Raw genomic sequence first — 57,671 nt, forward strand, 5'->3', positions numbered from 1 at the left:
GCGTGAACAAGTCACCAGCTTCCCACCTCAACCCGTGATTACTGCTGATAACGTCGTGGTTTCTATTGACTCGGTTATCTACTACCAAGTAAATGACCCAATGCATGCCACCTATGAGATCGCGAACTACATTCAAGCTATTGAACAATTAACAGTCACAACACTACGCAATGTGATCGGATCTCTTGACCTTGAAGCTACTTTGACTTCACGCGACCAAATCAACGGTCAACTACGTGGAGTACTTGATGATGCCACAGGTCGCTGGGGTATTCGTGTGAATCGTGTCGAACTGAAAGCTATTGACCCTCCTCCCTCAATCCAGCAAGCCATGGAACAGCAACTGCGTGCTGAACGCGACAAACGAGCAGCAATTCTTACCGCAGAGGGCGTGCGTCAATCAGAGATTTTGCAGGCAGAAGGTGAAAAACAATCCGCTATTTTGCGTGCTGAAGGTGAAGCGCAAGCAGCCGTGACGCGAGCCGACGGTGAAGCTCGTGCAATTCATACCGTATTTGAAGCAATCCACTCAGGAAATCCCACACCTGAGCTACTGAGCTATCAGTATTTACAGATGCTTCCAGAAATCGCGCAAGGTGAATCCTCAAAGATTTGGGTGGTTCCTACAGAACTCACAGCGGCTTTAGATGCTGTGTCACGAGGATTTGGTTCTCAGAAGTAAAACATTGTGGAAAGGCGCATCATGGATCGGCAGCAAGAACGTGTTTTACGTGAAGTAGCAGATCAAGGCATACGTTTCATTCGCTTATGGTTTACCGATGTTGCAGGACAACTGAAATCGGTAGCGATGGACCCGGGAGAACTAGAAGAAGCCTTCACGGAAGGCGTAGGTTTTGATGGTTCAGCTATTGAAGGTCTGACTCGCGTACACGAATCAGATATGTTGCTGCGTCCTGATGCCTCTACTTTTAGTGTCCTGCCGTGGCAAGGCAATGCTACTCCTGCTGCCCGCATGTTTTGTGATGTACTGACGCCCGATGGTTTGCAGTCACGCTCTGATCCTCGTGGAACGCTTGAACGCGCTGTTGAACGTGCACGCGATATGGGTTTCACAGTGATGGTGAACCCTGAAATCGAGTTCTACTTGCTGTCACGTCCAGTCACACCAGAACGCTTAGTTCCAATAGATGACGGTGGTTACTTTGATCATGTAGCCAGAGACGGGGATAATGATTTCCGCCGCAAATTAGTGCTTATGCTGGAAAGCATGGGAATTTCAGTGCAATTTTCCCATCATGAAGGCGGGCCTGGACAAAATGAAATCGACCTGAGAGCTGTGGACGCAGTAACGGCCGCAGATAACATCATGACTGCTCGCGTCGTTATCGAAGAAATAGCGCTGCGCGAAGATATGGTTGCCACTTTCATGCCGCGACCATTTATCGATCACCCAGGTTCGGGTATGCACACGCATATTTTCCTCATGGAAGGCGAACACAATGCTTTCTATGACCCTGCAGGCGAACACGACCTTTCGCTCACTGCTCGCCAATTTATTGCCGGCATGCTGGCTCATGCCGGAACGATTTGCGCCGTCACAAACCAACACGTGAACTCGTATAAACGACTATGGGGTGGAGGGGAAGCTCCTTCATATGTGTGCTGGGGGCATAACAATTCTTCCGCTTTGATCCGAGTTCCTCAGGTACGTCCCAGCCGTCGAAATACTACACGTGTGGAATATCGGGCACTTGACCCTGCGGCGAATCCTTACCTTGCGCTTGCTGTCCTCATTACCGCCGGTTTAGATGGTATAGAAAAACAGATGGAACTCATGCCTGAAGCTGAAGATAATGTGTGGGCATTAACCGATAAAGAACGTCAAGTCCTTGGTATTGAACCACTTCCATCATCATTACACGATGCCCTTCGACGAATGCGTACCTCAGAACTTGTCGCAGATGCGCTAGGTGAAGAAATGTTCCTTTACCTCTTACGTGATAAAGAACGTGAATGGCGTGATTACCGTGAACAAATCACAGCAAAAGAAATTGCGCAATTTATCAGGATGCACTGATGATTTTTGCTGTGAAGGACTTGCGTGCGATGGGCTTTATTGCTCCCGAGCAAGCTCTGAAACACGTAGAAACGCTCCCTGAAGGCCATGTGTGGCTCAGCGTAGCTGCCGCAACAGATGACCCTGATCTTGCGATTCTTCAACTTCGACGCCTCCACGAAGCTGCTCCTGAGCTCATTCAGACACTAGGTTCTCCCCATGAACGCCCAGCGCAGCGACTCATTGCTGTCCTTGGCGGATCACGTTGGTGGGGTGACTACCTGATTGCGAACCCACAGCGTGCGCATGACGTGTGGACGCAGCCTCCTTCTGCACGAGAAGTCCTCCTCACAGCGGTCGGAGCAAACACAAACGCCCACGTGCCAATTGCTAAGCAGGGTAAAACCAGTGATGACATGCGTGTGGCCTACAGGAAAGTACTCCTCGACATTGTCGCTGACGATCTCACAAGTAATGATCCGGTGCAGCATATGCCGATAGTAGGGCAACGGATGGCGACTCTTGCAGATGCAGCACTTGAAGCATCACTTGCGCTGGCGCGTCGAGACATCGATCCAGATGGAAGGATTCCTTTTGCCATCATCGCTATGGGAAAAACAGGAGCACAAGAACTGAACTATATTTCTGATGTTGATGTGCTCTACCTTGTTGGATCCGAAAAAAACACAACTGAGGAAAACAAGGCCCTCAATAGCAGCAAAACATCACAACCGGTAAATTACGATGCCACTGTCCAGCCAGATCACGATAAACACGATGTCATTGAAATAGCAACCCGTCTTGCTGCAATGACCGCTCAAGGATGTTCAGGAGCCGGCAACGAACCACCCCTATGGACAGTAGATCCGAACCTACGTCCTGAAGGCCGTCAAGGTGCTCTTGTGCGAACCTTAGATTCATACCGTCAATACTGGGATAAATGGGCACAATCCTGGGAATTTCAAGCTCTCATGAAAGCACGTCCCTGCGCGGGCGACTATGAACTAGGCGAACGATTTATCAACCTTGCTGCCTCCTACGTATGGAATGTTGCAAGCAGAGAAAAATTTGTTGATGATGTCCGAGCCATGCGTACCCGTGTTGAAGAAAATATTTCGCGTCATATGGCAGGACGTGAACTGAAACTGGGACCAGGCGGTTTACGCGATGTGGAATTTACTGTTCAACTACTGCAACTTGTTCATGGGCGAACAGACGAAACACTACGGGTCCGCGAAACGCATGAAGCAATTACTGCCCTCGCTCACGGCGGATATATTTCACGGCTTGACGCGACCGAACTTAAACGATGCTACAGCTATCTTCGTGTCATTGAACACCGCGCACAGTTGACACGGATGCGTCGTACACATACAGTTCCTTCCCGCGAGGATGAGCTTCGTGCACTGAGCCGAAGCCTAGGCCTGCCACATACACAAGAATTCACACGCGAACTTGAACGCGTCCGCGCACGTGTGCGTTCCCTCCATGAAAATATTTTCTACAGGCCCATCGTGGCAGCTATCGCCCGTTTAAGTCCCGATGAAGCAGCCCTTGATCGTGATGCGGCAAAAGATCGTTTATCTGCCATTGGCTACCGTGACACTGAAGGCGCACTCGCGCATATCAGCGCCTTGACACGCGGAACAAGTCGCAGAGCAACAATTCAACGACATCTCTTACCGGTTTTTATTTCATGGCTTGCTGCAGGCGCTGACCCAGATATGGGTCTCCTTCATTTCCGAACCCTTTCTGAACATATCGGTGATTCACACTGGTATCTGGCATTTTTACGCGATTCCGGTGTGGCAGCTTCACGCTTATGCTCACTTTTACCCAACTCACGGTGGGTTGCTGATGCGCTATGCGTTTTACCTGAAGCCGTACAAATGCTTGACGACGATACTTTGCTGCTTCCGCGCACACGTCAGCAACTCGACACTGAAATACAGGCTGTACTTACCCGCCATGAGAATCCTGAAAAAGCGATAACGCGTATTCGTTCTGTACGAAATCGTGAAGTAACTCGTGCAGCTTTAGCTGATGCACTGGACACAATAGAAGCACACCGATCGTCAATTGCTGACGCATGTGATGCTTTAATCGCAGGCGCGCTCGCCGTTGCTGAACGTGAAGAAAAACAAGCTAAAGGTGTCCTTCACGCGCGGGTTGCTTTGGTAGCGATGGGACGCTATGGCGGAGCCGAATCTTCCTATGCCTCAGATGCAGATATTCTTGCGGTCCACAAATCATGTTCTGGAGCCACTGAAGAACAAGCGACATCATGTGCAGTATCACTGATTCAACGTGTGCGCTCATACCTTGGGCAAACTGGTGTCGGCTATCCCGTCAATGTTGATTTAGATTTACGTCCTGAGGGACGTTCTGGCGTGATGAGTAGGACAGTGGATTCTTACAGGGAGTACTACCAGCGATGGGCCTGCGTGTGGGAACGACAGGCATTGCTTCGTGCTCGACCACTGGCTGGCAACCCTGATCTGTTACAGGAGTTTTTTGAGGTTATTAACCCAATCCGTTACCACATGGCTCCTTCCCAGCAAGATCTGCGTGATATTCGTTTATTGAAAGCACGTATGGAGAATGAACGTCTTCCTCGTGGTATTGAACCGTCACGGCACGTCAAACTAGGGCCCGGCGGATTATCAGATGTGGAGTGGATGGTTCAGCTGGCACAAATGCGATATGCGCACGAATGTCCTGCTGTGCGCCTAACCTCCACGATTCCAGCTCTGAATGCCCTGCGAGATGAAGGAATCATTGATCCAGAGCATGCGCAGATCATGTGTGAATCATGGTCTTTGGCTTCACGCATACGTGCAGGTAATGTGCTTGCTACAGGTCGTATGAGTGGTGTCAAACTTGATGTGTTACCTCATGGGGTAAAAGAATTGGTTCCCCTGGCTCGTTTGTTAGGTTGGGGGGCCGGTCAAGAAAAAATGCTTGAAGAACAATGGCTTCGAGCCAGTCGACGTTGTCGTGACGTGATGGATAGTGTTTTTTGGGTGTGATATGTGCACCGACTACAGGGAAGTTGAGTGAGAATGAAACTTGTTCTTGTGAGGCACGGACGTACCGCTGCGAATGTCAGTGGTGCTTTGGATACTGGCTGGCCGGGATTACCTTTAGATGCCACGGGCTGTAAACAAGCTGAGGCATTGGCGCAGCGCTGGGAAAAAGAAGTGACCTCAAAGCCGAACCTTGTACTCGTATCAGGTCTGTTGCGCACGCGAATGACAGCGGCACCCTTGTGTGAACGTTATGGCATGTCGCCGCGTATCGCTTGGGGTCTGCGTGAGATACGTGCAGGTAGCTGTGAAATGGGTACATCTGATGCGCAGAATATGTACTATCACGGAACTGTTCACCAGTGGATTTCAAAGAACCGTGAATTGCGTATGCCTGAAGCAGAAACTGGTTGGGAAGTCTTAGGGCGAGCTTTACCTGAGGTATATCAGGGGATTAGTCAGGTGTATCAGTCAGTTGGCGATAAAGGTGTTCTTGTTCTTGTTATTCACGGGGCACTCACACGCTTTCTGACCTCTGCTTTGAGCAGAAATGATATGAGTGCTCTGCTGACCAATTGTTTCATGACAAATACAGGGACCACGATTTTTGAAGTCCCTCATAGTGTTGCTTCCTCATGCGCAGATGGGACTTTCCATCCTCATGACCTGTTGGAATCACTTCCGTTGCTGACCTGGAATGATGCGCCAGCCCCTTGTGTATCAGATATTTGTGCTTGAATGGCGTTGTTTTATTGCTCATCTGAATGTGTAGGTTCAGTGTATTCCTCCACCTCTACAGGGAAACGACGATAAGCAAGGTATTGTTCAAGTTCATGACGGTGCTGTTCGCAGCTGAGCCATATTTTTTTGCGCCCTGTGCGTACAGCAGGATTTGTCCATGTGAGACGCCAGAGTGCGTGTTTTTCGCAGTGTCGAGCTGTGCACACATGATCTTGTGGTCCACGTGAAAGCATAAAAGCCGCCTTTCTTGTGTTTATACAAATTATCGCTGTATTACTTGAGGAAAGCTAAAGGGAAGATCTGTGCTTTCGGGCAAGTGCGGCTGTGCTTTCGGGAAGGGCGCGAGTGTATGTGAGAGGCAAGGGAATCTGTGCAGGTTTACTGAGAAGCCTCACGTAGATTCATACTCTGTTCCTTCGCGTAGAATGTGTGCTTGTGACAATGAAAAGAACGCTTGTCCTTATTCGTCATGCGCAGGCAGAGCCTTTTTCATTAAATGGAGATCACGGGCGCGTACTTACCTCTTATGGGCACCAGCAAAGCAGGATGCTTGGTTTTTCACTTGCTCATGCTTTACAAGAAATGAAACAAGATGAGGCAAAGAAAGAGGGAGAAAAACCTCAAGTAGATTGGGTCGCGCTTTCGGATGCTCAACGTACACGTGAAACTTTTCGTGGACTTGCACCTCAATTCGATATTGCACATTCTTTTTCGGATCGCAGTTTATACAGCGGTGACATTGAGGAAATACTCCATATTGCCCGAAGTTTTACAGGACAGACAGCATTTATTATTGGCCACAATCCAACGATTTCAGATGTGGCTCTTTATTTGACTTTTCCTGACGCTCTTGTTGAGGAACATAATGAAAGTGTTGCGTCCTTCCAAAAATATGCGAGTGAAGAAATACGGACACATTCATTGAATATGCGCCGGATAAAAGCCTTATCACGATACGGTGCAGACTTGGCTCAGGCAATGATTCTTCGTTTTGGAGGAGAATGGAAAGACTTGCGCAAAGGCATATGTGAACTCGAAATTGTGACCTATTGCGATCTTTCTTCGTCCCACGGGTAATGACTTCCTGTGAGTTCTTTGGTGTGAGGGCGTTAAACTGGGGGAGTACAGATCCACCCCCGCAAGAGGGAGAACTAATGTCGGGACACTCTAAATGGGCGACCACCAAGCATAAGAAGGCCGCTATTGACGCTAAACGAGGCAAATTATTTGCTCGTTTGATTAAGAATATCGAGGTTGCAGCACGTACAGGTGGTGGCGATCCTGCAGGTAATCCCACCTTGTTTGACGCTATCCAAAAGGCAAAGAAAAACTCTGTTCCTTCGGACAATATTGATCGTGCTGTTAAACGTGGTTCCGGCGCTGAAGCTGGTGGCGCAAATTATGAAACCATCATGTATGAGGGCTACGGTCCTAATGGCGTAGCTTTCCTTGTGGAATGTCTGACAGATAACCGTAATCGCGCAGCATCGGATGTCCGCTTAGGCTTTAGCCGCTCAGGAGGTTCTTTAGCTGATCCGGGTTCAGTGTCGTATCTATTTACACGTCGCGGCATTATTGAAGTTCCAGCGGCAGAAAACGTAACCGAAGACAGCATCATGGAAGTTGTCTTGGATGCAGGAGCAGAAGAAGTCATTGACACAGGTGACGGTTTTATTATTGAAACGGACCCGTCAGACCTGATTCCTGTGCGTTCAGCTTTACAGGAAGCCGGAATTGACTATGACTCTGCTGAGGTTCAATTTGTTGCCTCAACTGAGGTTGATCTTGACGTTGAAGGTGTCACGAAAGTGAATAAACTGATTGACGCTTTAGAAGACTCTGATGATGTCCAGAACGTCTATCACAATATGACAATGTCAGATGAAGTGCGTGCGCACTTTGAAGAAGAGGACTGAGTTCATGTCTGAAAATGTCACCGCAGAGCGCCAGGTAGGTACTCCACAGGTCAAACGAGGTATGGCGCATATGCTCAAAGGCGGCGTCATCATGGATGTTGTGACACCTGAGCAAGCTAAAATTGCAGAAGACGCTGGCGCAGTGGCAGTCATGGCTCTTGAACGCGTGCCAGCTGATATTCGCGCTCAAGGCGGAGTGGCGCGCATGTCGGATCCTGACCTCATTGATGGAATCATTAATGCTGTCTCAATTCCTGTGATGGCGAAGGCGCGTATTGGACATTTTGTTGAAGCGCAGGTTTTGCAATCTCTTGGTGTCGATTACATTGATGAATCAGAGGTTCTGACACCTGCCGACTATGAGCATCACATTGATAAGTGGAATTTCACGGTTCCTTTTGTCTGCGGTGCAACGAATCTGGGTGAGGCTTTGCGTCGTATTAACGAAGGCGCAGCAATGATTCGTTCAAAAGGTGAAGCAGGTACGGGTGATGTGTCTAATGCGACTACGCATATGCGCAAAATTCGTGATGAAATTCGTCATCTGACTTCATTGCCAGAAGATGAACTGTATGTGGCGGCTAAAGAACTGCAAGCTCCTTACGAACTGGTGGCAGAAGTAGCACGTGAAGGCCGTTTACCGGTTGTGCTTTTCACCGCCGGGGGCATAGCTACTCCCGCTGATGCAGCTATGATGATGCAACTGGGCGCAGAAGGGGTATTCGTTGGTTCAGGTATTTTCAAGTCCGGTGATCCTGCGCGTCGTGCCGCAGCAATCGTTAAAGCGACAACTTTCTACGATGATCCTTCAGTGATTGCTGAAGTTTCACGTGGTTTAGGTGAAGCTATGGTGGGAATTAATGTGGACGATGTGCCTGTGTCGCACCGTTTAGCGGAGCGCGGATGGTAACAATCGGCGTCCTTGCTGTGCAAGGTGATGTTGCTGAGCATATGCGGGCACTGGAGGAATCTGGTGCCCGCACCTGTGCTGTTCGTCGCCTGACAGAACTAGCTGAGGTAGACGCATTAGTGATTCCTGGTGGGGAATCCACAACAATGTCAAAGCTTTTGTGTGCTTTTGATTTTTTTGAACCGATTGCTGCCAGAATTCGTTCAGGTATGCCCGTGTGGGGAACATGTGCTGGCATGATTATGCTGGCAGATACGGTACTTGATGGTCGTCCTGACCAACGTTCTTTCGGAGCAATCACTATGACAGTGCGCCGTAATGCCTTTGGACGTCAGGTAGATTCCTATGAAGAGGATCTGCACATTGCAGGACTTGATGGGGGACCTTTCCGTGCCCTCTTTATTCGCGCGCCTTGGGTTGAATCAGTTGCAGATGACGTTGATGTTTTAGCTCGTGCTGGTAATGCTCAAAACGGTCCTATAGTGGCTGTGCGGCATGGAGCTGTGATGGCTACGTCTTTTCACCCTGAAGTGGGAGGCGATAACCGTATGCATGATCTTTTTGTGCGCATGGTGAAAGATTGCCTTTCCTCACGTAAGGAACAATGTGCGTGTGATGGGGATTGATCCAGGTCTTACACGGTGTGGCCTTGGAATCATAGATATGGATCAGGGGAAACGAGCTGGCCTCGTTCATGTTGAAGTTGCACGTACTCACAAAGATCTTGCTACTCATTTTCGTTTACGTACAGTAGCTGACGCGATTGATCGTCTGATCCACGAGTATGAACCTGAGATCGTAGCAATTGAACGAGTTTTCGTACAAGATAACTTGCAATCTGTTGCAACAACTATGCAGGTGATGGGTGCTGCGATGACCTGTGTTGCTCGCGCAGGTTTGCCTATGGCTATGCATACGCCTTCCGAAGTAAAGTCAGCAGTGACAGGTAATGGGACAGCAAGTAAAGCTCAGGTGCAGCATATGGTTGCTCGTATTTTAGGTTTGTCTGCTGTTCCAAAACCTGCTGATGCTGCAGATGCTTTAGCGATTGCTATTTGTCAGGGGTGGCGTGGAACTGGCCTATTGGGTGCAGGTGATGATTCGGCTGTTTCTGTGTCAATCTCTGGTCGTGTACGTGCGCGCGGTGAAATGACACCTGCGCAACAACTGTGGGCGCAAGCACAAGCAGCGCAACGCCGAACTGGTGCAGTAGACCCGCGGCTACGGCAACGATAGTATCTATCGTACATATGTTCGCTTTGTCTCTCCTGTGATCTGAAAGAGAAATATGTTAGTCGTCAAAACCGAGTTCTGATGACAGGAATCTTTGCGTACGTACGATACAAGCGGTGACCGAAAGAAACAGCGGAGGTACATATGATCGCGCAGCTCGCGGGGACTGTTACATACGCAGGCATTGATGAGGTCATACTCTTGGTTGGAGGTATTGGATGGCGTGTGGTTGTGGCTCCGCCTTTCGCTCAGGAACTTCATGTGGGTCTTGATGCAACGATCCATACCTCTATGGTGGTACGTGAAGATTCAATGACCTTATATGGTTTCCGTGATACAGATGAACGCATTATTTTTGAGAAACTTCAATCAGTGAGTGGCATAGGCCCGCGAACAGCTTTAGCTGCTCTTACCGTGCTGTCACCTGATGATCTGCGGCGTGCGGTTAGCTCAGGTGATACTGCTACTTTGCAGAAAATACCGGGTGTCGGGAAAAAATCTGCTCAGCGTATGCTACTGGAAATTGGTGACAAATTAGGTACGGTAGCTGCTTTACCTGAAGGCGCTATTTCAGAAACAGCACCTACAGAGGATGAAATGCAGGTACGTGCTGCTTTGGTTCAACTGGGCTGGAGTGAAAGTGTTGCTGCTCAGACGGTGGAAAAGTTTGCCGGTCATGGCATGAGTGTTTCCGATATGCTTCGCGCTGCTTTACTGAGTTTAGGAGGTAACCGTGGCCACTGAACCTGATTTTTCACGCATTGTGGCACCTGATGCCGGTGACCTAGAACGTGCAGCAGAGGCTGCACTTCGACCGAAACGCCTTAGTGAATTTGTTGGGCAAACAAAGGTATGCGATCAGCTGCAGCTTCTTTTAGATGCTGCACGCGGTCGTGGAGCGCCTTCAGATCATGTGCTCCTTGCTGGTCCACCAGGATTAGGTAAAACTACTTTAGCGATGATTATTGCCGCAGAGATGGGGACATCTTTACGTTTAACATCAGGACCTGCGATTCAACATGCCGGTGATTTGGCGGCAATTTTGTCAGGTCTACAAGAAAATGATGTGCTATTTATCGACGAAATACATCGCCTTGCCCGTACAGCTGAAGAAATGCTTTACCTTGCAATGGAGGATTTCCGTGTTGATGTTGTTGTAGGTAAAGGTCCAGGTGCGACATCTATTCCTTTGGCTTTGCCGCCTTTCACAGTTGTAGGCGCAACCACACGTTCCGGTCTGTTACCTGCGCCTTTGCGTGATCGTTTTGGTTTCACTGCGCATCTTGAATTCTATGAGGTGGAGCAGCTTCGTCATGTTGTTGCGCGTTCTGCTCATTTGCTTGGTGTGGAACTCAGTGAAGATGCTGCTTATGAAATAGCTTCACGTTCGCGTGGGACTCCTCGTATTGCGAATAGATTGCTTCGTCGCGTCGTGGATTATGCGCAAGTGCGTGGTGATGGCAATCTAACTTTGGAGGCAGCTCAGGGGGCACTTACTCTTTTTGAAGTGGACCGTCATGGGCTTGATCGTTTGGACCGGGCAGTCCTTGAAGCTATATGTCGACGTTTCGGTGGGGGGCCAGTTGGCCTCACAACTCTTGCCGTGACTGTTGGTGAAGAAGCGGAGACTGTGGAAACTGTTGCTGAGCCGTATTTAGTGCGTGAAGGTTTCTTGATCCGTACGACGCGTGGACGAGCAGCAACACGTGCTGCGTGGGAGCATTTAGGGCTTACGCCCCCGCCTGAGGCTGTTCTTTTTCAATAAAATGACAGGATAAATCCTACCCATCCTGTGACTTAGGACGCATTTGTATCTTTATGACATTCTTTTGTGGGAAAACTGAGCTTTACTTTTGCGCAATTGCGCTCATTTTCATCTATCACGTGGCCTAAAAGCACTCAAGGGCACTAGACTGCAACAAGTGTGCGTCTATTCGCACGTGAGTAATGAAAGGGCTATTCGTGGACCAGCTTGTACAGCAATACGCTTTCCCTTTGATGTTGGGTGTTTTGCTCATCTTCATGTTGTTTTTCTCTAGTCGTTCCCGCAAGAAAATGCTTGCCCAGCAAGCTGAACGTGATCGTAAACTTCGGGAAGACCTTGTCCCTGGAATGTGGGTGAAAACCGCATTCGGTTTTTGGGGTCGTTTCGTTGATTTTGACGGCGACGTTGTTGTTCTTGAAACTGCTGACGGGACAGAGACTTACTGGGATCGCGCGGTTGTACGGGAAATAGGTAATCCTCCATTCGCTTCGGTTCAAGAAGTTGAAGAAACAGAAGAACCTGAAACCCAAGAAGAAGACGAACAAGTCCTCGGCCTCGATAATGATTCATCGACCGGAATTGAGAAGTAGTTATACGTGTCCCTGCGTGGGAACATCTGAAAGCAGAATGACAAGTGGCTATTAAGAAACGCCGTCCGCTCCGTTCTTTGCTGGCGCTTGCCTTACTTGCTGGTGTAAGTATGGGCTCGCTTATTGTGGGGAACGTGACCAATCATGGGGCATCTTTTGTCCCTTCTCTTGCCCTTGACCTTGAGGGCGGTACCCAGCTGATCCTGACTCCGGTATCAACAGATAACTCGTCACGTCAGGTAACTGAAGATGATATTGCTGAGGCCATTAACATTATTCGTTCGCGTGTGGATGCTTCCGGCGTAGCGGAGGCTGAAATTACCTCGATGGGTTCTGACAACATTGTTGTTGCCATTCCGGGTACTCCTTCGCAAGAAACTCTTGACCTTATTCGTTCATCTTCACAGATGAATTTCCGTCCAGTTTTGAAAATCGGTCAGGCCGTGTCAGTTCAACGACCGACAACGCCTTCTGCTGAAGCCGGGCAGTCGGATTCTTCTGCACAATCGGCTCAATCATCTGAAGCCGCACAGTCTGCGACAGATGAGCAATCTGGTGATCTGAGTGCTTCAGAAGGAAGCGACCAGTCTGCGCAGGAAACACAGTCCGGCGAGTCTGCGGCTTCGGGTGAAACTGCTCAGTCAGCAGAAGCTGACAACAGCCAATCTGCTCCTCAGATACAGCCCAATGTTCTCAGCGAAGAAGAAGCGAAAACTTTAGCTGATGCAAATAAAGACGGTGAACTGTCAGATGAACCTGCGACGACTCCTGAAAATAACTCAGATCTAGCATGGATGACAGAAAAAGTTACCTATGACTATCTCACTTTAGATTGCGGCGCAAAAGGGACACGTACAGAGGCAGCGGCAGATAAGCCTTACGCGGCCTGTAACGCAGAAGGCACCTTAAAGTACATTTTGGGTCCTGTGGATGTGAGCGGTTCGCAACTGACAACTGCTGCGGCTGCAATGATTACAAATAATCAGGGTCGCAGTACAGGTGAATGGGGCGTTGATCTGCAATTCAATGCTGAAGGCACAACAAGTTTTGCCGAGGCATCTGAACGCTTATACGGTTTTGCTTCCGCTGATTCTCAGGGAGGCGCAGCTTACGTAAAACCTGACCGCAACCATTTTGCTGTCGTTCTTGACGGTAAAATCATTACCGCACCAAGTATGAATGCGGTCATCAACAATGGTCGAGCACAAATCAGTGGATCTTTTACCGCAACATCAGCGAAGTCCCTTGCTAATCAGCTGAACTTTGGTTCATTGCCATTGAACTTTGAAGTCCAATCCGAGCAGCAGATTTCAGCAACATTGGGTTCTGAACACCTGCAAAAAGGTATTTGGGCGGGTCTGATTGGTTTGCTGTTGGTGGTTGCGTACATGGTATGGCAATACCGTGGTTTGTCAGTGGTTTCAGCAGGCTCATTGCTGGTGGCGGGCGGATTAACCTATCTTGTCATTACTTTGCTGTCGTGGACTATGGGTTACCGTTTATCTTTGGCTGGTATTGCTGGTTTGATCGTTGCTGTGGGCGTGACAGCAGACTCGTTCATCGTTTACTTTGAGCGTATCCGAGATGAAGTTCGTGATGGTCGTCCTCTTGTTGCTGCTGTTGATGAAGGATGGCAACGCGCGAAACACACCATTATTGTTTCGGATGCGGTTAACCTTGTGGCAGCCGTTGTCTTGTACGTTTTGGCTGTCGGTGGCGTTCAAGGTTTCGCATTCACCTTGGGTGTGACAACTATTGTTGACTTAATCGTGATCTTCCTATTCACACACCCGATGATGGAGCTTTTGATTCGTACCCGATTCTTTGGCTCAGGCCATAAGCTTTCAGGTTTGGACCCAGAGCACTTAGGTGCGACATCTGCAGCTATCTATGCTGGTCGAGGCCGTATTCGTGTAAATCGGGGCGCACAGGAACAACGGATGGCCGTTGAAGATGCTCAGGAACGTCCTCTGTCCATTGCAGAACGCCGATATGCAGAGGAAAAACGACAAGAAGCTTTAGAAAAAGAAGCAGAACAAACGTCTGAAACTTCGACCACTGAGGGTGCTACTCAAACAGATGATGGTTCAGTCGAGGAAAAGGAGCAGAACCGATGATGAGTTTCGCTCAATGGGGTAATGCCCTGTACTCGGGAAAGAAATCCTACCGAATTGTCGCTAACCGCAAAGCCTTCCTGGGGGTTTCCGGTATTGTTCTCCTCCTTGCTTTGATCTTCACGGCTGTTTTAGGTATCAAAGGATCCATTGAATTTACCGGTGGTTCCCAGTTCACTTTGACAGGTGTTGCTGATATCAGCCAGCAAAAGGCTTACACAGCTTTAGAAGCAACCGGTCACGACTCAAATGCGCGTGTCTCAAGCGTAGGTAGTGACGGTATCCGCGTGCAGACAGACTCTTTAGATTCGGTTCAAACCGCTGCCGTACGTGATGCTTTGGCGCAGGCATACGGTATTGAGAGTTCAGAAGTGCAGTCCAGCTCGATTGGTCCTTCCTGGGGTCATGACGTGACTGCAAAAGCACTGAAATCGCTTGTGATCTTCCTTGCTTTGGTTGCTTTGTTGATGGCTGTGTACTTCAGGTCATGGACGATGTCGCTTTCTGCGATTGTGGCATTGCTGCATGACGTGGTGCTTACTATTGCTTTCTTTGCTGTGGTTCGTGTCGAGGTTTCTCCTGCAACAGTGATTGGTTTCCTCACGATTTTGGGCTACTCGCTGTATGACACGGTGGTTGTTTTCGACAAGGTTCGTGAACTCACACAAGGACTGACCGACCAAAAGCGTTTCACTTTCGCTGAACTAGTGAACTTGGCAGTCAATCAGACAATGGTGCGTTCAATTAACACCTCTGTTGTTGCTTTACTTCCCGTCGGTTCAATTTTGCTGATTGGTTCACTGCTTTTGGGTGCAGGAACTTTGACAGATATTTCTTTGGCTTTATTCGTCGGTATGATCGCAGGTACCTACTCGTCAATTTTCATTGCTTCGCCACTTCTGGTGACCTTTGAAGAACGCCGTACCCGGACCAAAGAACACACTGCCGTTGTTGAAAAAGAACGCGTTCGTCATGCCCATACTGAGGAAGGAACGGAGTCAGATCCATCCGTGCGCGTCGCACCACTGCAACCAGGACACCACTTGGGACGTTCAGCGCAGCCTCAAAGGAAGAAGCGGAAACGATGAGCAGTGTTCTGAGCGAAAAAGTAGGAAAAATCCTCACCGATAATTTACGTGAAATTCAGGATTTTCCTGAACCGGGTGTACTTTTCCGCGACATTACACCTCTGCTAGCTAATGGTCCGGCTTTTTGTGAACTCATTGAGCAATTCGCTGACTATTACCGTGGTCGTATTGATGCAGTTGCGGGCCTTGAATCCCGAGGATTCATTTTGGCAGCGCCTTTGGCAACACGCTTAGGGATCGGTATGCTGACCATCCGTAAAGCAGGGAAACTTCCTGGTCCTGTTATTGGTGTGGACTACGATTTGGAATATGGTTCTGCTCGTATGGAATTGCGACCGGATTCAGTCACTCCTGGGCATCGTGTTCTTATCCTTGATGACGTTTTAGCAACCGGGGGAACTGCCGCGGCTTCAGCTCAGCTTATCCGTGAGGCCGGTGCTGAAGTTGTGGGTATTACCGTCCTTTTGGAGCTAGCTGGTCTTGGAGGTCGGCAACGGCTTGAAGGCGAAAATGTTGAATCAGTTGTTGTGCTCTGACCTGAATAATGGCACATGGCACACAAAATGACTGCGAAAGTCTAAAATGAGGTAATGACTGATCCTCATATGCAACCAACGACACAAGCGACCCGTCCTCCTGCGGCTGGGTCGCTTGTGCGTTCTGGGCTGATGTGGTTTGGTAATCGATCCCGTACAACAGCTCCAGAAATTGAACCTTTAGTTCGTGCTTTACGGGCAAACCACCCGAAAGCTGATGTAGGACTCATTGAACGCGCCTATGCAACAGCGGAGTTGCATCATCGTGGGCAGATGCGTAAATCAGGGGAACCCTACATTACTCATCCCGTTGCTGTGGCAACAATTCTTGCTGAAATGGGAATGACGACTCCTACACTTGTTGCCGCCTTATTACACGATACAGTTGAAGACACCGATTACACGGTGGAAGAACTGACAGCAGATTTTGGCGAGGTAATCGCGCAGCTTGTTGATGGAGTGACCAAACTCGATAAAGTACGTTACGGTAGCGCTGCTCAGTCGGAGACTTTACGTAAAATGGTTGTGGCGATGAGTCATGACATACGTGTTCTCCTCATCAAATTAGGTGATCGTTTACATAACGCTCGCACCTGGCGTTTTGTTTCTGCTGATTCAGCAAAACGTAAAGCTCAAGAAACTTTAGAAATATATGCTCCACTGGCTCACCGCCTCGGTATGAATATGATTAAGTGGGAGCTTGAAGAACTTTCATTCAAAACCCTCTATCCTGAAATTTACGAGGAAATTGATCGACTTGTTCATGAGCGTACGCCACAGCGTGAAATATATTTACGAGAGGTAATTACCCAGATTGAAGGGGATTTACGGCACTCAGGAACACAAGGAACTGTAACTGGCCGTCCAAAGAATCATTACTCGATTTATCAGAAAATGATTGTTCGAGGTAAAGCTTTCGATGAAATCTACGACCTTGTGGCAGTGCGTGTTCTTGTACATTCTGTAAAAGATTGTTACGCGCTTCTTGGAGCACTTCACGGTCATTGGAATCCTATTCCAGGGCGTTTCAAAGACTATATCGCCATGCCGAAATTTAATTTGTACCAGTCTTTACATACGACTGTGGTCGGTCCTGGCGGTAAACCTGTTGAAATCCAGATTCGTACATATGAAATGCATGAACGCGCCGAACATGGCGTTGCTGCACACTGGAAATACAAGCAAAATCCGAATGCTACTTCGGGCGATACTGACCGAATGAGTGCTACTGAACAGATGAACTGGATGCGGGCACTCGTTGAAATGGAACGGGAAACTGGCGATCCGGAAGAATTTCTTGACGCATTACGTTATGAAATTGCTGGTGATGAAGTATATGTTTTCACGCCTAAGGGTGAGGTGATTGTTCTGCCGGCAGGGGCAACACCTATTGATTTCGCCTATGCAGTTCACACTGAGGTAGGACACCACACTGTCGGAGCAAAAGTGAATGGGCGACTAGTTCCTTTAGAATCGCGCCTGCAGTCAGGCGAAACCGTTGAAGTAGTGACATCAAAATCTGACAAAGTAGGCCCTTCACGGGACTGGTTAGTTTTTGTCGCTTCACCGCGCGCGCGCTCAAAAATCAAAGCATGGTTCTCAAAAGAACGTCGTGAAGAAGCAGTGGAAACAGGTAAAGAGCACTTGGCTCGTGCGATGCGTAAACAGAATTTACCTTTACAGCGTCTCATGAATCATGAATCTTTACTTTCCGTTGCTAATGCTCTGGGATTGCTCGATATTACTGCGCTATATGCATCAATTGGGGAGAACCATATTTCGGCTCAAAATGTGGTATCGAAATTGGTGGATAACCTTGGCGGAGATGACGGGACAGAGGAAACACTTGCTGAGGCTGTTATTCCGAGTGCAGCGAAAGTACGTGCGCATATATCCTCCACATCAGGGGTGAGCGTGCGCGGAATGAACTCAAATGAAATTTGGGTGAAATTAGCGAAGTGTTGTACTCCAGTACCCGGTGATGAAATTGTGGGATTCGTTACTCGTGGTCAGGGTGTATCTGTGCATTGTGCCAGCTGTGTGAATTCTGTACAGCTCATGAAAAATCAGCCGGAGCGTTTTACAGATGTTGCTTGGGATACGGAACGTCAAGGAGTGCAGTATCTTGTGCAGATTGAAACTCGGGCATTAGATCGTCCAGGTTTGCTTTCTGATTTGACGAAAGTACTGTCAGATCATCGGGTAAATATTCTGACAGCAAGTACAGTTACTTCACCCGATCAGGTGGCGAGTGCGCGTTTTGCTTTTGAATTAGCTGATATGGCTCATCTGAAAGCCGTCCTTGCAGCATTGCGTCGCGTTGATGGTGTGTTTGAAGCTCAACGTTTAACAAGTCCTGCCACACGTCGTCATCAGATCTCAAACATATGACGATTTCGTCCACTAGGTGTTATCTGTTTTCTGCAGCATGAATAAAGCCGTAGGATAGTCCTGTGCCGTAGGTGGCATGAGCGTACACATAAGGTGCGCACCGCGCCGAACCTTTCGAGGTTCTATCGATCAAAGGAACATCGTGACTGACTCGACCAATGAGCTCCACGCTGAAAATACTTCTGAGCCTACACAGGCTGCTTCATCAGCGAATTCTCCCGTCTCGCAACCTGCTACTGAAAGTGCTGCACCACACTTATCTGCTGCGGAAACCTCAGAATTTGGTCGGGTGGATGAAGCAGGAAATGTTTTTGTTCGTGATGGGGATGCTGAACGCCAGATTGGAGCATACCCTGACGGTCTGCCTGAGAACCCGTTAGGGCTGTACTTGCGTCGTTTTGAGTCACTTGAAGCAACAGTTAAGTTGTTTGAAGATCGTCTTGCCACACTTGCGCCTAAAGAAATAGATCAAACGCTGGCAACGTTACGTGAATCCGTTATTGAGCCTGCTGCTATCGGTGATCTCGTTGCTTTGCGTGCCCGTGTGGAAGCAGCTGCTGAGCGCGCACAGGTACGTAAAGAACAAGCACGTGAAGAACGCCGCTTAGCCAAAGAAGCCGCATTGCGTGAACGTACCGAATTAGTGGAACGTGCAGAAGCTATTCTCACCCAAGATCCTCACCGTATGCATTGGAAGCAATGCGGCCAAACCCTGCGTGAGCTCTTAGACGAATGGAAGAATCTGCAACGTCGTGGCCCACGTTTAGATAAAGCAACAGAAGATGCGCTGTGGAAACGTTTCTCGGGTGCGCGAACACAGTTTGATCGCCAACGTCGTCAGTTCTTCTCTGCTTTGGACCAAGCTCAGACGGATGCGAAACGTGTGAAAGAACAGTTGATTGCTGAAGCTGAAGCCCTTCAAACGTCAACAGATTGGGGAGCAACAACTGCTGCCTATCGTACATTGATGGATCGCTGGAAAACAGCTCCTCGTGCTTCTCGTAAAGAAGATGACGCATTATGGACTCGTTTCCGTGCAGCTCAGCAGGTATTTTTTGATGCTCGTCGGGCAAAAGATTTAGCGACAGATTCTGAATATCGTGAAAATCTTGCTGCAAAAGAAGCTCTTTTGATTGAAGCAGAAGCACTACTACCTATCAATGATCTTGAAAAGACAAAAGAACAGCTTCGTCAAATTCAAGAACGGTGGGATAGTGTGGGTCGTGTTCCTGCAGCCGATCACTCACGTATTGACCATCGTTTACGTGCAGTCGAAGATGCTGTGCGCGCTGCTGAAGAACACGAATGGCGTCGAACAAATCCTGAAACACGTGCGCGTGCAGAAGGTATGCTCGGACAGCTAGAAGAACAAATTGCTCGTCTGGAAAAAGATTGCGAAGCCGCGCGTGTTGCAGGTAATTCCTCAAAAGAAAAAGAATTATCTGAAGCTTTAGCTACGAAGAAAGCGTGGCTTGACCAGATTCGTTCATCAATGGACTGACATGCGTCTGCATATCATCACTTCGCCGTACTATGCGGCAAACTCGTTGGTGATTATTCCGCAGCCATTAGAGGGAACAGCCCCTCATGCTGTTGTTGTGGACCCATCAGCAGGAATTCTTCCTCAACTGAAAGCCACACTGGAGCGTGAGGGTGCTGTTCTGGCGGCTGTTTTACTGACGCATGGGCATCCCGATCATGTGTGGGATTGTGCGCGTGTTGCTTCCTGGGGGCCCGCAGAAAAACAAGTTCCTGTATGGATTCCAGGGCCTGATCGTTATCGTCTGGTTGACCCGGCAGCATATGTGAACAATATGCCTGCGCGAATTGAATTAGATGAGTGGGTTTGTCCTGATGACCTGCGTGATTTCCCCGCAGGGTCATGTGAACTGATTCCAAGTTTATGGATGAAAATGTTACCTGCTCCAGGGCATACCGAAGGATCGGCACTATTCCTCGCGCACAGTGATCTGGACGTATATGCTGACGGGCAGCTCATAGCTTCCAGTGAATTGCCTATTCCGTGGGCTTTAAGCGGCGACGTGATTTTCTCGGGTTCTGTGGGTCGTACTGATTTACCTGGTGGTGACGAAACTCAGATGCGACATTCACTGCGTACAATTTCCCATGCTGTTGATCCTCGAACCCTTTTATTCCCCGGACATGGACCTGCAACAACCTTGCAAGCCGAAATTGACACGAACCCATATGTAACGCGCGCCCGGCGTATCGGGTAAATATTTATTCGTCGTGCTTTTCTGTGTGTGTTGATATGCGCATTGGAATGGAAAAGCACCTGTATCTCGTGAAACAATAGGAAAATGGCACGTACTTCTCTTTCAGGTTTTCCCGAATGGCTCCCCGAAGGACGCATCGTTGAACAATACGTCCTCGATCACCTTCGCCGTGTTTTTGAACTACATGGTTTTGCGGGGATTGAAACTCGTGCCGTTGAAACCCTTGAGCAACTGGAAGCAAAAGGCGAAACCTCAAAAGAAATTTATGTTTTAGAGCGACTGCAAGCTCTGAAAGCTGCTGAAAACGGTGAACGGGTCTCCTCACGTGAGCGACGTATGGGATTGCACTTTGACTTGACAGTTCCTTTTGCTCGGTATGTCGTTGAAAATGCTAATGAATTAGATTTTCCTTTTAAGCGGTACCAAATTCAGAAAGTGTGGCGAGGCGAACGCCCTCAAGAAGGACGATTCCGTGAGTTCACGCAAGCAGATATAGATATCGTGGGACTAGGGGAGCTGCCTTTTCATTTTGAGGTGGAAGCGCCACTGATAATGGGTCAGGCGCTTTCTTCATTGCCAATTCCGCCTGTTCGCATGATGGTGAATAATCGTAAAATCGTTCAAGGCGTATGTGAATCTTTAGGCGTGACAGATATTGAAGCTGCCTTACGTGGCCTCGATAAATTAGACAAAATTGGTTCTGAAGGAGTGCGTGAGGAACTCGTCAAAGTTGGTATCACTTCCGAGCAGACTGATGTTTTATTGCGCATGGCTTCTATTACAGGCGAAGATCCTCAATCTGTACGTCAGCAAGTCAATGAATTGTGTCTTTCCAATGATTTACTTGACGAAGGTTTAACACAGCTGTGTGAACTACTGGAAATTGCTGGGCAGCGTTTACCTGGGGTCATTGAAGCGAATCTGAAAATTGCACGCGGTTTGGATTATTACACGGGTAGTGTTTATGAAACCGTTGTGGTCGGGCACGAAGATTTAGGTTCAATTTGTTCAGGCGGTCGCTACGATTCCTTGGCTAAAGACGGGAAACGTGTGTACCCGGGCGTGGGAATGTCAGTTGGAGTGTCGCGTTTAGTCTCGCGTATGCTGTCAGCTCCGATGGTCCGTGCAACACGTCGAGTGCCTACTGTTGTTCTTGTTGCAGTCAATGATGAAACTGATCGTTTCCGTAGTGACGCTATTGCATCTGCCTTGCGTGAACGAGGAATCAGCGCGGATGTTGCACCGCAGGCAGCAAAATTTGGTAAGCAAATTAAGTATGCTGATAAACGGGGGATACCATTTGTGTGGTTCCCAGGTAACGACGGTGAACCTGATACGGTGAAAGATATTCGTACGGGCGAACAAAGTGCTGCTGACATTGAACAGTGGGAGCCGCAGCCTTGCGACCTCCAGCCTCGCGTATTACCAGTGAAGTGACAGGTGCGTGAGACAAACGGAGCATATGTATCTGCAGATATTTTGCGATGTAAAGCTCAAATCAGTGGGAAAAAAGAGTGCATGTGAGGTCGGGCGTGCACTCCGCCAGCGGCATATATGAAAGGCGTAGCCAATGCCCGAAAAATCCCACACACGTTCATCTGGTCTTGCTATTCTCATACGCGCGAGCGGTCCATCTTTTCTCTTGAGTGCCGCTATCGGCCGTTTACCTGCAGCGATGATTCAACTGGGAATCTTACTGGTCGTAACAACAGCGGTACACAATTTAGGGTTAGCTGGAATGACCGTTGCAATGATCGGTATTGGTACAGCCTGCGGAGCTCCAATTATTGGGCGACTTGCGGATCAGAAAGGCCCTTTACGAGTCATATCGGCTGCTTTAATCATTCAACTTCTGGCTTTAATGCTTCTATGGTGTGCTATCGGCTGGCATATGTCAGACGTTCTTCTTTTATGCGCAGCCGCTCTTGTCGGCATGGCGAATCCGCAAATTGGTTCTATTGCTCGCGCATTATGGTCTGATCTTGCACATACACGCGCTGAAACGGTTGAGCATCCTCGTTTAATCCGCACAGCAATGGGATATGAAACAGCTATTGACGAGTTATCTTTCGTTTTTGGCCCCGCAGTATCGGGCCTGCTTGTGACCTTATGCGGTCCGCTACACACAGTTGCCGTCCTTGCAGTGATGACACTAATCGGTGAAGGTTTTTTCATTTTCTGGCTTGCGATCCATCGATCAATGTGGGCTCCTAATGGATACTCAACAAAACATGCGAATAAAACCACGGGAAATCCTCAATACGATTCACAAAGTACCAGCATCACTTCCGCTGACCTTCCTGTAACCAATGGATTAAAAGCACCTATGCCGTGGCTGCAACTTACCCCTTATTTTGCCAGCATCATATGCGTCGGCATGGTTTTTGGTAGCACACAAACAGCTTTGACAGCGATTCATACCGCACGTGATACACAGGTTCTTACTGGACCTATCTACGGTGCTATGGGACTGACATCAGCATGTGCAGGTTTTTTAATTCCAGCCCTGGGAATACGCTCACGCACAAAATTTATTGCAGGAGGCCTCATAATCGCTCTGGGAGAGGCCTCTATAGCGTTCCTTCCTGCAGACAGCATTATCCTGCTGCTCATTTTATGTATCGGTATGGGAGTCGGCACAGTTCTTGTCAGCGCATATGCCAGTGTTGAACGCTTATCAACACGCGGGTGGGTCACAAGTGCAATGACCATAGGAGCAACGTGTGTGGTCCTTGGAGTATCTGCAGGAAGCGCCGCAACAGGGTATATCGCCAAAACCTTATACCGTGCCCCCGCAATTGCATGCGCAGCAGGTCTTTTCATCGTGGCACTGCATATAACGCTAGCCCTCACATCACGACAAGGGAAAACACAGGAAAAAGACTTCCCACATACGTGATAAGTCAACTTTATGCAGATAATTTTTCACCCGTAAAAACGGGAAAATATGAGCTATATCAATGACGGTGAGGCAATTCACCGCATTTTGTGACAGCTTTACGGTGAGCAGAGGCTAGGCTTATATGGCGATGAGGCGCAGCCTTTTGTGATGGTATCTGGCAAAGCCAGTGTTGTTGTGCAAGGAGTGAAGGCCGCGCTGAAGGTTACCTATTGACCCGGTCTTGCTTTTGCTGGACTTCGAAAAAATACTGACACATACAGAGGATATTTGTGCCTACTACAGATCAAGATCTGGAACTATTCGACGAAAAAAATACTGTCGATATGGATGAAATGATGGAATCCGCTGACGAGGAACACCTCGAAAATACTGAATTCCACGAGTATGAAATTGACGATACAGTCATTGATGAAGAACTTTTCGATGAAGATGAGGACGAAAACGACCTCACAGAAGAAGAAACACAAAATCAAGCAGGCCCAGCTTTTGCTGATCTCGGCTTACCGGATGAACTCCTTTCAGCAATCACACGTATGGGATATGTGACCCCGACACCAATCCAGGCTGAAGCTATTCCAGCCCTTATGCGTATGCGCGATGTTGTTGGAATCGCGCAAACCGGTACGGGAAAAACTGCTGCCTTCGGTTTGCCTTTACTTTCAGTAGTAGACGCTGACGAGAAAGCTGTTCAAGCACTTGTCCTTGCGCCGACACGTGAACTTGCCATGCAATCAGCGCAAGCCATTGAATCCTTTGCTTCAATGACACGTGGTTTAGATATTGTTCCCGTGTACGGTGGATCTGCTTATGGGCCACAAATTGGCGCATTAAAACGCGGTGCGCAAGTTGTTGTGGGCACTCCGGGACGTGTCATTGATCTGATTGAAAAAGGTGCTTTAGACCTATCTTTCGTTCGTATGCTCGTGCTTGATGAAGCTGATGAAATGCTGCGCATGGGTTTTGCAGAAGATGTAGAAACCATCGCGGAATCTGTTCCCGACGAACGATTAACAGCCTTATTTTCCGCCACAATGCCCGCAGCTATTGAGCGAGTCGCACAGACGCACCTCAATAATCCTTTGCGTATCGCTGTGTCAGAAGAATCATCCACAGTGGACACCATTGAACAGACCTACGCGGTCGTTCCCTACAAACATAAGATCGGCGCATTGGCTCGTGTTCTTGCGACCCGCACGCAGAATTTGGCTCATGAAGACGCCGATGCTGCCATTGTATTTGTGCGTACTCGTATGGACGTAGAAGAAATCTCTTTAGAGCTTTCTGGACGCGGTTTCCGTGCAGCAGGGATTAGTGGCGATGTAGCGCAAACTGAGCGTGAACGCATGGTTGAGCGATTAAAAAATGGTTCCCTTGACGTTCTTGTTGCCACCGATGTTGCTGCACGCGGCCTCGATGTGGAACGTATCGGACTCGTGGTGAACTTTGATGTGCCACGTGAACCTGAGGCCTATGTACACCGTATTGGTCGTACAGGTCGAGCAGGGCGTGAAGGTCGTTCCCTGACATTTTTTACTCCGCGTGAGCACGGGCGTTTGCGTCGTATTGAACGGCTAACAGGGACCCCGATGCAGGAAGTGCAGATACCTTCGCCAGTGGCTGTATCAGAATTTCGTGCCCGCCGCATCCTCGATACCGTGAATACACGTATTGAACGTGGACGTTTAGATTTGTACTACTCCTTACTGGATGAAATACATGACGCTACTGAATTGGATGTCTCTGATATTGCAGCGGTTTTGTTAGCTCAAGCAGTAGGCGATGAAGGGCCAGAACCTCGTGTGCGTAAAGACCGTCGCGGTGATGGTCGTATTCGCCGTGAAGAAGAAGTAGATGAAGCCGGCGAATTTGTTGGAGCTGTTTTTGAAGTGGGACGCGATAAAGATCGTCCCCTTAAAGGTGGCAAAGATGGAGCACGCCGTCGCGGTGGCGCTCGTGCGCTATCTGGGACAGGGCGACGCTACCGCGTAGAAGTAGGCAAAAAAGACCGCGTAAAACCAGGCGCTATTGTGGGTGCTATTACAGGTGAAGGCGGTTTAGCAGGTTCTGATATCGGTAACATTGAAATCTACCCGACTTTCTCTTTGGTTGAGATTGCTGGCGACGTTTCATCATCCGCCTTGGGGCGAATTGCAAAAGCCCGTGTGTCAGGTCGTGCTTTGCGTATCCGTGAGGATGAAGGTCCGCAATCTGCTCGTCATTTTGATACAGAACGTCATTCTTCACGAGGCGAACGTGGGCGCCGCGGTGAAAGTCGAGAGTACTCAGAGCGTGGTCGCCATGATAGGTCTGAGCGTGGGTATCGTGGTGAAAAAGGATCAAATTTTGATCGGCGTGATGGGCGTTACGACAGGTCTGAGCGGCGTGATCGCTTAGCGGGCGAGAAGTATTCATCTCGTGGAGATCGTCGTTTTGGTTCTTCGCGCGGTCGTTCACGCTGACAGATATACCTCTCTACCTTAAAAATCATCTCTCGCCTTTGTGAGGATGGGAACGGAAGTGTCGCTTCGCGTATCAGCGCTATGCGGCACTTTCGTGTTGAGGGTGAGGGTAGGGATACGCCGCTATGCGCGGTGGAGAGCAGAAACTGTATCTGCTCGGAAACGATACGCTACGCATGTGGCACTGACACTGACAACGAACAGTAAAACGCATGCAGGTAAATACTCAGGTCCACCTACGGGAATATGGGTGCCCCATAGTGCCAGAATTAATGACGCAATTGCCATGAAAACGGCTGCGCCAGCAGAATCAGCAACTTGAAGCCATGATGAGACTTTTCCGTGTTTTTCAGGTGGAGTGACAGCAAGAGCAAGGACAGAAATAGTTGAATGCATCAGGCCAACACCTGCCCCTGCAAAAAGCCAACTCACTAGCGCTGGCCAGATTGGAGCGTCTGGCCACGCTAAAACAAGGAAAGGGATAACTCCGATACTGAGTAAAAGAGTACCGATGAAAGGTAAACGAGCACGCCAACGCGGGTTTCGGATACGTGACTGAATGGTGGATCCTGCTGCCCAGGAGACTGCGCCAATAGTAACAGCGATGGAAGCGGCATCAGCTGACCAAGCGTGAACATGCTGGAGCAAGAGCGGCAGGAAAGCTGTTGCCCCCATTTCAGCTCCCATAGCGAGCAGACGGGTCAAAATTAAAGAAGGAAGTCCTGAGCGTGCGCGACATGTGCCGCGGGGAAGTAAACGGGGGAGAACACCGATTGTGAGCGCTAAACCGAATACGGTAAGCAAGTAAGAAAGTAAACCAGAGGTGGCCCCCGAAAGTTGTAAGGCGAGAACACCTATCCCGCATCCACAAGACATGAGGGTGAGGGAAAAAAGCAGAGGGTTTTTCTGTTTTTCACCTGTGTTCAGATGACGAAGAACCTGAATAAGAGGAAAAAGAGCGAGCAAACACAAGAAAGGAACTGCGCCAAATACAGGCCGCCATCCGATATGTCCTGTTACCCATCCGGCAATTCCTGGCCCGATAAGGGAAGGTAAAACCCAAGCTAAGGAAAAACCTGCAAATACGGTAGGTCGATGCACGTCCTGAACGAGAGCGCCGATAAGGACGTAAAGGGGGACAATAACGAAACCTCCGCCGCAGCCCTGAATAATCCGCCCGATGACAAAAAGCAGAATATGCCCAGATAACGCGCATAAGGTAAGACCGAGGACGAATAAGCCCATACCGAGTATGAGAACAAAACGAGGACCACGAGAGTCACTCAGCGCGCCGGCGAGGACAGTTGCTGACAGCTGCGCAGCTAAAGCAGAACCTGTCGCAACGGAAAACCATGTGTGTGCTCCAAGCTCTTGAACAACCGTTGGCATAGCGGTGGTTGTTGCTAATACTTCGAAAGCATTCAAAGTAATGAGGATGACAGAGCCAACGAGCAGCATGATTTCTAGGCGATTCCATGCAACTTTCTGTGTTTGATGCTCAGAAGCATGTATTTCTGTATTTTTGAGGTTTTTTTGCCTGTTTTCTGTTTGTGAGGAGTCATTGTGCCGAGGGTTTAATGGGCGCGCTGAATCATCATGTGAAGAAAAAGGCATGAGTTGATTGTTTCATTTACTGTAAAAAAATGCATATTCTGCTGAGAAACGTGAAAAAGATCCTCATGTGAAGGCGGACGGGTAAAAAGATTTCCTTGATGCTGTGCATGCTGTGCACAAAAAATAGAAGATACATGCAGGCAAAGCAGAGGATAGGCGCATGTGAAAGTTCATAGATACTGTCCTCCTAGCGATATGAGCCTGAAGCAACGTAATATATGTGCTGCCGCCGCCTGTCTCGCGGATGGTAATGAAGAAAGGAAAAACTGTGCTACGTACACATGAGATCGGTTCACTTGGACTGGAATCTGTTGGACAGACCGTCACCCTTACCGGTTGGGTTGATCGTCGTCGCGATCACGGAGGAGTTGCTTTCGTTGATTTGCGTGATGCATCAGGTATTGTTCAAGTTGTTGTTCGTGATGAGTCAGTTGCACACGAATTGCGTACAGAATTTGTTCTGAAAGTAACTGGCGAAGTAATGGCCCGTCCTGAGGGAAATGAGAATACAAAAATCTCAACGGGTGCCATTGAAATCATGGGTGATGACATTGAAATCCTCAATACATGCGCACCGTTACCTTTCCAAATTTCTGCACATGCAGAAGATACGAATGTTGGTGAAGAAACACGTTTACGTTACCGCTATCTTGATTTGCGCCGTGAAAGCGCGCAGCGTGCCATACGTTTACGTTCACAGGTATCACGAGCTGCCCGAGATACTCTTTATGAGCATAAATTTATTGAAATTGAGACTCCGACACTGACTCGTTCTACTCCTGAAGGTGCTCGTGACTTTATTGTTCCTGCGCGACTATCTCCAGGTTCTTGGTACGCTTTGCCGCAGTCCCCGCAGTTGTTCAAACAAATGCTGATGGTGGCCGGTATGGAACGCTACTTCCAAATCGCCCGTTGTTATCGTGATGAGGATTTTCGTGCAGATCGTCAGCCGGAATTTACCCAGCTAGACATTGAAATGAGTTTCGTTGACCAAGATGATGTCATTGCTGTTGCTGAAGATGTCCTGAAGAATGTGTGGGCACTAATTGGTTATGATTTACCGACACCATTGCCGCGTATAACCTACGCAGAGGCTATGGAAAAATATGGCTCAGATAAACCTGATTTGCGTTTTGGTTATGAGCTTGTAGAACTGACCGAGTATTTCCGCGACACGTCTTTCCGTGTATTCCAAGCCCCATATGTCGGTGCAGTTGTCATGCCAGGAGGCGGCTCGCAGCCTCGTCGTACTTTCGATAAGTGGCAGGAATGGGCGAAAGCTCGTGGCGCTAAAGGACTGGCATATGTCACTGTGGCCGAAGATGGTACTCTCGGTGGTCCTGTTGCGAAGAACATTACAGAAAACGAACGTGAAGGTCTGGCAGCTGCGACAGGCGCGCAGCCAGGAGACTGTATTTTCTTTGCTGCGGGAGCACCTACACCTGCACGGGAACTTTTAGGTGCTGCTCGACTTGAAATCGGTAAGCGATGCCACCTGATTGACCCGGATGCTTGGGCTTTCACATGGGTTGTTGATGCACCGCTCTTTAAGCCCACAGGTGATGCTGAAGCCGAAGGTGATGTTGCCTTGGGACACTCTGCATGGACAGCAGTACACCATGCTTTCACATCACCGAAACCTGAATGGTTGGATACTTTCGATCAAGACCCCGGTAATGCCTTGGCTTACGCTTACGACATTGTGTGTAATGGCAATGAAATTGGTGGCGGTTCTATCCGTATCCATCGTCGTGATGTGCAAGAACGTGTCTTTGATGTGATGGGTATTGGAGCTGAGGAAGCGCAAGAACAATTCGGCTTCCTTTTGAATGCTTTCAAGTATGGCGCACCGCCTCATGGTGGCATTGCTTTTGGTTGGGATCGTATTGTTTCCTTGCTGACAAAGTCGGATTCAATTCGTGATGTGATCGCATTCCCCAAGTCTGGTGGTGGGTATGACCCATTGACAGAGGCACCGGCCCCTATTACGCCTCAACAGCGTAAAGAAGCAGGTGTGGATGCAAAACCAAAGAAACGCGGTGAGGAAAGCGAAAAGAATCAGGAAAACTCACCTAACGAATCTGCCGAGTAACGGTGCAGATATATGACAGACACATTTTTCATCTGTCCGGCATCGCGTAGCTGTAAAAGATGAATATGGGAGGGTTTCACGGTTCTAGGTGCTCCCTTAGAATGTGGACGCTGTTACTCATGTCTGTGTTTTAGGCTGTGAGGGCGTGATTTCGATAGTGGATCGGGGTCATGCCCTCAAGTCCTTCGTGGATGCGATTCCTGACGCGCCAGTGAAGGTGTTTTTGAACGCCCTTATTGATAGCTGAAACAGATATGTGTATGCGAAAAACAAACAAAACGAAGAGAGCTGAGGCACACTGGATATATGTCGTACGTTGAGATGCATCCAGTAAATCCTCAGACTCGTTTTATTTCTCAGACCGTGGAAATACTCAAAAATTCTGGGACAATCGCTTTACCCACAGATTCGGGATATGCGATTGCCTGTGCTTTGGGAAATAAAAGCGGTATGGATCTGATTCGTCAGATTCGTCGTCTTGACGATAAACATAATTTTTCACTTTTGTGTCATTCATTTGCTCAGATTGGTGAACTTGTCATCCTTGATAATTCTGAATTTCGAACAATTAAGGCATTAACACCAGGACCATATACTTTTATTGTTCGTGGCACTAAAGAAGTTCCTCGTATGACCCTCAATAAAAAGAAACACACAGTCGGGATACGTTTACCTGAGCATGTGATTACGCAAGAAATTCTTCGCGCATATGGGGCCCCACTGGTAAGCTCAACCCTCATTATGCCCGAAGAAACAGAGCCGCTGTGTGATGGCTATGAGGTGGAAGACCGCATTGGGCATCAGGTAGATCTTGTGATTTCTGCGCCTGTTGGAAGTAGCGAGCCGACAACAGTGGTGGATTTTACTTCGGGGAGTGTTGAAATTGTCCGTGTTGGTGCGGGAGATATTTCTTTATTTTCCTAAAAAGGAATCAGGTGTGGGAGGGGAGTATCTTTCTTGCATATGAGGTGTTTTATGTACTCGCTGCGCCCGTAGGGGAGGAATTTCACCTGATAGAGCATGTTCCCCCCATGAGAATACTCAGTGATGAAATCTACGACATTATTGTGAATTCACGTAACGAAAATCTTGGTTGAAAAGTAGTGTCTGATGTGGGTGTTCAGATCCAGGAGCCTCACATGGTTGCGTGAATGTGTTAGAAAAACATGCGAAATAGCTTTACTGATGGAGCGATGACGATACTTCAGTGGTGACACATTATTAAAGGTCTGCAACGCAGATAACGTAGATACTGCATAAATAGCCTCAAGCAATATATGGTGAAGTGGCATGAGGATGTTCCATTGATAGATGGAAATAGTTTGTGAGTACAGCGCGAGTAGGAGATTAAGTGGATCTTTTTGAAAGCCAGGGAGTAAATGAATCTGGTATTCCTGCTTTTTCTTCGCAGGCTCCCTTAGCGGTGCGTATGCGTCCACGAACAGTAGATGAAGTTGAGGGGCAACAGCATCTTTTGGAACAAGGAGCACCTTTACGTCGCCTTTTACAACCTCAAGGAACAAGTAGTGCAGCGCTTTCATCCGTGATTTTGTGGGGTCCTCCAGGGACAGGAAAAACAACGCTTGCCTATTTGGTGGCCCGTGCAGGGCAACGTTTCTTTGTGGAGCTGTCGGCAGTCAGCGCAGGGGTTAAAGATATACGCGACGTAGTTGCTGCGGCGAAACGTCGTATCGCCGCGACAGGACAAGAAACTGTCCTTTTCGTTGATGAAGTACATCGTTTCTCTAAGTCACAACAGGATGCTTTACTGCCGTCGGTAGAAAACAGGTGGGTAACACTCATCGCAGCTACAACGGAAAACCCCTCATTTTCCGTTATTTCACCTTTGCTTTCACGTTCTTTATTGCTTACACTCCACCCTTTAGGTGCGCATGATATTGAAGTGCTTTTAGAACGTGCTTTAGTTGATGAGCGTGGTTTGCAAGGAAAATGGTCTTTAACTGAAGTGGCACGTGAAGCACTTATTCGTCTTTCAGGAGCTGATGGGCGTAAATCGCTGACTTTGTTGGAAGCTGCTGTCGCTGCTGCCAGTGAAATGGATGCAACAACAGTTGATGTGGAACATGTGGAAGCTGCAGCTAATCATGCGCTTGTACGGTGGGATAAAGACCAGCACTACGATGTGGCATCGGCTTTTATTAAATCAATGCGTGGTTCTGATGTGGATGCGGCTGTACATTATTTAGCGCGGATGATTGAAGCAGGGGAGGATCCGCGTTTTATTGCTCGACGCGTGATGATTTGTGCGGCAGAGGATGTGGGGATGGCGGCTCCCGAGGTTTTATCGCTGACTGTTGCTGCGGCTCAAGCGGTCGCTATGATCGGTATGCCGGAGGCTCGGATTTTACTTTCTGAGGCAGTTATTGCTGTTGCTACTGCACCTAAATCAAATGCCGCCTACCAAGCGATTGATCGTGCGCTCGCAGATATTCGTGAAGGAAAAGGCGGTCCAGTTCCTTTACATTTACGTGATGCCCATTACAGTGGTGCCCGTCAATTGGGTCATGGTCAAGAATACGTGTATGCGCATGATGCTCCTCATCACGTGGCGGCACAACAGTATTTACCTGATGACCTCTTAGGACGCCGGTATTACGAACCTACAGCAAATGGTAATGAGGCAATGCTCACTAAGCGTGTGCAGATGCTGAGAGACTTACTTGATATGCGTTAGACTACTCGGGTTGCAATGTACATAGCGTCGCTATGTGTGTTGCCTTCCCTGGGGCCGTAGCCGAAAGAGAAATCTGGGAGTTGGCTCCGTGTCAGTGGCACAAGGCTGCTGACATGACATAAGGAACAGGAAAGGTGCCATTACTATGGCTAATCAGCGTTCTCGCAAGCAAGTGCGTGAATCCCGCGCTCTGGGTATTGCTCTTACTCCGAAGGCCGTTCGCTATTTTGAAAAGCGTCCCTACGGTCCCGGTGAACATGGTCGTAGCCGCCGTCGTCAAGAATCCGATTACGCGGTTCGTCTGAAGGAAAAGCAGCGTCTGCGCGCTCAGTATGGTATTCGTGAAGCTCAGATGCGTCATCTTTTCGAAGAAGCACGTCGTACCACTGGCCTGACTGGTGAAAACCTTGTTGAGCTGCTTGAAATGCGTCTGGATGCACTGGTATTGCGCTCTGGCTTTGCACGCACCATTCAGCAAGCTCGTCAGGTCGTTGTTCACCGTCACATCCTTGTTGATGGCAAGATCGTTGACCGTCCTTCCTTCCGCGTAAAGCCAGGTCAAGTCATTCAGGTAAAACCGAAGTCACAAACCACGGTTCCTTTTGAAATTGCTGCTCAAGGTATCCACCGTGATGTTTTGCCTGCTGTTCCCGAATATCTGAATGTGGAACTTGAACGCCTCAAAGCAGTTCTCGTTCGCCGTCCCAAGCGTGCTGAAGTTCCGGTCACCTGTGATGTGCAGATGGTCGTCGAACACTACTCACGCTGACATATCACGTGTAGCCCCGGGAGTCTATGGCTTCCGGGGTTTCGTCCTTACAGTTTTCCTTACACAGGCCCTTTCACCTATTCACAGGCCTTTTATCCCACTACGATGAGGACTTATGCGCACCTCTGAAATTCGCAGCCGCTGGCTGGACTACTTTGCTTCCAAAGATCATCACATTGCTCCGTCGGTTCCGTTGATTTCGCCTGACCCGTCAATTCTTTTCACAATTGCCGGTATGGTGCCTTTTATTCCCTACATTGTGGGAACTGAGCCAGCACCGTGGCCGCGGGCTGCCTCTGTTCAAAAATGTATTCGCACGAATGACATTGATAACGTAGGTAAAACTACGCGCCACGGCACGTTCTTCCAGATGAATGGCAATTTTTCTTTCGGCGATTATTTCAAAGAAGGTGCCATTGATTTCGCGTGGGAGCTTTTAACTGGCAGCGTGGATGAGGGGCGCTACGGACTTGACGGGGATCGTTTTTGGGTAACGATCTGGGACCAAGATGACGTGTCCTACGATCACCTTACCCGCGTGATCGGTATGGATCCGCACCATATTGTGCGCCTCCCTCGTCATGATATCTTCTGGGATACAGGACAGCCTGGTCCTGCTGGTCCATGCGCAGAATGGCACTACGATCGTGGTCCTGCTTATGGTCCAGAGGCCGTTGGTGGAACCGTTGACCCAGGTGGCGACCGTTACCTTGAAGTGTGGAACCTCGTATTCGATCAGTTCTTACGTGGTGAAGGCCAAGGTAAAGACTACCCGTTGCTGGGTGAACTGGAATCGAAAGCAATCGATACAGGTGCAGGTTTGGAACGTTTGTCTTTTGTTCTTCAAGACAAACCGAATATGTACGAAATTGATGAAGTTTTCCCCGTGATTGTGGCGGCGCAAGAAATGACAGGGAAAACCTACGGGCGTGGAGCTGCTGGCCCACAAGCTGGCGCCGCATACGAAGATGATGTACGGATGCGTGTAGTTGCTGACCATGTGCGCTCCGCTTTAATGCTGATTAGTGATGGTGTGCGTCCAGGTAATGATGGGCGTGGCTATGTTCTGCGTCGTCTTATTCGTCGCGCGGTACGGTCTATGCGTCTGCTTGGCGTAGATGAAGCAACTTTGCCGACCCTGCTGACAGCTTCAAAAGAAGCAATGAAAGCCTCGTATCCTGAACTGGAAACACAATGGCAGACAATTCAAGATGTAGCATACGCTGAAGAAGATGCTTTCCGCCGGACTTTAAGCGCAGGAACAACGATCCTTGATACGGCTGTGAGTCAAGCGAAAGCTGCTGGCTCAACTGTACTGTCAGGCGATAGCGCTTTCTCCTTGCATGATACATACGGTTTCCCCATTGACTTGACTCTTGAAATGGCTGCGGAGCAAGGGCTCAGCGTTGATGAAGAGGGTTTCCGTAGCCTCATGCAGGAACAGAAAGAACGTGCTCGTGCTGATGCTCGCGCTAAAAAGAGTGGTCACACAGATGTGCGAGTGTTCCATGACATTGAAAAAGCTATGGGCGGCGGATCGCAGTTCCTTGGCTACACGGAAACAGCCGCGTCAGCGCGTGTGGAAGCTGTTCTTGTTGAGGGAGTGCCGACATCTGCTGTGGAAGCACCGGCAGAAGTTGAAATAGTTTTGGATCGCACACCTTTCTGGGCAGAAATGGGTGGTCAGCTTGCCGACCAAGGGACAATTCGCTTAGAAAACGGCGCGGTCATTGAAGTGCATGATGTACAAGCCCCCCTCAAAGGCCTATCGGTTCACCGTGGTACTGTCACCGAGGGAACTGTGGTGCAGGGGATGAATGCGTGGGCTGAAATTGATACTGAACGTCGTATGGCTATTGCTCGGGCGCATACTGCGACACATATGGTGCACAAGGCATTACATGAGGTAGTTTCCGCAGATGCGAATCAGGCAGGTTCAGAAAATTCACCCTCACGCTTGCGTTTTGACTTCCGTCATTCTGCCGCACTGACGTCTTCACAGATGTCGGATATTGAGTCCTTACTTAATGAAAAACTTACCGAAAATATGCTGGTGACAGATGAAGTCATGCCTATTGAACAGGCGCGTGCTATGGGCGCGATGGCATTATTTGGTGAAAAATACGGTTCTCATGTTCGTGTGGTTTCTATCGGCGGTGACTGGTCAAAGGAATTATGTGCAGGTACGCACGTGTCTGCCACCGGTCTTATTGGCCGTGTTGCCGTGGTAGGTGAAGGTTCCATCGGTTCAGGTGTGCGTCGTATTGATGCTTTAGTTGCTGATGGTGCATATAAGTACCAAGCGAAAGAACATGCCTTAGTTTCCCAGATCAGCAGCATTTTAGGTGGGAAAGCTGAAGATTTACCGGCTCGTGTGGAATCTTTGGTTGCGAAACTGCGTGAGGCAGAAAAAGAACTGGATCGTGTACGCACCGCACAGGCTTTAGCTCGGGGTGCTGAATTGGCAGCGAGCGCGGTTTCTTTAGGGCAGGTGAATTTTGTTCGAGCGACCGTTGGTGAAATGCCTTCGGCTGATGCGTTACGTAGTTTGGCGCTAGATGTACGTGACCGTTTAGGGGAACAGCGTGCAGCTGTTGTGATTCTTATTGGTATTGTGTCGGGCAAACCATCTGTGATTGCGGTGACAAATGCGCTTGCCCGTGATCGTGCACTGAAAGCTGGTTCGCTTGTGCGCCTTGCCTCTAAGATTCTTGGCGGCGGCGGCGGCGGTCGTGATGATATCGCTCAAGGTGGGGGACAGGATATCTCCGCTATTGATACTGCGTTATCAGCTGTGGAAGCGGAGTTGTTAGCGTAGTGGCTTTTCGACGAGGAACACGTCTAGGGGTTGATGTGGGGACAGTCCGTATTGGGCTGGCCCGCACAGACCCTGAAGCTATCATGACTTTTCCTCTGGAAACATTGCATAGAGCTGATGATGGAAGTGAATTTGAGCGCCTGATTTCCCTCGTTGAAGAATACGATGTTATGGAAATTATTGTGGGACTTCCTCGGCATTTAGCAGGCGGTGAAGGGATTTCAGCTAAAGGTGCACGCCGTTACGCGCGGCGCATTAAAAAAAGTCTCCCTCATATTCGTGTTGCTTTTGTTGATGAACGTCTCACATCACATCAGGCTCATCAGCGTTTACGTGCGGCTGGTCGTTGTGAACGTAGCCACCGTGAAATAGTCGATCAAGTTGCGGCACAAATTATTCTTGAACACGCACTTGAAATAGAACGTATGAGTGGAAATCCACCCGGTGACGTACTTGAAAGTCCCGAACAGAAGGGAAAAGGAACCCTGTGACTGATAACGAACCTTTACGTAGGCCGCCAATGCGTTCTCGTCGAGATATGAGTCCAGCAGAACGAGGATATACCTCTGAATCTTCTGTGCCTACCCCTATGAGCGCTCCTCCTGTGAGTATTGAAACGACAGGTATGCGTTCTCGTCGTCTTGAACATGAACGCCGTCGGGCACGTAGGCGTCGCCGTAATCGTCGTATCAGGTCTTTCATTGTGCTTGTATGTGTTTTAGCTCTTATCGGTGTGGCTTTGAACTATGCGTGGTATGCGCTTACAAACGATGCCCAAAAATTAACAGTTGCTGATGATTACCCTGGTCCAGGAACGGGAAGCGTCGAAGTTGTCGTTGAATCCGGTGAAACAGGTACAGATATCGGAAATAAACTCGTCCAAGCCGATGTGGTGAAATCTCTTGCTGCTTTTATTCGGGCATGGGAATCAAATAAAGCAGCGTCTTCTATTAGGCCGGGAACTTACACATTGAAGCAAAAGATGAATGCTTCTCAAGCGGTTGCTGACTTATTAGATAGTGCGAATCGTACAGATAACACAGTGACTGTAAATTCTGGTGAAACTCTGAAACAAATTGTTGATCGTTTTACTTCAGTGAGTAAATTCTCCGTTGAGGAAGTAAATGCAGCTTTACAAGATACAGCCGCTTTGGGCTTGCCTGTTGAAGCAAAAGGAAATGTTGAAGGATGGTTAGCACCAGGAGCATATGAGCTGGCAACAAGTGATACTCCTGCCACGATTTTCGCAAAGATGATTTCTGCAACCATTACACAGCTAGATTCTTTATCTGTCCCGCCTGCTGACAGAGAAACTGTTCTTATCAAGGCATCTATTCTTGAAAGAGAAGTGAATCTAAAAGAATACATGTCAAAAGTGGCACGTGTGATTGAAAACCGCCTGAATAATCCAGAAGCCGAAACTCGCGGGAGACTGCAGATGGATTCAACTGTGCTGTACGGTGTCGGAAAGACCGGTGGTGTTCCCACCTCTGAAGACCTCAATAATGACAATCCGTACAATACGTATCTGCATGCAGGATTGCCTCCGACTCCAATTTCCCAGCCATCATTAACAACGATAAAAGCTGTTTTGTCACCGGCTGCAGGTAACTGGCTTTACTTTACGACTGTGAATCTTGAAACAGGGGAAACGCTTTTTGCTGAAACCTTGGCTGAACAGAATCAAAACGTCGATATATTCAAAGAATACTGCCGTACGCACCGCGGTAAATGCTGATGCCGTGGGCTGCTGTTATTGGCTCGCCTATTGAGCACAGTTTGTCGCCGGTGCTTCATCGTGCTGCTTGGGAACACACTCCTATCGGCTCACAAGGATGGGACTACCGGCGTATCGAATGTGATGCTCAGGGGCTTGCTTCGCTGATTACTGGATTAGATGAACACTGCCGTGGATTGTCTGTGACAATGCCGTGTAAGCAGGCGATTATTCCATTCTTGGATGTCATTGATCCGCTTGCTCAGGCCGTTGGTTCTGTGAATACGCTGATTCCTTCAGGCGGTGTTCTGACCGGTTTTAATACAGATGTTTTTGGTATTGAAAGAGCACTGCACAGCGTGATCCCAGTGGGAACGCATCCTCGAACAGCAGTTATTTTAGGCTCTGGCGCAACAGCATGTTCTGCTTTAGCGGCAGTGGGCACTCTGGGAATACATGATATTTATGTGGTGGCGCGGCGTTTTGCAGGCCCCAATTCTGTAGTTGTTGCCGCTTCACGTTTAGGTATCACTATTCATCAGATCTTATGGAATGATGATCTTCAGGTGATTCGAGCCCTTTCAATGGCCGATATCGTTGTATCAACTGTCCCCGCGCATGTATGCGATTCATTAGCTCCTCATCTGGCAGACACGCATGGGCGCATACTTTTAGATGTGGTGTACGCGCCAATGACAACTGATCTTGTGGCTGCATGGCGGCATGGGGGTGGCCTGATTGCTCATGGTCTGGATATGCTGATATTCCAAGCGATTCAGCAAGTACGCCTAATGACTGGCTATGACGTTCACTATGAAGTGATGCGCCACGCTCTTGAACATCACCGAGAAACAGCCACACATGCTGAATGACATTCGTGATTTCATTGCTTCCCACGTGGAGACTCCGCTTGTGTCGGGTTTTATGACGTGGGTGCTGATTGCCGCATGGATGTGGTTCAAAGGCTGGAAAGTACAACGTCGTTATTTTATTGCTTCACTTTTAACACCTCTCCGACGAATTCCTCTTTGGTGGATGTGTGCAATCATTGGTGCTGTGATGGTTGTTGCCGCTGAGCAAAGACCTGCTTCGCCTGCTTTGGTTGCAGTCGCCATGGTGGGGGTCGTGTCATCAGTTGTTGATGCTCGAACTCATCAGCTCCCTGATACCTACACCGCAGTGATGGCATGTGGTGTGATCTCAGGTATTTTTTTAGCTGGCCTCACTGCGGCTCAACCATTTATTTTACTGGGGAAAGTGATGACAGGAGCACTTTTGTGGTTGGTGCCATTGTGGTGTGCTTCCCGTATTCCTCATGGTATGGGTAAAGGTGATGTGAAACTTGCTCCAGTTTTGGGTGCGATGCTGGGTATCCTTGGAATACAAGCAGCTTTAACAGCCTTGATTTTGTCCTTTGTTGCAGCAGGCTTGGCGGCTCTCACTCATATAGTCACAGGTCAAGCAGGAACGGATACGCGGATTCCTATGGGACCGTGGCTTATAGGTTCTGCACTGTTATCCTATCTTCTGTGGGGTGTTATTCCCGATTGGTTGTAGGTGCGTATCACATAAGATTTTCTTTTACGTGCCTTTGACCGAGGGGACCTGCGCCAGATCGTGCGGACACATTGCCCCATAGACGCTGCGAAGTGACAGGATAGGACCGTGACTTTAGATGCAAGTGTGGCTTCTCGCCTCAAACGAAATGAAGATGGTCTTGTTGCTGCGATTATTCAGCATGACGATACGAAAAAAGTTTTGATGCTGGGGTGGATGGATGACGAGGCTCTCTCTCGTACATTAACCGAGGGCAGGGTCACGTTTTGGTCACGCTCCCGCCAGGAGTATTGGCGTAAAGGTGATACATCAGGTCATTATCAATGGGTGAAATCTGTTGAGATTGATTGTGATGGTGATGCTCTTTTGATTGCTGTCGATCAGGTAGGAGCAGCCTGCCATACAGGAAAAACGTCATGTTTTGATGAGGGTGGACCCTTGCAATGTATTTCACGGGAGGACAGATGAGCCAGAAAAATCATGAGTCAGTGACTGTACAGTGGGGACAAACATGGCCTTCCCGCGAGGAATTTCATGAGCTTGCAACGCAGCGACGCGTGATTCCTGTGGTACGTCGTTTCCTTGCGGATGAGTTAAGTGCTGTCGGGGTTTATCGTCAGCTTGCTGCTCACCGTGAGGGAACTTTTATCCTTGAATCTGCTGAACATGATGGCGCGTGGGGACGCTGGTCTTTTATTGGTGCCGGTAGTGGATCGTCCATTATTGCTGAGGGTGGGCGTGCTCGCTGGACGGGGACTGTGCCAGCGGGCGCTGTGCCTGAAGGGACTTTTCTTGAAGTTGTTCATTCAGCTTTACGCACCTTAAAAGCCGAACAGATACCGGGTTTGCCGCCTCTCACTGGAGCATTAGTTGGTGCTCTTGGATGGGGAATTATTCCCGAGTGGGAACCCACATTAGTTCCTGTCGCTCCTTGTGAGCGGCAAGTTCCTGACGCAGTATTGTGTCTTGCAACGGAGGTTGTTGCTCTGGATCATCATGATGGTTCTGTATGGCTTATCGCAAATGCGTGGAATTTGAACGGTTCTGATGAGGGAGCAGATGAAGCTTATACGCAGGCTGTGGAACGTCTCGATACGATGTGTCGTGACCTGACTACTCCTTTAACACCAGCTGTTTTTGCTTTACCTGCGAACGGGAATGAAGAAAACATCCCAGTTGTGGCACATCGCACGAGTCAGGCGGATTTTGAATCAACAGTGATTGCAGCAAAAGAAGCGATTCGTGAAGGTGAAGTATTCCAGCTTGTTTTGTCTCAGCGAGCAGATGTACACACTGATGTTGATGGTGTGAATGTGTACAGGGTTTTACGCACGGTGAATCCGTCGCCGTATATGTATTATCTTCGTTTACCGGATGGGCGCGGTGATTCTTTTGAAGTTGTGGGGTCTTCACCGGAAACTCTGATGAAAACTCGCAAAGGGCGTGTGTGGACTTATCCGATTGCTGGTTCTCGTCCTCGTGGGGCTACTTTTAGTGAAGATCAGAAGTTAGCAGAAGAACTTTTACATGATCCGAAAGAACTTTCAGAACATGTCATGCTTGTGGACTTAGCGCGTAATGACTTATCTAAGGTGTGTGATCCTGCGACAGTTGAAGTTGAAACGTTGATGGAAATTAAACGTTTTTCGCATATTCAACATATTTCCTCAACTGTCACAGGGTACTTACGCTCGGATGTGGATGCTTTGGATGCTTTGGTGGCTACTTTTCCTGCGGGGACTTTATCAGGTGCGCCTAAACCACGTGCGATACGTTTGATTGACATGCTGGAACCGGCTGCTCGCGGTGTCTATGGGGGAGTGGTGGGCTACTTTGATTTAAGTGGGGAAGCTGATCTTGCGATTGCAATTCGGACTGCTCATCTTTATCAGGGGGTTGCTTCCGTGCAGGCAGGTGCCGGTATTGTGGCAGATTCTGTTCCTGAAACGGAGTATCAGGAAACACGGAATAAGGCTGCAGCTGCTGTGAGTGCTGTGATGACTGCTTCACGTATGCATCCTGTGTCATATGAAAATGTTGGACGCTCAGATGACGGTCGTCACTGAAAGAAGTCAGAACGCAGCGATACCATGCACACGAGGCCACGAGAGGAGGCTCAGCAATGACTGTTCTTGATGACATCATCGTTGGAGTTTTGGAAGATCTGAAAGAACGCGAGTCTCGTGTCCCTATGGACGTTATTAAGGAACGTGCTCAGCGTGCGCCGGATGCGCGTGATGCTTTGGCGGCTTTCCATGCTCGTCCGGGTGCTGTTTCTTTGATTGCAGAGGTGAAACGTTCCTCACCGTCCAAAGGCGAGTTAGCTGATATTCCTGATCCTGCTGCTCTTGCAGCGTTGTATGAACAAGGTGGGGCTACTGCCATTTCTGTGTTAACAGAGCAACGGTGTTTTCGCGGGTCTTTAGCAGATCTGGACGCGGTACGTGCCCGAGTGGATATTCCTATTTTACGAAAAGACTTTATTGTGACCCCGTATCAAGTGCATGAAGCACGTGCGCATGGGGCTGATATTGTCCTTCTCATTGTCGCTGCCCTTGAACAGCCTGCGTTGGTGTCTTTGCTGGATCGTGTACATTCGCTTGGAATGGTTGCTCTGGTAGAAACTCATTCACGTTTAGAGGCTTTACGTGCTTTAGATGCAGGGGCGCGTGTTATTGGTGTGAATGCGCGTAATTTAAAGACTTTAGAGGTTGATCGTGACACTGTTGAACAGGTCATTGATGTGATTCCTCAGGATGTGATTGCGGTGGCTGAATCGGGTGTTCGCGGGACGAAAGATCTTTTAGAGTACGCGAATGTGGGTGCTGATGCGGTGCTTGTTGGTGAAGCACTTGTTAAGTCCGGTAATCCTTTGGAAAGTGTCGCTGATATGGTGAGCGCGGGACAACATCCTGCGTTACGTGCGGATAGGAAAGCACGGATTCGTGCTGCGCGACAGGAGAACCTGAAATGAGTATGGCATTGAATCCTTATTTTGGTCGTTTTGGCGGTCGTTTTGTTGCCGAGTCATTAATGGGGCCGCTAGAAGAAATCGAAGCCGCGTGGAGGCGAGTGTGGGCTGATCCTGCTTTTCGTGGGCGTTTAGATGCTTTGCTACGTGATTATGCGGGTCGTCCTTCGTTATTGACAGAAATTCCGCGTTTTGCTGAGGATTTGGGTGGCGTCCGAGTCTTTATTAAACGTGAAGATCTCAATCACACGGGTTCTCATAAGATTAATAATGTTTTGGGTCAAGCTTTGTTGACAAAAGAGCTTGGCAAAACTCGTGTGATTGCTGAAACTGGTGCCGGTCAGCATGGAGTTGCTACGGCAACAGCTGCTGCGCTTTTGGGTTTGGATTGCACAATATATATGGGGCGTGAGGATACGCAGAGGCAAGCGTTGAACGTGGCTCGAATGCAGATGCTGGGTGCAGAGGTTGTTGCGGTGACGCAGGGATCGCAGACATTAAAAGATGCGATTAATGAGGCTTTCCGCGACTGGGTTACTCATGTGGAAAATACGAACTATATTTTTGGGACTGCTGCCGGCCCTCATCCTTTCCCGACAATTGTGCGTGATATTCAGCGTGTGATTAGTGATGAAGCACGTGCGCAAATCTTGGAATGTACAGGTCGTCTTCCTGATGTGGTATGCGCTTGTGTGGGTGGTGGCTCTAATGCGATAGGGAGTTTTGCTGCTTTTATTGATGATGAAGGTGTGGAACTTCTTGGTTGTGAGGCTGCTGGTGATGGTGTAGAAACTGGTCGTCATGCTGCTTCTATTACGGCTGATGAAGTGGGTGTACTTCATGGGGCGCGCACGTATGTTTTACAGGAACGCGATGGGCAAACAAAGGCTTCTCATTCGATTTCAGCGGGTTTAGATTATCCGGGGGTTGGGCCTGAACATGCGTGGCTGGCTTCAACGGGACGTGCGCAGTATATTCCGGTGACTGATGAGGCAGCTATGGATGCTTTCTTGCGTTTGTGTCGTACAGAAGGCATTATTCCAGCTATTGAATCTTCTCATGCTTTAGCAGGTGTACGTCAGTGGGCGATGCAACGTAGTCACGATGCTCCGTGGTCTGCCGGTCAGGAGCCTATTGCTGTGGTGACTTTGTCTGGTCGTGGTGATAAAGATGTGGATACTGCTTCGTCCTGGTTTGGCCTGGGTCAGGCTGATGAACGGGTAATTGATCCTGCTCAGCAAAGCAACGAAAGTCGCAATGAGGAAAGAGGCGCTTAATGGGAACACAGCTATTGAGCGGGACAGCTATTGATGCTGCCGTGGAACGCGCAGATGCTGCTTTGATTGGCTATATTCCTGTGGGTTTCCCAACGGTTGATCTTTCAATTTGCGCGGGGAAAGTCCTTGCAGATTGTGGTTTTGATGTGATCGAGTTGGGTTTTCCTTATTCTGATCCGGCTATGGATGGTCCTGTAATCCAGCATGCGACTTCTGTTGCTTTGGAACGTGGTACGCATTTAGAAGATCTTTTTCATGCTGTTGATGAGCTTACGTCTTACGGGATTGCTACTTTGTCGATGACTTACTGGAATCCTGTGGAATGGTATGGGGTGGAACGTTTTGCTGCGGATTTTGCTGCAGCAGGTGGAGCTGGTCTTATCACGCCTGATTTACCTCCCGAAGAAGGCGCTGAATGGGAAGCTGCGTCAGATCTTCATGGTTTAGAGCGGGTGTATTTGACGGCTCCGTCCTCTCCGCAGCATCGCTTGCGTTTAATCGCTGAACATTCCCGAGGGTGGGTTTATGCTGCTTCATCTATGGGGGTAACAGGGGAGCGTTCCAGTGTGGGACTGCAGGTACAACCTTTGGTGGAGCGTACTCGTCAGGCAGGGGCTCAGCGTGTATGTGTGGGCTTAGGAGTTTCTTCAGCTATGCAGGCGCGTGAGATTGGCACATATGCTGATGGGGTGATTGTAGGGTCTGCTCTTGTGAGGGCGTTATGTGAAGTGGATCAGGGGCGTGCTTTACGTCAGTTGAAAGATGTGGCTTCTGATTTGGTTTCTGGTGTGCGAGGAGCGCGTCGATGATTCCTACATATATTCCTTCGCCTGCGTATGGTGTGCTGTGGTTGGGACCTGTTCCTTTACGTGCTTACGGTATTCTCATTGCCTGCGGCATGATTTTTGCGGTGTGGTGGTCTTCTCGGCGGTATGCACGACGGGGAGGAGATCCTGATGTGCTCTTTGACGCAGCTTTATGGGCAATCCCGTGTGGCATTGTTGGTGCACGTTTGTATCATGTGATTACTTCGCCAGAGAACTATTTTGGTTCTCAAGGGAGCCTTGTGCGTATTCTCTACATTTGGGAAGGCGGATTAGGTATTTGGGGCGGTGTGATTTTTGGTGCGGCTGGCGCATGGTTTGCTTTGAGGCGTTCAGGTGCCCGTTTAGGTCCGGTTGCTGATTCGATTGCGCCTGCTTTGTTGGTTGCTCAGGCAATTGGTCGTTGGGGAAATTGGTTTAATCAGGAACTTTTTGGTGCGCCGACGACTGTTCCGTGGGGTTTGCGCATTGATGCTCAGCATATGCCTGCTGGCTATGCGGTGGATACGCTTTTTCATCCGACTTTTTTGTATGAAAGCCTGTGGAACCTTGCTGCTGCGGGGGTTGTGATTGTGCTTGAGAGGCGTTTATGTGATCGTCTTCAAGCTGGTCAGGTATTTGGTATGTATTTAATTGCCTACCCGTTAGGACGTATGTGGGTGGAGTATTTGCGTATAGATCCTGCGCATGTTTTTTGGGGTTTACGCCTCAATATTTGGGCTTCGCTTTGTGGGCTTGTCATTGGTGTTCTTGCCATTGTGCTGGCTGCTCGTCATGCGGCTGATCGTTTAGTTCATGCGGAAGAATTGCCTGTGAAGCCAGTCGAAGGTGATAAATAAGATATCCGTTGCGTGGGCTGCATGAGGTCTGTTGAATTTATGTGAATCATCCGTGGCGGCATGGAATGAAGCGGAAGAAGCAGTATCCCCTGTAGAATGGTTTTATGCGCCGAGCAAAGATCGTATGCACCATTGGCCCAGCCACCGCTTCTTCTGAACAGATTCAAGCACTCGTTGACGCGGGGATGGATGTTGCCCGTATTAATCGTTCTCATGGTAGCCCTGAGGAACACGAAGCCACGATTGAACGTGTTCGTCGAGCTTCTGCGACATCAGGTCGTGCAGTTGCCATTCTGGTTGATTTGCAGGGACCTAAGATTCGTTTAGAGTGTTTTGAGCAGGGGCCTCAGCTTCTTGAAGTAGGTGATACTTTCACTATCACTACACGGGATGTTCCGGGGACGAAAGAGCTGGTAGGAACAACTTTCAAGGGTTTGCCTGGTGACTGTGCGCCCGGTGATCGTTTGCTTATTGATGATGGGAATGTGGCTGTTCGTGTTGTTGAAGTTAATGACACGGATGTAGTGACCCGCGTTGAGGTTGGCGGCATGGTGTCGGACCATAAGGGTTTGAATCTGCCGGGTGTTGCGGTTTCTGTTCCTGCTTTATCTGAGAAAGACCGTGAAGATCTGCGATGGGCATTGAAGATCGGTGCAGATTTTATTGCTTTGTCTTTTGTTCGTAATGCGCGTGATATTGAAGATGTGCACGCGATTATGGATGAGGCGGGTCGCCGTGTTCCTGTGATTGCGAAGATCGAAAAGCCTCAGGCCGTGGACTCTTTGCCAGAAATCGTTGATGCTTTTGATGGCATCATGGTGGCACGCGGTGATTTGGGTGTGGAAATGCCTTTAGAAGAGGTGCCGTTGGTTCAGAAACGTGCTATTGAATTGGCGCGTCTGGCAGCTAAACCTGTGATTGTGGCGACGCAGGTGATGGATTCGATGATTAAGAATCCTCGTCCAACACGTGCTGAGGCTTCGGATTGCGCGAATGCGATTCTTGATGGCGCGGATGCGGTTATGCTTTCAGGGGAGACGTCTGTAGGTGCGTATCCTATTGAGGCTCTGCGAACGATGGCTCGTATTATTGAGTCAACTGAGGAGTTGGGCGGTGAACGTATTGCACGTTTAGGTGCTTTCGCCGTGGATCGTCCGGCGGTGATTTGTCAGGCTGCTGCTTCTTTAGCTGAACGTTTAGATGCGCGTTATGTGGTGACTTTTACTCAGACTGGTTCTTCTGCTCGTCGTATGTCACGACTGCGTACACCAATTCCAATGCTTGCTTTTACTCCTTTGGAATCAACACGTCGTGCTTTGGCGTTGACTTGGGGTGTTCAAACGTATCGTGTGCCTGAGGTTCGTCATACTGACGATATGGTGTGGCAGGTAGATCAGGTTGTTCAGTCCAGTCAGCTTGCTGATTTTGGTGATGAGCTGGTCATTATTGCCGGTATGCCGCCGGGGACTGCTGGTTCTTCTAATTCTATTCGTGTACACAAGGTGGGCGATGAATTGGATTACACGATTGGCGGGGGTGTGAACGCTTTATAAGGCGTGGTGCTTTTGCTGATGCGGGGTGGGTCTGGATGTAGACCTACCCCGTTTAATGTGATATGCATTATAAAAAAGTTTTATACGTGCTTTTTCGTGTAGAATCGTATCTTCAGTTCTTTTTGACTGAATATAGCGCACGGCACCATGGTGGCGCTGTGTCGCGGAAATAGTTCGCCTAATTAGAGGCTGCCTGCACACCCCATGTGCATACCTCGGCGAAGATGAAGAGAGAAAAATGGTAATGAAAATGAATATCATGACAACTGTGTCTGTTCACGATCGGCTATCGCATCGACAGGCTCATAATCTGCCGGTTGAAGTTCTGTCAGAGGCGGTTCGCCCCTGGTTTGGTCAGTGGCAAGAATCTGTGCATGTGCGTCATGCAATTGAAGATTTACGTTATGAAGAAACTCGTGAGGCTGCAGCCCGTTTTCTGGGGCTTGAATTGATTGCAGTGGCCTAGTGCCTGTTCATATGATGCAAAGGATAATGTGTGTGCCCGCAACTTTTGTTGCGGGCACACACATATGTATGAAGTAAAGGTGTAGCTCATATGAGCATATACGTACGCGGGAGGCGTTTAGTGATCTTCAACCTGCTGGATTACCGCGTCAGCAACTTCACGCATTGATAAGCGACGATCCATTGAGGTTTTTTGGATCCAGCGGAATGCCTCAGGCTCTGTCATTCCCATATTCTTTTGTAGGAGTCCCTTGGCACGGTCAACACGCTTACGCACCTCGAAACGATCTTGAAGATCAGCAATTTCTTCCTCAAGAGATTCAATTTCTTGGTGGCGTGAAATAGCGATTTCAACAGCAGGGATCAGATCAGCTGGGCTGAATGGTTTAACCACATAAGCCATGGCTCCCGCGTCGCGTGCGCGTTCGACGAGTTCTGTTTGACTGAAAGCTGTCAGCATAACGATTGCGCAGGAAAGCTCTGAAAGAATTTTTTCTGCAGCTGTGATGCCATCCATTTTTGGCATTTTGACATCCATCACACATAGATCAGGTTCATGCTCTAGTGCAAGCTGGAGTGCCTCTTCGCCATCGGACGCCTCAGCAACTACCTCAAATCCTGCTGCGGTAAGGGTTTCAACGATGTCGAGGCGGATTAAGCCTTCGTCTTCGGCGACGAGAACCCTACGTGATTCTGTCTGTTGAGTAGTCATCTTTTCCTGTCCTCGGTTTGTCGACTCACTGCATTTTATTCTATTCTTGTTCCTGACGCTTTTGAGCGTTGCCCCGATAGCCCAATTGGCAGAGGCGGTCGGCTCAAACCCGGCTTGTTGTGAGTTCGAATCTCACTCGGGGTACCGTAGGTACTTTTTTGCAGTGCATGAGCAGTGTTGCTCCATTGATTTTATCCTGATTTTTCCGGTAGTTTTGCCTTTTGCTTTCAGAGATCAATGTGAAATATTTACTAAACTGGTTGGGAAGTTTCCTCAGAAGATCCGGATTGTTACCATGAGGTAGTTCATAGGGAACTTACGAAAAGTCCATATAATGAGACTATTGGCCGCCTATTTTCTTGTCAGCGTGAGTACGTCGTTCCAATAGTCGATTTGTTACCCTCCCCGTCGCAATAAGGTGACCTGTATCGTCATGAACATCAACAATATGAACGGTTTGCGACTTTCCTAAATGCACTGCCCGTGCGGTGGCTGTGACCATTCCATGAGTAGTTACACGCAAGTGTGAGACTGAAATCTCAATTCCTACGGCATAGCCTTGATCTGCCCCGTATACGGCTCGTGCATGTATTTGCGCAGCAAAAGAAGCCGCTGATTCGACTAAAGCAGCCGTGCCTCCACCATGCAAAATTCCAGCACTTTGACGATTTCCTTCCACGGGCATTGTGATAATCGTGCATAAAGCACTGTGTTCTAATACCTCCATTGACATGCGTTCCATCAAAGATCCAGGCCAATGTGCGCCAACGAAACCTCCCTCACGAGATGGATCCGGCTGTGTGTTCAAAGTGTTCTTTTGCTCCATGCCCTCTAGGGTGTCATGTGTGAACAACACTTTGCTCGTTATAGATGGTCATTCAATGGCATTTCGTGCCTTCTATGCACTTCCTGCTGAAAATTTCCGAGCTGACTCAGGACAACATACGAACGCGGTTTACGGATTCTTCTCCATGCTGGTTCGTTTACTTGAAAGTCGTCAACCTACGCATATTGCTGTGGCCTTTGACGTATCCCGTCATAGTTTCCGAACAGAGGAATACCCACAGTACAAAGGAACACGAGAATCCACCCCTGAAGAATTCAAAGGGCAAGTTGAAATTATTCAACAGGTGCTCGCAGCTATGGGCATGACCGCTTTAACAAAAGAAGGCTATGAAGCAGACGATATTCTTGCCACCCTCGCTTCACGTGCAGCTGCAAAAGAAATGCGAGTGTATCTTGTATCAGGCGACCGTGATACCTTCCAGACAATTAACGAGCAGGTGACAGTACTTTATCCTGGGGCTAGCCCAGGAGAATTACAAGAAATGACACCGCAGGCTGTCGAAAAAAAGTACGGTGTACCACCTTATCGCTACCCAGAAATTGCAGCAATCGTCGGTGAAACATCCGATAATCTGCCCGGAGTACCTGGGGTAGGACCAAAAACCGCAGCGCAGTGGATTAACGCATATGACGGGCTCGATAATCTCCTCGCGCGTATGGAATCTGTCAGCGGCAAACGCGGTGAAGCCTTACGGGAACATGCTGATGATGTGCGCCGTAATCGCAAACTTAACCACTTACTTACAGATTTAGATATCGGTGTTGACATAGACGATTTACGTGTAGGCGCAGCCGATTCTTCAGCCTTACAGTCTCTTTTTGACATGCTTCGCATAGGGGGACTGCGTAAACGTATATATGCTGCTTTGAATATGTTGCCTCGTGATGCTGAGGAACTTCACGCAAACAATGCTCTGTCATTAGATGAGCCTGTTCACAGCCAAGAGGCCTCAGATATATTCGATGATCTCACAATCACTGTGCTGCATGCGGGTATGGAAACTACCCCTGTGAAAAAGTGGTTGATGTCAGCGCGTGAACAGGTTCTGTCCTTGTGGGTCAGCGGAATAAAAGAGCCAGCACGTGGTCGAGCTGACCGACTTGTTTTAGCCTACGCAAATCATGTGCTCATCCTTGAATATCCAGCTGATATTGATAAAGATGTATGGGAAGCGCTCAATGACACAATTAATGCAGCCCCTCAGCTGATCGTCTCAGACTGGAAAGGAACATGGCACGCCCTCCATAGCATCGGCATGGATTTACGTAGTGACGTATTCGATACGGGGCTTGCTGCCTATATTGTGCGGCCACAACAACGAAGCTACACAGCGGTTGATGTCATTGAACGCGCATTGGGTGTGACGATTGAGGTCCCGGAAAGTCCTGAAGACGCGCTTTTCAGTATGGCTTCATCTCCTGAAGAACCTTCTGAACATCAGTTAAGTGATGCTCGTATCTGCTTGGCATTACTGAAAGTATGGACGGTTCTTGAAAAAGAACTGAAAGACACTCAATCAACGGACTTGCTGTATTCCATGGAACAGCCCTTGTCTGTCGTACTTGCACATATGGAGAATTTAGGCATTCGTGCTGATAGTGCTGAATTGGATTCTCAGTCACGTATGCTTAAAAATGAAGAAGAACGCGCACGTGATGCGGCCTTTGCGGTGATCGGACATGAAGTGAATTTGTCCAGTCCGAAACAGCTTCAAGAAGTACTTTTTGAAGAACTGGGACTACCAAAAACGAAACGAACAAAACGCGGGTACACAACCAATGCGGAAGCCCTTCAGGATCTGCTTGCGCGGACAGGAAATGAATTCCTCAGGCATCTTTTAGCTCACAGGGACCGTATTAAGTTGCGCCAGATGGTTGATACATTACGTGCAACTGTTGATGATGACTCACGTATTCACACATCTTTTTCGCAAGTTGTTGCGGCTACTGGCCGCTTAGCTTCTTCAGAACCTAATTTGCAAAATATTCCTATCCGTAGCGCAGATGGTATGCGTATTCGTGATGCCTTTATCGCTGGTGAAGGTTTTGATGCGCTGATGAGTGTTGATTACAGCCAAATTGAAATGCGAATTATGGCTCACTTATCTGAAGATGCGGGCCTTATTGAAGCATTTAATTCAGGTGAGGATCTTCATCGCACAATGGCGGCTATGGTTTTCGGTGTGCCGCTGCAAGAAGTCACCTCTGAACAGCGTTCACGGATTAAAGCAACTTCTTATGGTTTGGCTTATGGTCTTTCTTCCTATGGTTTATCCGCTCAGCTGCATATTTCAGTTCCTGAAGCATCAGAGCTCAAGGATAAATATTTTGAGCGTTTTGGGGGGGTACGAGATTATCTTGCGTGCGTTGTTGAACGCGCACGTCAAGATGGGTGGACACAAACAATGTTTGGACGTCGCCGCTATTTACCTGATCTGATGTCGCAACAGCGTCAGCGCCGTGAAATGGCTGAACGTGCGGCTCTCAACGCGCCAATCCAAGGTAGTGCTGCTGACATTATTAAGATTGCGATGATCGAGGTAGAACGGAAACTAGCTGAAAAACACTTGCGCTCGCGTATGCTTTTGCAGATTCATGACGAATTATTACTTGAAATCCTTGCTGAGGAACGAGCAGAAGTTGAAGCATTAGTGCGGGAAGCTATGGCTTCACCCGTTCAGATGTCTGTTCCACTTGAAGTGGCCGTTGGGGTAGGGAAAACCTGGCGTAGTGCTGCTCATTAATGAGGGGGAGTGGGCGTGTGTGCTGCCGTGCACTTAGCTATGTGAAATGTGACAGGTCTACCAGTGCCGGAATATCACATTTTCCCTTCTCCCTGCTAGGATAATGAAGGCGCATTGGGCGACTACTTCTTTATGAGGTTTTTGTGTGATGCGTCGGACATGTCCGCTTACTATCCATTCCGTTTCGGAGAACACAACTACATGACCACCAATACACCGCAGGTTGCGGTCAACGACATCGGTTCCACAGAGGACCTGCTCGCCGCTATTGACGAGACCATCAAATATTTCAACGATGGTGACATCGTCGAAGGCACTGTCGTCAAGGTTGACCACGATGAGGTCCTCCTCGACATTGGCTACAAGACTGAGGGCGTTATCCTCTCTCGCGAGCTTTCGATCAAGCATGACGTTAACCCTGATGACGTTGTTGCAGTCGGCGATCACATTGAGGCTCTTGTTCTTCAGAAAGAAGACAAAGAAGGTCGCCTGCTCCTGTCGAAGAAGCGTGCACAGTACGAGCGTGCATGGGGCCAGATCGAAAAAGTCAAGGAAGAAGAAGGTGTTGTTACCGGCACCGTTATCGAGGTTGTTAAGGGCGGCCTGATTATTGACATCGGTCTGCGTGGCTTCTTGCCTGCTTCCTTGGTTGAAATGCGTCGCGTACGCGATTTGCAGCCCTACATTGGCCGTGAGCTTGAAGCGAAGATCATTGAGCTCGATAAGAACCGCAACAATGTTGTCCTCTCACGCCGCGCATGGCTTGAGCAGACCCAGTCTGAGGTTCGCACGAACTTCCTGCATACCTTGGGTAAGGGCCAGGTCCGTAAGGGTAATGTGTCCTCCATCGTTAACTTCGGTGCTTTCGTTGACTTGGGTGGCGTTGACGGCCTCGTTCATGTTTCTGAACTCTCATGGAAGCATATTGATCACCCCTCAGAAGTTGTTGAGGTCGGTCAGGAAGTTACCGTCGAGGTTCTCGATGTTGACATGGATCGTGAACGTGTCTCTTTGTCTTTGAAGGCGACTCAAGAAGATCCATGGCAAACATTTGCACGTACACATGCTATTGGTCAGGTTGTGCCCGGTAAGGTCACCAAGCTTGTTCCATTCGGTGCTTTCGTGCGCGTAGAAGATGGCATTGAGGGTCTGGTTCACATTTCTGAGCTTGCTCAGCGTCATGTGGAACTGCCTGATCAGGTTGTGAAGGTCGGTGATGACGTATTCGTTAAGGTCATCGACATTGATCTGGAACGTCGCCGTATTTCTTTGTCTCTCAAGCAAGCGAATGAGGGTGTTGACCCTGTTGCTGATGACTTTGATCCGTCTTTGTACGGCATGGCTGCTGAGTACGATGAAGAAGGCAACTACAAGTACCCCGAGGGCTTCGATCCTGAGACTCAGGAATGGATGGAAGGCTTCGAGGCTCAGCGCGAGGCATGGGAAACTCAGTACGCTGAAGCCCAAGCTCGTTGGGAAGCTCATAAGGCTCAGGTAGTGCGCGCACAGGAAGAAGATTCTGAGGCTGCGGTTTCTGTTGAAGAACAGGCATCCTACTCTACTCCTGTTGATAACAGCGGTACTTTGGCTTCAGATGAGGCTCTTGCTGCTTTGCGTGAGAAGCTTACTTCTAACTGATACTGATGGATTGCGTATGATAATGCGCTAATCCGTGGTTTTGGGGCTCGACTACGATCGTAGTCGAGCCCTTCAGTATGTCAGATGAGAGCTGAGGTAGGGTGTGTGGTTGAACATTGTGCAGGCAAGTGCTGCTGCGCCACGGATGCCGGCATCAAAACCGGAAGCGCTGCGATCAATCATGAGGTTTTTGGTCACGAGCGGGTGACAGCCTCCGTATAAACATGAACGTACAGCAGCGACAAAGACATCTACTCGTGAAAGTTTTCCTGCAAGAAAGATACCTTCAGGATTAAAGAAAGAAGCGAGGCTGCATACTGCGTTACCAAGGTGCTCACCTGCTTCACGTAGAAGGTGGGTGGCTAGTGGGTCACTATCTTGCGCTGCTTGTATGAGCGAATCTGCTTGGGAATTTTTACCGCCCATCTGGTGCCATTTTTCACCTAAAGCTTCTGCTGTGACCACTGTTTCTAAACAGCCATAGTTTCCGCAGAGGCAAAGCGTATTTCCGTATTCTTCGTGGCGCACATGGGAAATATCGCCTGCGGCCCCTGTTCCGCCACGATAGATACGTCCATCAACGACGATTCCAACTCCAAGGGCGCTTCCTGCTTTGACTGTGAAAGAGTGGTGTAGCTGAGTATGAGAGGTGTGTTCACCCAATGCGATGATATTTGCGTCATTTTCAATGAAGGTGGGCACGCTGAAACATTCTGATAACCATGAGGCCAGTGGGAAACCATTCCATTGGGGGATTCGTGAAGCTGAGTGTACGCAGCCGCCTGAGTGGTCGATAGGTGCCGGTAGGCCGATAACAATGCCGGCGAGTTTTTCTTGATTATGTGTTTGTGTCAGTATTTCTGTGAAAAGTTGAACGAGTCTGGGCAGTGTTGATTCGGGGCCGGATCGTAGGGGAAGTGACTCAGTTCTTTTTTCTTGAAGATTTCCGTTGGTACCTGCCAGACCATAACGTGTATGTGTTGTTCCAAGATCAGCAACAAGATAAATATGAGTGTCGTTTTTGATACGTAGTCGGCGTCCTTTGCGTCCGCCGGTTGAGGGGACTTCACCGGCTTCTTCAAGATCTCCTTTGTGGATGAGTTCTTCTACATAGAGTGAAATTGTTGAAGGCGCTAAGGAAAGTAAGCGTGCGAGATCTGCGCGAGTATGTGCTTTTCCTTCAGCAACGAATGTCATGATGGCATCGTGAATAGGTGCATACGTGCGCGAAGATTGTCTCATATGTGCTTTCTCTTTCTTTGATTTAGAGATCTTTATTCGATATTTTCGCATAAAAATGCGGCAAAATATCACATTTCAGTGACGAAACTAAGAGTTTTATCGCATATTTGCCGTATTTTGGCCCAATCAATTATGATCTACTTCATCGAAATATTTAGACAAAGATGCCTTACTTAGTTCGATTTATCGAAGGAGACATTATCGTGCTTGCTCACCCTGCTACGCGCAAAGAATCCCATACACAGTGGTTCGATCATTCGCGTATGGGTTTATTCGTCCATTTTGGCTTGTACTCGGTTGCAGGACGTCATGAATGGGTGATGACTCGTGAAAAACAAACTATCGCGGACTATGAGCGTTATGCAGAATTTTTTGATCCAGATCTCTTTGATGCGAAAGACATTGCACATCGCGCCAAAAAAGCTGGAATGTCGTATGCCGTTTTAACGACGAAACACCATGACGGTTTTTGTCTTTTTGATACGCAACAAACCGACTATAACTCCACAAAATGGCAGGGACGTGATTTTGTTGCCGAATGGTGTGAAGCGCTGCGTGAAGCAGGACTAAAAGTTGGACTGTACCACTCGTTGCTGGACTGGCATCACGAAGATTTTACAATCGATTTCCATCACCCAGGGCGTGATGACCCTAACGCTCGTGAACTCAATAAGACAAAAGACATGAGTCGTTACCGCGCTTATTTACACGAGCAAGTCCGTGAGCTCCTGACCCAATACGGGAAAATCGACTATCTGTTTTTTGATTTCTCCTACCCATGGGAAATGAATAATTGGATGGGGAAAGGGAAAGAAGACTGGGGATCTGAAGAACTCGAAAAAATGTGCCGTAGCCTCCAACCGGAAATTATTATCAATGACCGTTTGGATATACCGAGCGATCTGGTAACCCCTGAACAATATCAACCTAGCGGGCCAATGATGATTGATAATGCTCCAGTTCGTTGGGAAGCCTGCCAAACATTAAATGGATCATGGGGATATGATCGTGATAACCGGGACTTCAAATCTTTTGACATGATCGTTCAAATGCTGGTGGATACAGTATCGAAAAACGGCAATTTGTTACTCAACATTGGTCCTGATGGGCGAGGAGCAATTACAGATCATGATGCACATATCCTCGACGAACTTGCAGAATGGATGAAACTCCATCAGCATTCCATCATCGGCGCGGGCGCCTCACAATACACTGCTCCGCAACACACGATATATACCCAACGGAATGATCGTTTATATGTACATGTACTGTCATGGCCTTTTGGTCATCTTCATCTTCCAGATTTGGCAGGAAAAGTACGTTTTGCTCGTCTGCTATGCGATGGGTCAGAAATTGCTATGGAAGTTCTCGATCCAGAAAAACAAGCTCTTACAACGGAAGTCGGCGGTCAACCTGCGGGGACATTGACTTTGAACCTGCCTGTACAACCACCGCATACACCACTACCAGTTATCGAATTATTTCTTGAAGAAAATGTCCGATAAGAATGATATTCATCGCTGAATATCAACTACACAAGAAGGAAATAAATATGTCACGACGGGTCAGAGGAATAAGTTTCGTTGCAGCAACTGCATGTGCTGCTATGTTACTCACTTCATGTGCTGGAGGGGGAAGCGGATCCTCTAACGGCAATGCCTCAGCACAAACTGACAAAGTCTCCATCACATGGGATATGTGGGGAGGTGACGAGAAATCCGAAAAATGGGTGAAAGATACCGCTGAGATTGCGCGTAAACAAAACCCTGATATCGAGATTAAAACTCAAACGGCTTCCTGGGGTGATTACTTCACAAAGCTGACAGCAAATGCATCTTCTGGAAATCTGGCCTGTGTTACCTCAATGAATGGTCAGCGTTTGAATACTTTCTACCAGACCCTGTCACCTTTAAGTGAAGAGGATCTGCGTACAGCAGGCATCAATCCTGCAGATTTTACGCAGGGTGCTCTTGATATTCTGAGCTATGACGGCAAACTGTACGGAATCCCCTATGACGTAGCAGCCATGTTGGTGTACTACAACAAGGATATGTTCGCTGAAACAGGAACTCCTGAGCCACGCGCACAATGGAATTTTGACGATTTCTTGGCTGCAGCAAAGTCAACCACAACAGATGCCCATAAGGGATTTGGCGTAGGTATGGGTGAATTCCAGTGGATGGCCTTACCGATTGCTAAATCAGGTGTTCAGCCCGTAACAAAGCAAAACAAGCTGGATCTGACAAACCCTGATTTCCTTGAGGCTGCGCAGTGGTACGCCAAACTTGTCACCGAAGAAAAAGTAGCTGATCCTGTTCCTTCAGCAAGTGAACTTGGATGGGGTGAAGAACAATACCAAGCAGGAAATGTCGCTATGGCCGTTGACGGGACATGGAATGCAAAAGGATACTTCACCAATGAAGCAGGTTTTAAAGCCGGTGCGCAACGTTTACCACAAGGAAAGAACGGTTCTTACGCTTTGGTGCTTGGATCCGGTTTCGGTATTGCAGCTAACTGCCAGGGCGCTGAACGTGAAGCGGCACTGAAAGTACTGGGATCACTGCTGTCGAAGGACGCACAAGATCTCTTAGCATCTTCCGGTCGTTCATACCCAGCACGTACTGAATCACAGCCACTCTACTTTGAAGCCTTGCCTGAAGAAATCCGTGGTGAAGTAAAGACTGCATTTGAAGCTGTTTTCACGGGGCTTACAGGTCAAAATTCAGCATCAACATGGCAGCAAGTGAATGAGTACTTCACTCCTAATCTTGTGTCGGTCTACACCGGTGCCATGAATATCAGTGACATGTTGGCCTCTGCGCAGAGCCAGTTCGGTAACTGATCGTTATTTTTCAAGGAAACTCAATGCAAATGTCAACTGCTCCACAACGTCGGCGAAGCAGGATGGCCAAAATTGAAAGTCGCCAAGCGCTGGGGTTTGTTACCCCAGCCTTGGTAGGCTTGTGTCTTTTTACCATTGTGCCAGTATGTCTTTCAATCGTGATGAGTTTGTATAACTGGCCCGCTTTTGGTGAACGGTCATTTATAGCTTTCAATAACTACAAGCGATTAGTTATAGAAAATCCTGATTTTCTGCCTGCGGTTCGTAATTCTGTGATTTTTACGGTCTTATATGTACCTGCAAATATTATAGTTTCTCTTGCATTGGCCTTTATTGTTGGGCCACGTATTCGTGGACGCAATGCTTTCCGCGTATTGTTTTTTATTCCAGTGGTCACACCGATGGTGGCAAATGTCCTTGTATGGAAAATGCTTTTGCAACCGCAGGGTTTGTTCAATGGGATAGCGAAAACATGGTTTGGTTTTGAGCTTCCTTCTTTTCTTGCACACCCACAATGGGCGATGGTCATGA

Annotated in this window: 48 protein-coding genes and 1 tRNA gene (2 of these 49 cut by a window edge); 44 read left to right on the top strand and 5 right to left on the bottom strand. The window is 48.6% G+C overall.

Annotated elements, in window-relative coordinates; all coding sequences use genetic code 11:
• The 4 genes in view from LRP54_RS03775 to LRP54_RS03790 are tightly spaced (at most 33 nt apart) and all read left to right on the top strand, a layout consistent with a single transcriptional unit that may run on beyond the window.
• On the top strand, window positions 1–682 hold the 3' portion of the coding sequence (locus LRP54_RS03775) for an SPFH domain-containing protein (RefSeq protein ID WP_231235023.1). 215 nt of this gene lie to the left of the window's left edge; only the last 682 of its 897 coding nucleotides appear in the window; the start codon falls outside the window, past its left edge; it ends in the stop codon at window positions 680–682.
• A 21-nt stretch (window positions 683–703) separates the two neighbouring features.
• Entirely contained in the window at window positions 704–2,038 is a 1,335-nt protein-coding gene (locus tag LRP54_RS03780) for a glutamine synthetase family protein (protein ID WP_231235025.1), read from the top strand.
• Window positions 2,038–5,046, top strand: a complete 3,009-nt coding sequence (locus LRP54_RS03785) for a bifunctional [glutamine synthetase] adenylyltransferase/[glutamine synthetase]-adenylyl-L-tyrosine phosphorylase (protein ID WP_231235027.1) — start codon at window positions 2,038–2,040, stop codon at window positions 5,044–5,046. The genes LRP54_RS03780 and LRP54_RS03785 overlap by 1 nt, the downstream gene beginning before the upstream one ends.
• Before the next feature lie 33 nt (window positions 5,047–5,079).
• Window positions 5,080–5,781 carry a histidine phosphatase family protein gene (locus LRP54_RS03790; RefSeq protein ID WP_231235028.1) on the top strand — a complete coding sequence of 234 codons (702 nt, stop codon included), beginning with the start codon at window positions 5,080–5,082 and terminating at the stop codon, window positions 5,779–5,781.
• An 11-nt stretch (window positions 5,782–5,792) separates the two neighbouring features.
• Here the strand turns inward: LRP54_RS03790 and LRP54_RS03795 are convergent, their stop codons facing one another.
• Window positions 5,793–6,017 carry a hypothetical protein gene (locus tag LRP54_RS03795; RefSeq protein WP_231205863.1) on the bottom strand — a complete coding sequence of 75 codons (225 nt, stop codon included), beginning with the start codon at window positions 6,015–6,017 and terminating at the stop codon, window positions 5,793–5,795.
• Between the two features lie 202 nt (window positions 6,018–6,219).
• Between LRP54_RS03795 and LRP54_RS03800 the strand changes: the two genes are divergently transcribed.
• From LRP54_RS03800 to LRP54_RS03880, 17 genes are all read left to right on the top strand, one after another.
• Window positions 6,220–6,861 carry a SixA phosphatase family protein gene (locus LRP54_RS03800; RefSeq protein ID WP_231205862.1) on the top strand — a complete coding sequence of 214 codons (642 nt, stop codon included), beginning with the start codon at window positions 6,220–6,222 and terminating at the stop codon, window positions 6,859–6,861.
• A 77-nt stretch (window positions 6,862–6,938) separates the two neighbouring features.
• Window positions 6,939–7,700: a YebC/PmpR family DNA-binding transcriptional regulator gene (locus tag LRP54_RS03805; protein ID WP_231205861.1), complete on the top strand. Its 762-nt coding sequence runs from the start codon at window positions 6,939–6,941 to the stop codon at window positions 7,698–7,700.
• A 4-nt stretch (window positions 7,701–7,704) separates the two neighbouring features.
• Entirely contained in the window at window positions 7,705–8,610 is a 906-nt protein-coding gene (gene pdxS / locus LRP54_RS03810; protein ID WP_231235029.1) for a pyridoxal 5'-phosphate synthase lyase subunit PdxS, read from the top strand.
• Entirely contained in the window at window positions 8,604–9,236 is a 633-nt protein-coding gene (gene pdxT, locus LRP54_RS03815) for a pyridoxal 5'-phosphate synthase glutaminase subunit PdxT (protein WP_231235030.1), read from the top strand. The genes pdxS and pdxT overlap by 7 nt, the downstream gene beginning before the upstream one ends.
• Complete coding sequence (gene ruvC / locus LRP54_RS03820) at window positions 9,217–9,846, top strand: crossover junction endodeoxyribonuclease RuvC (RefSeq protein ID WP_231235031.1); 630 nt, start codon at window positions 9,217–9,219, stop codon at window positions 9,844–9,846. Before pdxT ends, ruvC begins: the two co-directional genes overlap by 20 nt.
• A gap of 141 nt (window positions 9,847–9,987) precedes the next feature.
• Complete coding sequence (ruvA, locus tag LRP54_RS03825; RefSeq protein WP_231235032.1) at window positions 9,988–10,587, top strand: Holliday junction branch migration protein RuvA; 600 nt, start codon at window positions 9,988–9,990, stop codon at window positions 10,585–10,587.
• On the top strand, window positions 10,577–11,608 hold the full coding sequence (gene ruvB, locus LRP54_RS03830; protein WP_231235034.1) for a Holliday junction branch migration DNA helicase RuvB: 1,032 nt from the start codon (window positions 10,577–10,579) through the stop codon (window positions 11,606–11,608). The genes ruvA and ruvB overlap by 11 nt, the downstream gene beginning before the upstream one ends.
• Window positions 11,609–11,805: 197 nt before the next feature.
• On the top strand, window positions 11,806–12,198 hold the full coding sequence (locus tag LRP54_RS03835; protein WP_231205855.1) for a preprotein translocase subunit YajC: 393 nt from the start codon (window positions 11,806–11,808) through the stop codon (window positions 12,196–12,198).
• 44 nt (window positions 12,199–12,242) lie between these two features.
• Complete coding sequence (gene secD / locus LRP54_RS03840) at window positions 12,243–14,315, top strand: protein translocase subunit SecD (RefSeq protein WP_231235035.1); 2,073 nt, start codon at window positions 12,243–12,245, stop codon at window positions 14,313–14,315.
• The gene (secF, locus tag LRP54_RS03845) at window positions 14,312–15,400 is read left to right on the top strand and encodes a protein translocase subunit SecF (protein ID WP_231235036.1); all 1,089 of its coding nucleotides are present in this window, start codon (window positions 14,312–14,314) and stop codon (window positions 15,398–15,400) included. Before secD ends, secF begins: the two co-directional genes overlap by 4 nt.
• Complete coding sequence (locus LRP54_RS03850) at window positions 15,397–15,936, top strand: adenine phosphoribosyltransferase (RefSeq protein WP_231235037.1); 540 nt, start codon at window positions 15,397–15,399, stop codon at window positions 15,934–15,936. Before secF ends, LRP54_RS03850 begins: the two co-directional genes overlap by 4 nt.
• 54 nt (window positions 15,937–15,990) lie before the next feature.
• Window positions 15,991–18,327 (top strand): RelA/SpoT family protein, encoded by a 2,337-nt coding sequence (locus tag LRP54_RS03855; protein WP_231205851.1) that lies wholly within the window; start codon window positions 15,991–15,993, stop codon window positions 18,325–18,327.
• Between the two features lie 142 nt (window positions 18,328–18,469).
• Window positions 18,470–19,828, top strand: coding sequence for a DUF349 domain-containing protein (locus LRP54_RS03860; protein ID WP_231235038.1), 1,359 nt, complete (start codon window positions 18,470–18,472; stop codon window positions 19,826–19,828).
• A 1-nt stretch (window position 19,829) separates the two neighbouring features.
• The gene (locus tag LRP54_RS03865) at window positions 19,830–20,564 is read left to right on the top strand and encodes an MBL fold metallo-hydrolase (protein ID WP_231235040.1); all 735 of its coding nucleotides are present in this window, start codon (window positions 19,830–19,832) and stop codon (window positions 20,562–20,564) included.
• 84 nt (window positions 20,565–20,648) lie between these two features.
• Window positions 20,649–22,001, top strand: a complete 1,353-nt coding sequence (gene hisS / locus LRP54_RS03870) for a histidine--tRNA ligase (RefSeq protein WP_231235041.1) — start codon at window positions 20,649–20,651, stop codon at window positions 21,999–22,001.
• 133 nt (window positions 22,002–22,134) lie between these two features.
• Window positions 22,135–23,463 (top strand): MFS transporter, encoded by a 1,329-nt coding sequence (locus LRP54_RS03875; protein WP_231235043.1) that lies wholly within the window; start codon window positions 22,135–22,137, stop codon window positions 23,461–23,463.
• 335 nt (window positions 23,464–23,798) lie between these two features.
• Window positions 23,799–25,925: a DEAD/DEAH box helicase gene (locus tag LRP54_RS03880; protein WP_231235097.1), complete on the top strand. Its 2,127-nt coding sequence runs from the start codon at window positions 23,799–23,801 to the stop codon at window positions 25,923–25,925.
• A gap of 123 nt (window positions 25,926–26,048) precedes the next feature.
• On the opposite strand, the gene LRP54_RS03885 is transcribed toward LRP54_RS03880, so the two are convergent.
• Window positions 26,049–27,539, bottom strand: coding sequence for an MFS transporter (locus LRP54_RS03885; RefSeq protein ID WP_231235044.1), 1,491 nt, complete (start codon window positions 27,537–27,539; stop codon window positions 26,049–26,051).
• 268 nt (window positions 27,540–27,807) lie between these two features.
• Here LRP54_RS03885 and aspS point away from each other — a divergent pair, with 268 nt between their 5' ends.
• The 17 genes from aspS to LRP54_RS03970 all read left to right on the top strand — a co-directional run bounded on the left by aspS (window position 27,808) and on the right by LRP54_RS03970 (window position 47,117).
• On the top strand, window positions 27,808–29,631 hold the full coding sequence (gene aspS, locus LRP54_RS03890; protein ID WP_231235046.1) for an aspartate--tRNA ligase: 1,824 nt from the start codon (window positions 27,808–27,810) through the stop codon (window positions 29,629–29,631).
• Window positions 29,632–29,937: 306 nt separating this feature from the next.
• Window positions 29,938–30,555, top strand: a complete 618-nt coding sequence (locus LRP54_RS03895) for an L-threonylcarbamoyladenylate synthase (protein ID WP_231205844.1) — start codon at window positions 29,938–29,940, stop codon at window positions 30,553–30,555.
• Window positions 30,556–30,982: 427 nt separating this feature from the next.
• A complete protein-coding gene (locus LRP54_RS03900; protein ID WP_231235047.1) occupies window positions 30,983–32,326 on the top strand; it encodes a replication-associated recombination protein A in 1,344 nt (447 codons plus the stop codon).
• Window positions 32,327–32,471: 145 nt separating this feature from the next.
• Window positions 32,472–33,095, top strand: a complete 624-nt coding sequence (rpsD, locus tag LRP54_RS03905; RefSeq protein WP_231205842.1) for a 30S ribosomal protein S4 — start codon at window positions 32,472–32,474, stop codon at window positions 33,093–33,095.
• A gap of 115 nt (window positions 33,096–33,210) precedes the next feature.
• Entirely contained in the window at window positions 33,211–35,913 is a 2,703-nt protein-coding gene (gene alaS / locus LRP54_RS03910) for an alanine--tRNA ligase (RefSeq protein ID WP_231235049.1), read from the top strand.
• Complete coding sequence (gene ruvX / locus LRP54_RS03915) at window positions 35,913–36,404, top strand: Holliday junction resolvase RuvX (RefSeq protein WP_231235051.1); 492 nt, start codon at window positions 35,913–35,915, stop codon at window positions 36,402–36,404. The genes alaS and ruvX overlap by 1 nt, the downstream gene beginning before the upstream one ends.
• Window positions 36,401–37,651, top strand: a complete 1,251-nt coding sequence (mltG, locus tag LRP54_RS03920) for an endolytic transglycosylase MltG (protein ID WP_231205839.1) — start codon at window positions 36,401–36,403, stop codon at window positions 37,649–37,651. Before ruvX ends, mltG begins: the two co-directional genes overlap by 4 nt.
• Entirely contained in the window at window positions 37,651–38,502 is an 852-nt protein-coding gene (locus LRP54_RS03925; RefSeq protein WP_231235099.1) for a shikimate dehydrogenase, read from the top strand. Before mltG ends, LRP54_RS03925 begins: the two co-directional genes overlap by 1 nt.
• Complete coding sequence (locus tag LRP54_RS03930) at window positions 38,492–39,187, top strand: prepilin peptidase (protein WP_231235052.1); 696 nt, start codon at window positions 38,492–38,494, stop codon at window positions 39,185–39,187. Before LRP54_RS03925 ends, LRP54_RS03930 begins: the two co-directional genes overlap by 11 nt.
• Window positions 39,188–39,295: 108 nt before the next feature.
• Entirely contained in the window at window positions 39,296–39,655 is a 360-nt protein-coding gene (gene hisI / locus LRP54_RS03935) for a phosphoribosyl-AMP cyclohydrolase (protein WP_231235053.1), read from the top strand.
• A complete protein-coding gene (locus LRP54_RS03940; RefSeq protein ID WP_231235054.1) occupies window positions 39,652–41,253 on the top strand; it encodes a chorismate-binding protein in 1,602 nt (533 codons plus the stop codon). The genes hisI and LRP54_RS03940 overlap by 4 nt, the downstream gene beginning before the upstream one ends.
• A gap of 56 nt (window positions 41,254–41,309) precedes the next feature.
• Entirely contained in the window at window positions 41,310–42,161 is an 852-nt protein-coding gene (gene trpC, locus LRP54_RS03945; RefSeq protein WP_231235056.1) for an indole-3-glycerol phosphate synthase TrpC, read from the top strand.
• Entirely contained in the window at window positions 42,158–43,435 is a 1,278-nt protein-coding gene (gene trpB, locus LRP54_RS03950) for a tryptophan synthase subunit beta (RefSeq protein ID WP_442984593.1), read from the top strand. Before trpC ends, trpB begins: the two co-directional genes overlap by 4 nt.
• Window positions 43,435–44,244 (top strand): tryptophan synthase subunit alpha, encoded by an 810-nt coding sequence (trpA, locus tag LRP54_RS03955; RefSeq protein WP_231235057.1) that lies wholly within the window; start codon window positions 43,435–43,437, stop codon window positions 44,242–44,244. Before trpB ends, trpA begins: the two co-directional genes overlap by 1 nt.
• On the top strand, window positions 44,241–45,098 hold the full coding sequence (lgt, locus tag LRP54_RS03960) for a prolipoprotein diacylglyceryl transferase (protein WP_231235059.1): 858 nt from the start codon (window positions 44,241–44,243) through the stop codon (window positions 45,096–45,098). The genes trpA and lgt overlap by 4 nt, the downstream gene beginning before the upstream one ends.
• 104 nt (window positions 45,099–45,202) lie before the next feature.
• Window positions 45,203–46,651 (top strand): pyruvate kinase, encoded by a 1,449-nt coding sequence (gene pyk, locus LRP54_RS03965; protein ID WP_231205832.1) that lies wholly within the window; start codon window positions 45,203–45,205, stop codon window positions 46,649–46,651.
• A 259-nt stretch (window positions 46,652–46,910) separates the two neighbouring features.
• Window positions 46,911–47,117, top strand: a complete 207-nt coding sequence (locus LRP54_RS03970; protein ID WP_331274749.1) for a hypothetical protein — start codon at window positions 46,911–46,913, stop codon at window positions 47,115–47,117.
• Between the two features lie 117 nt (window positions 47,118–47,234).
• On the opposite strand, the gene LRP54_RS03975 is transcribed toward LRP54_RS03970, so the two are convergent.
• Complete coding sequence (locus LRP54_RS03975; RefSeq protein ID WP_231205831.1) at window positions 47,235–47,828, bottom strand: ANTAR domain-containing response regulator; 594 nt, start codon at window positions 47,826–47,828, stop codon at window positions 47,235–47,237.
• Between the two features lie 70 nt (window positions 47,829–47,898).
• Between LRP54_RS03975 and LRP54_RS03980 the strand changes: the two genes are divergently transcribed.
• Window positions 47,899–47,972 (top strand) — tRNA-Leu (locus LRP54_RS03980).
• A gap of 196 nt (window positions 47,973–48,168) precedes the next feature.
• Here the strand turns inward: LRP54_RS03980 and LRP54_RS03985 are convergent.
• Entirely contained in the window at window positions 48,169–48,654 is a 486-nt protein-coding gene (locus tag LRP54_RS03985) for a PaaI family thioesterase (RefSeq protein WP_231235060.1), read from the bottom strand.
• On the opposite strand from LRP54_RS03985, the gene polA reads away from it, so the two are divergent.
• The gene (polA, locus tag LRP54_RS03990; protein ID WP_269212717.1) at window positions 48,653–51,418 is read left to right on the top strand and encodes a DNA polymerase I; all 2,766 of its coding nucleotides are present in this window, start codon (window positions 48,653–48,655) and stop codon (window positions 51,416–51,418) included. The two genes, LRP54_RS03985 and polA, sit on opposite strands and share 2 nt — an antisense overlap.
• Before the next feature lie 201 nt (window positions 51,419–51,619).
• Window positions 51,620–53,056 (top strand): 30S ribosomal protein S1, encoded by a 1,437-nt coding sequence (gene rpsA / locus LRP54_RS03995; RefSeq protein ID WP_231205886.1) that lies wholly within the window; start codon window positions 51,620–51,622, stop codon window positions 53,054–53,056.
• A 72-nt stretch (window positions 53,057–53,128) separates the two neighbouring features.
• On the opposite strand, the gene LRP54_RS04000 is transcribed toward rpsA, so the two are convergent.
• A complete protein-coding gene (locus tag LRP54_RS04000) occupies window positions 53,129–54,298 on the bottom strand; it encodes an ROK family transcriptional regulator (protein ID WP_231235063.1) in 1,170 nt (389 codons plus the stop codon).
• A 203-nt stretch (window positions 54,299–54,501) separates the two neighbouring features.
• Between LRP54_RS04000 and LRP54_RS04005 the strand changes: the two genes are divergently transcribed.
• The 3 genes in view from LRP54_RS04005 to LRP54_RS04015 are tightly spaced (at most 47 nt apart) and all read left to right on the top strand, a layout consistent with a single transcriptional unit that may run on beyond the window.
• Window positions 54,502–55,803, top strand: a complete 1,302-nt coding sequence (locus tag LRP54_RS04005; RefSeq protein ID WP_231235065.1) for an alpha-L-fucosidase — start codon at window positions 54,502–54,504, stop codon at window positions 55,801–55,803.
• Between the two features lie 47 nt (window positions 55,804–55,850).
• The gene (locus LRP54_RS04010; RefSeq protein ID WP_231235066.1) at window positions 55,851–57,140 is read left to right on the top strand and encodes an ABC transporter substrate-binding protein; all 1,290 of its coding nucleotides are present in this window, start codon (window positions 55,851–55,853) and stop codon (window positions 57,138–57,140) included.
• Window positions 57,141–57,169: 29 nt separating this feature from the next.
• A protein-coding gene (locus LRP54_RS04015; RefSeq protein WP_231235068.1) for a carbohydrate ABC transporter permease crosses the window boundary here: on the top strand, window positions 57,170–57,671 show its 5' portion. 407 nt of this gene lie beyond the right edge of the window; 502 of the gene's 909 nt are visible here — the first part of the coding sequence; its start codon is at window positions 57,170–57,172; its stop codon lies beyond the right edge, outside the window.

It is taken from the genome of Schaalia sp. lx-100, assembly GCF_021083625.1.
Taxonomy (GTDB): domain Bacteria; phylum Actinomycetota; class Actinomycetes; order Actinomycetales; family Actinomycetaceae; genus Pauljensenia.

Coding starts and splice junctions, on each gene's coding strand:
- LRP54_RS03780 (WP_231235025.1), top strand. CDS start 704: ATGGATCGGCAGCAAGAACGTGTTTTACGTGAAGTAGCAGATCAAGGC.
- LRP54_RS03785 (WP_231235027.1), top strand. CDS start 2,038: ATGATTTTTGCTGTGAAGGACTTGCGTGCGATGGGCTTTATTGCTCCC.
- LRP54_RS03790 (WP_231235028.1), top strand. CDS start 5,080: ATGAAACTTGTTCTTGTGAGGCACGGACGTACCGCTGCGAATGTCAGT.
- LRP54_RS03795 (WP_231205863.1), bottom strand. CDS start 6,017: ATGCTTTCACGTGGACCACAAGATCATGTGTGCACAGCTCGACACTGC.
- LRP54_RS03805 (WP_231205861.1), top strand. CDS start 6,939: ATGTCGGGACACTCTAAATGGGCGACCACCAAGCATAAGAAGGCCGCT.
- pdxS (WP_231235029.1), top strand. CDS start 7,705: ATGTCTGAAAATGTCACCGCAGAGCGCCAGGTAGGTACTCCACAGGTC.
- pdxT (WP_231235030.1), top strand. CDS start 8,604: ATGGTAACAATCGGCGTCCTTGCTGTGCAAGGTGATGTTGCTGAGCAT.
- ruvA (WP_231235032.1), top strand. CDS start 9,988: ATGATCGCGCAGCTCGCGGGGACTGTTACATACGCAGGCATTGATGAG.
- secF (WP_231235036.1), top strand. CDS start 14,312: ATGATGAGTTTCGCTCAATGGGGTAATGCCCTGTACTCGGGAAAGAAA.
- LRP54_RS03850 (WP_231235037.1), top strand. CDS start 15,397: ATGAGCAGTGTTCTGAGCGAAAAAGTAGGAAAAATCCTCACCGATAAT.
- LRP54_RS03855 (WP_231205851.1), top strand. CDS start 15,991: ATGACTGATCCTCATATGCAACCAACGACACAAGCGACCCGTCCTCCT.
- LRP54_RS03865 (WP_231235040.1), top strand. CDS start 19,830: ATGCGTCTGCATATCATCACTTCGCCGTACTATGCGGCAAACTCGTTG.
- hisS (WP_231235041.1), top strand. CDS start 20,649: ATGGCACGTACTTCTCTTTCAGGTTTTCCCGAATGGCTCCCCGAAGGA.
- LRP54_RS03875 (WP_231235043.1), top strand. CDS start 22,135: ATGCCCGAAAAATCCCACACACGTTCATCTGGTCTTGCTATTCTCATA.
- LRP54_RS03880 (WP_231235097.1), top strand. CDS start 23,799: ATGATGGAATCCGCTGACGAGGAACACCTCGAAAATACTGAATTCCAC.
- LRP54_RS03885 (WP_231235044.1), bottom strand. CDS start 27,539: ATGCCTTTTTCTTCACATGATGATTCAGCGCGCCCATTAAACCCTCGG.
- LRP54_RS03895 (WP_231205844.1), top strand. CDS start 29,938: ATGTCGTACGTTGAGATGCATCCAGTAAATCCTCAGACTCGTTTTATT.
- rpsD (WP_231205842.1), top strand. CDS start 32,472: ATGGCTAATCAGCGTTCTCGCAAGCAAGTGCGTGAATCCCGCGCTCTG.
- alaS (WP_231235049.1), top strand. CDS start 33,211: ATGCGCACCTCTGAAATTCGCAGCCGCTGGCTGGACTACTTTGCTTCC.
- LRP54_RS03925 (WP_231235099.1), top strand. CDS start 37,651: ATGCCGTGGGCTGCTGTTATTGGCTCGCCTATTGAGCACAGTTTGTCG.
- LRP54_RS03930 (WP_231235052.1), top strand. CDS start 38,492: ATGCTGAATGACATTCGTGATTTCATTGCTTCCCACGTGGAGACTCCG.
- LRP54_RS03940 (WP_231235054.1), top strand. CDS start 39,652: ATGAGCCAGAAAAATCATGAGTCAGTGACTGTACAGTGGGGACAAACA.
- trpC (WP_231235056.1), top strand. CDS start 41,310: ATGACTGTTCTTGATGACATCATCGTTGGAGTTTTGGAAGATCTGAAA.
- trpB (WP_442984593.1), top strand. CDS start 42,158: ATGAGTATGGCATTGAATCCTTATTTTGGTCGTTTTGGCGGTCGTTTT.
- trpA (WP_231235057.1), top strand. CDS start 43,435: ATGGGAACACAGCTATTGAGCGGGACAGCTATTGATGCTGCCGTGGAA.
- lgt (WP_231235059.1), top strand. CDS start 44,241: ATGATTCCTACATATATTCCTTCGCCTGCGTATGGTGTGCTGTGGTTG.
- pyk (WP_231205832.1), top strand. CDS start 45,203: ATGCGCCGAGCAAAGATCGTATGCACCATTGGCCCAGCCACCGCTTCT.
- LRP54_RS03970 (WP_331274749.1), top strand. CDS start 46,911: ATGACAACTGTGTCTGTTCACGATCGGCTATCGCATCGACAGGCTCAT.
- LRP54_RS03975 (WP_231205831.1), bottom strand. CDS start 47,828: ATGACTACTCAACAGACAGAATCACGTAGGGTTCTCGTCGCCGAAGAC.
- polA (WP_269212717.1), top strand. CDS start 48,653: ATGCCCTCTAGGGTGTCATGTGTGAACAACACTTTGCTCGTTATAGAT.
- LRP54_RS03985 (WP_231235060.1), bottom strand. CDS start 48,654: ATGGAGCAAAAGAACACTTTGAACACACAGCCGGATCCATCTCGTGAG.
- rpsA (WP_231205886.1), top strand. CDS start 51,620: ATGACCACCAATACACCGCAGGTTGCGGTCAACGACATCGGTTCCACA.
- LRP54_RS04000 (WP_231235063.1), bottom strand. CDS start 54,298: ATGAGACAATCTTCGCGCACGTATGCACCTATTCACGATGCCATCATG.
- LRP54_RS04010 (WP_231235066.1), top strand. CDS start 55,851: ATGTCACGACGGGTCAGAGGAATAAGTTTCGTTGCAGCAACTGCATGT.